General features: G+C 52.5%; 55 protein-coding genes, 2 tRNA genes, 1 pseudogene and 1 riboswitch (2 of these 59 only partly in view). Of the genes and pseudogenes, 29 read left to right on the top strand and 29 right to left on the bottom strand.

The features are described from left to right. Positions 1 to 800: the 3' portion of a gamma-glutamyltransferase gene (gene ggt, locus AYK82_RS01715; RefSeq protein ID WP_244265698.1), read on the top strand. Its footprint begins 799 nt before the window's first position; the window shows 800 of its 1,599 coding nt (coding positions 800-1,599); its start codon lies beyond the left edge, outside the window; it ends in the stop codon at positions 798 to 800. Positions 801 to 1,304: 504 nt separating this feature from the next. Here ggt and AYK82_RS01705 read toward each other — a convergent pair. Genes AYK82_RS01705 through AYK82_RS01695 form a run of 3 tightly spaced genes read right to left on the bottom strand, consistent with a single transcriptional unit; the run spans position 1,305 to position 3,640 of the window. Continuing rightward, positions 1,305 to 1,940, bottom strand: coding sequence for an HAD family hydrolase (locus tag AYK82_RS01705; protein WP_082733675.1), 636 nt, complete (start codon positions 1,938 to 1,940; stop codon positions 1,305 to 1,307). Between the two features lie 29 nt (positions 1,941 to 1,969). Further along, positions 1,970 to 2,518 carry an IMPACT family protein gene (locus tag AYK82_RS01700; RefSeq protein WP_068310673.1) on the bottom strand — a complete coding sequence of 183 codons (549 nt, stop codon included), beginning with the start codon at positions 2,516 to 2,518 and terminating at the stop codon, positions 1,970 to 1,972. Between the two features lie 6 nt (positions 2,519 to 2,524). After that, positions 2,525 to 3,640, bottom strand: coding sequence for a 2'-deoxycytidine 5'-triphosphate deaminase (locus AYK82_RS01695; protein WP_068310671.1), 1,116 nt, complete (start codon positions 3,638 to 3,640; stop codon positions 2,525 to 2,527). 122 nt (positions 3,641 to 3,762) lie between these two features. Then, positions 3,763 to 3,841: riboswitch (SAM riboswitch) on the top strand. Positions 3,842 to 3,914: 73 nt separating this feature from the next. On the opposite strand from AYK82_RS01695, the gene AYK82_RS01690 reads away from it, so the two are divergent. Then, on the top strand, positions 3,915 to 5,099 hold the full coding sequence (locus AYK82_RS01690) for an O-succinylhomoserine sulfhydrylase (protein ID WP_068310669.1): 1,185 nt from the start codon (positions 3,915 to 3,917) through the stop codon (positions 5,097 to 5,099). Between the two features lie 135 nt (positions 5,100 to 5,234). Next, the gene (locus tag AYK82_RS01685; RefSeq protein WP_068310666.1) at positions 5,235 to 6,464 is read left to right on the top strand and encodes a hypothetical protein; all 1,230 of its coding nucleotides are present in this window, start codon (positions 5,235 to 5,237) and stop codon (positions 6,462 to 6,464) included. 14 nt (positions 6,465 to 6,478) lie between these two features. Here AYK82_RS01685 and AYK82_RS01680 read toward each other — a convergent pair whose 3' ends face one another. From AYK82_RS01680 to gloB, 5 genes are all read right to left on the bottom strand, one after another. Beyond that, positions 6,479 to 7,828 carry an anti-phage deoxyguanosine triphosphatase gene (locus AYK82_RS01680; RefSeq protein WP_068310664.1) on the bottom strand — a complete coding sequence of 450 codons (1,350 nt, stop codon included), beginning with the start codon at positions 7,826 to 7,828 and terminating at the stop codon, positions 6,479 to 6,481. A gap of 98 nt (positions 7,829 to 7,926) precedes the next feature. Then, positions 7,927 to 8,826: a sigma-70 family RNA polymerase sigma factor gene (locus AYK82_RS01675; protein ID WP_068310662.1), complete on the bottom strand. Its 900-nt coding sequence runs from the start codon at positions 8,824 to 8,826 to the stop codon at positions 7,927 to 7,929. A gap of 3 nt (positions 8,827 to 8,829) precedes the next feature. Then, complete coding sequence (locus AYK82_RS01670; RefSeq protein ID WP_068310660.1) at positions 8,830 to 9,279, bottom strand: carboxymuconolactone decarboxylase family protein; 450 nt, start codon at positions 9,277 to 9,279, stop codon at positions 8,830 to 8,832. Positions 9,280 to 9,422: 143 nt separating this feature from the next. Further along, positions 9,423 to 10,649 (bottom strand): argininosuccinate synthase, encoded by a 1,227-nt coding sequence (locus AYK82_RS01665; protein WP_068310658.1) that lies wholly within the window; start codon positions 10,647 to 10,649, stop codon positions 9,423 to 9,425. A gap of 298 nt (positions 10,650 to 10,947) precedes the next feature. Next, on the bottom strand, positions 10,948 to 11,721 hold the full coding sequence (gene gloB, locus AYK82_RS01660) for a hydroxyacylglutathione hydrolase (protein WP_068310656.1): 774 nt from the start codon (positions 11,719 to 11,721) through the stop codon (positions 10,948 to 10,950). A 176-nt stretch (positions 11,722 to 11,897) separates the two neighbouring features. On the opposite strand from gloB, the gene AYK82_RS01655 reads away from it, so the two are divergent. Further along, a complete protein-coding gene (locus tag AYK82_RS01655) occupies positions 11,898 to 12,692 on the top strand; it encodes a class I SAM-dependent methyltransferase (RefSeq protein WP_068310654.1) in 795 nt (264 codons plus the stop codon). A gap of 27 nt (positions 12,693 to 12,719) precedes the next feature. On the opposite strand, the gene metW is transcribed toward AYK82_RS01655, so the two are convergent. Then, positions 12,720 to 13,343, bottom strand: a complete 624-nt coding sequence (gene metW / locus AYK82_RS01650; RefSeq protein ID WP_068310652.1) for a methionine biosynthesis protein MetW — start codon at positions 13,341 to 13,343, stop codon at positions 12,720 to 12,722. Positions 13,344 to 13,352: 9 nt separating this feature from the next. Then, complete coding sequence (gene metX, locus AYK82_RS01645) at positions 13,353 to 14,531, bottom strand: homoserine O-acetyltransferase MetX (RefSeq protein WP_279626406.1); 1,179 nt, start codon at positions 14,529 to 14,531, stop codon at positions 13,353 to 13,355. Between the two features lie 309 nt (positions 14,532 to 14,840). Here metX and hisC point away from each other — a divergent pair, with 309 nt between their 5' ends. The 4 genes from hisC (at position 14,841) to AYK82_RS01625 (ending at position 19,777) form a co-directional block, all read left to right on the top strand. After that, positions 14,841 to 15,947, top strand: a complete 1,107-nt coding sequence (gene hisC, locus AYK82_RS01640; RefSeq protein ID WP_068310650.1) for a histidinol-phosphate transaminase — start codon at positions 14,841 to 14,843, stop codon at positions 15,945 to 15,947. Positions 15,948 to 15,956: 9 nt separating this feature from the next. Next, positions 15,957 to 16,892: a prephenate/arogenate dehydrogenase family protein gene (locus AYK82_RS01635; protein WP_068310648.1), complete on the top strand. Its 936-nt coding sequence runs from the start codon at positions 15,957 to 15,959 to the stop codon at positions 16,890 to 16,892. 173 nt (positions 16,893 to 17,065) lie between these two features. Then, entirely contained in the window at positions 17,066 to 18,652 is a 1,587-nt protein-coding gene (locus AYK82_RS01630; RefSeq protein WP_068310645.1) for an alkaline phosphatase D family protein, read from the top strand. 174 nt (positions 18,653 to 18,826) lie between these two features. Further along, on the top strand, positions 18,827 to 19,777 hold the full coding sequence (locus AYK82_RS01625) for a sterol desaturase family protein (protein WP_068310643.1): 951 nt from the start codon (positions 18,827 to 18,829) through the stop codon (positions 19,775 to 19,777). On the opposite strand, the gene AYK82_RS01620 is transcribed toward AYK82_RS01625, so the two are convergent. From AYK82_RS01620 to typA, 3 genes are all read right to left on the bottom strand, one after another. Then, positions 19,752 to 20,273 (bottom strand): hypothetical protein, encoded by a 522-nt coding sequence (locus AYK82_RS01620; RefSeq protein WP_068310641.1) that lies wholly within the window; start codon positions 20,271 to 20,273, stop codon positions 19,752 to 19,754. The two genes, AYK82_RS01625 and AYK82_RS01620, sit on opposite strands and share 26 nt — an antisense overlap. Beyond that, a complete protein-coding gene (locus tag AYK82_RS01615) occupies positions 20,270 to 20,659 on the bottom strand; it encodes a hypothetical protein (RefSeq protein WP_068310639.1) in 390 nt (129 codons plus the stop codon). The genes AYK82_RS01620 and AYK82_RS01615 overlap by 4 nt, the downstream gene beginning before the upstream one ends. A 104-nt stretch (positions 20,660 to 20,763) precedes the next feature. Further along, positions 20,764 to 22,581, bottom strand: a complete 1,818-nt coding sequence (typA, locus tag AYK82_RS01610) for a translational GTPase TypA (protein WP_068310638.1) — start codon at positions 22,579 to 22,581, stop codon at positions 20,764 to 20,766. 755 nt (positions 22,582 to 23,336) lie between these two features. Here typA and AYK82_RS01605 point away from each other — a divergent pair. The 4 genes from AYK82_RS01605 (at position 23,337) to AYK82_RS01590 (ending at position 25,897) form a co-directional block, all read left to right on the top strand. Then, positions 23,337 to 23,813 carry a MarR family winged helix-turn-helix transcriptional regulator gene (locus tag AYK82_RS01605; RefSeq protein ID WP_068310636.1) on the top strand — a complete coding sequence of 159 codons (477 nt, stop codon included), beginning with the start codon at positions 23,337 to 23,339 and terminating at the stop codon, positions 23,811 to 23,813. A gap of 206 nt (positions 23,814 to 24,019) precedes the next feature. After that, entirely contained in the window at positions 24,020 to 24,796 is a 777-nt protein-coding gene (gene folP / locus AYK82_RS01600) for a dihydropteroate synthase (RefSeq protein ID WP_068310634.1), read from the top strand. Then, entirely contained in the window at positions 24,793 to 25,323 is a 531-nt protein-coding gene (gene folK / locus AYK82_RS01595) for a 2-amino-4-hydroxy-6-hydroxymethyldihydropteridine diphosphokinase (RefSeq protein WP_068310632.1), read from the top strand. The genes folP and folK overlap by 4 nt, the downstream gene beginning before the upstream one ends. A gap of 184 nt (positions 25,324 to 25,507) precedes the next feature. Further along, positions 25,508 to 25,897 (top strand): hypothetical protein, encoded by a 390-nt coding sequence (locus AYK82_RS01590; protein WP_156453233.1) that lies wholly within the window; start codon positions 25,508 to 25,510, stop codon positions 25,895 to 25,897. Between the two features lie 16 nt (positions 25,898 to 25,913). Here AYK82_RS01590 and AYK82_RS01585 read toward each other — a convergent pair whose 3' ends face one another. The 4 genes from AYK82_RS01585 to ccrA form a co-directional block, all read right to left on the bottom strand. Next, entirely contained in the window at positions 25,914 to 27,164 is a 1,251-nt protein-coding gene (locus AYK82_RS01585) for a quaternary amine ABC transporter ATP-binding protein (RefSeq protein ID WP_068310628.1), read from the bottom strand. Between the two features lie 11 nt (positions 27,165 to 27,175). Beyond that, complete coding sequence (locus tag AYK82_RS01580; RefSeq protein WP_068311276.1) at positions 27,176 to 28,033, bottom strand: ABC transporter permease; 858 nt, start codon at positions 28,031 to 28,033, stop codon at positions 27,176 to 27,178. A 104-nt stretch (positions 28,034 to 28,137) separates the two neighbouring features. Further along, complete coding sequence (locus AYK82_RS01575; RefSeq protein WP_082733673.1) at positions 28,138 to 29,214, bottom strand: ABC transporter substrate-binding protein; 1,077 nt, start codon at positions 29,212 to 29,214, stop codon at positions 28,138 to 28,140. Positions 29,215 to 29,690: 476 nt separating this feature from the next. Next, entirely contained in the window at positions 29,691 to 30,983 is a 1,293-nt protein-coding gene (ccrA, locus tag AYK82_RS01570; protein ID WP_068311273.1) for a crotonyl-CoA carboxylase/reductase, read from the bottom strand. 222 nt (positions 30,984 to 31,205) lie between these two features. Here ccrA and AYK82_RS01565 point away from each other — a divergent pair, with 222 nt between their 5' ends. After that, the gene (locus tag AYK82_RS01565) at positions 31,206 to 33,176 is read left to right on the top strand and encodes a methylmalonyl-CoA mutase family protein (RefSeq protein ID WP_068310626.1); all 1,971 of its coding nucleotides are present in this window, start codon (positions 31,206 to 31,208) and stop codon (positions 33,174 to 33,176) included. 53 nt (positions 33,177 to 33,229) lie between these two features. Continuing rightward, positions 33,230 to 33,424 carry a hypothetical protein gene (locus tag AYK82_RS18255; protein ID WP_244265697.1) on the top strand — a complete coding sequence of 65 codons (195 nt, stop codon included), beginning with the start codon at positions 33,230 to 33,232 and terminating at the stop codon, positions 33,422 to 33,424. Between the two features lie 82 nt (positions 33,425 to 33,506). Here AYK82_RS18255 and AYK82_RS18570 read toward each other — a convergent pair. Further along, positions 33,507 to 33,641 (bottom strand): annotated as a pseudogene (locus tag AYK82_RS18570) (SH3 domain-containing protein); the annotation flags it as partial. A 360-nt stretch (positions 33,642 to 34,001) separates the two neighbouring features. On the opposite strand from AYK82_RS18570, the gene xth reads away from it, so the two are divergent. The 6 genes from xth (at position 34,002) to AYK82_RS01535 (ending at position 39,045) form a co-directional block, all read left to right on the top strand. Continuing rightward, the gene (gene xth / locus AYK82_RS01560; RefSeq protein WP_082733671.1) at positions 34,002 to 34,820 is read left to right on the top strand and encodes an exodeoxyribonuclease III; all 819 of its coding nucleotides are present in this window, start codon (positions 34,002 to 34,004) and stop codon (positions 34,818 to 34,820) included. A gap of 95 nt (positions 34,821 to 34,915) precedes the next feature. Further along, entirely contained in the window at positions 34,916 to 35,485 is a 570-nt protein-coding gene (locus AYK82_RS01555; protein WP_068310624.1) for an RNA methyltransferase, read from the top strand. A 497-nt stretch (positions 35,486 to 35,982) separates the two neighbouring features. Next, the gene (locus tag AYK82_RS01550) at positions 35,983 to 36,489 is read left to right on the top strand and encodes an invasion associated locus B family protein (RefSeq protein ID WP_068310621.1); all 507 of its coding nucleotides are present in this window, start codon (positions 35,983 to 35,985) and stop codon (positions 36,487 to 36,489) included. A 214-nt stretch (positions 36,490 to 36,703) separates the two neighbouring features. Then, positions 36,704 to 37,960: a dual-specificity RNA methyltransferase RlmN gene (gene rlmN / locus AYK82_RS01545; protein WP_068310619.1), complete on the top strand. Its 1,257-nt coding sequence runs from the start codon at positions 36,704 to 36,706 to the stop codon at positions 37,958 to 37,960. A gap of 220 nt (positions 37,961 to 38,180) precedes the next feature. After that, entirely contained in the window at positions 38,181 to 38,642 is a 462-nt protein-coding gene (locus AYK82_RS01540) for a hypothetical protein (RefSeq protein ID WP_068310617.1), read from the top strand. 91 nt (positions 38,643 to 38,733) lie between these two features. After that, positions 38,734 to 39,045, top strand: coding sequence for a TM2 domain-containing protein (locus tag AYK82_RS01535; RefSeq protein ID WP_068310615.1), 312 nt, complete (start codon positions 38,734 to 38,736; stop codon positions 39,043 to 39,045). A 60-nt stretch (positions 39,046 to 39,105) separates the two neighbouring features. Here AYK82_RS01535 and AYK82_RS01530 read toward each other — a convergent pair whose 3' ends face one another. From AYK82_RS01530 to AYK82_RS01515, 4 genes are all read right to left on the bottom strand, one after another. Then, positions 39,106 to 41,370 (bottom strand): heavy metal translocating P-type ATPase, encoded by a 2,265-nt coding sequence (locus AYK82_RS01530; RefSeq protein WP_068310613.1) that lies wholly within the window; start codon positions 41,368 to 41,370, stop codon positions 39,106 to 39,108. Between the two features lie 74 nt (positions 41,371 to 41,444). Next, complete coding sequence (locus AYK82_RS01525; RefSeq protein ID WP_082733670.1) at positions 41,445 to 41,849, bottom strand: YchJ family protein; 405 nt, start codon at positions 41,847 to 41,849, stop codon at positions 41,445 to 41,447. Between the two features lie 181 nt (positions 41,850 to 42,030). After that, a tRNA-Gly gene (locus AYK82_RS01520) sits at positions 42,031 to 42,105 on the bottom strand. 40 nt (positions 42,106 to 42,145) lie between these two features. Continuing rightward, positions 42,146 to 42,220 (bottom strand) — tRNA-Gly (locus AYK82_RS01515). 292 nt (positions 42,221 to 42,512) lie between these two features. Between AYK82_RS01515 and AYK82_RS01510 the strand changes: the two genes are divergently transcribed. From AYK82_RS01510 to AYK82_RS01495, 4 genes are all read left to right on the top strand, one after another. Beyond that, positions 42,513 to 43,064, top strand: coding sequence for a prolyl-tRNA synthetase associated domain-containing protein (locus AYK82_RS01510; protein WP_068310610.1), 552 nt, complete (start codon positions 42,513 to 42,515; stop codon positions 43,062 to 43,064). A 151-nt stretch (positions 43,065 to 43,215) separates the two neighbouring features. Beyond that, complete coding sequence (gene trxA / locus AYK82_RS01505) at positions 43,216 to 44,196, top strand: thioredoxin (RefSeq protein ID WP_068310608.1); 981 nt, start codon at positions 43,216 to 43,218, stop codon at positions 44,194 to 44,196. A 46-nt stretch (positions 44,197 to 44,242) separates the two neighbouring features. Further along, on the top strand, positions 44,243 to 44,926 hold the full coding sequence (locus tag AYK82_RS01500; protein ID WP_068310607.1) for an LON peptidase substrate-binding domain-containing protein: 684 nt from the start codon (positions 44,243 to 44,245) through the stop codon (positions 44,924 to 44,926). A gap of 26 nt (positions 44,927 to 44,952) precedes the next feature. Next, entirely contained in the window at positions 44,953 to 45,144 is a 192-nt protein-coding gene (locus AYK82_RS01495) for a Trm112 family protein (protein ID WP_068310605.1), read from the top strand. 75 nt (positions 45,145 to 45,219) lie between these two features. Here AYK82_RS01495 and AYK82_RS01490 read toward each other — a convergent pair whose 3' ends face one another. Together AYK82_RS01490 and AYK82_RS01485 are read right to left on the bottom strand one after the other, a co-directional pair. Then, positions 45,220 to 45,513, bottom strand: coding sequence for a YggT family protein (locus tag AYK82_RS01490; protein ID WP_068310603.1), 294 nt, complete (start codon positions 45,511 to 45,513; stop codon positions 45,220 to 45,222). Positions 45,514 to 45,625: 112 nt separating this feature from the next. Beyond that, complete coding sequence (locus tag AYK82_RS01485; protein ID WP_068310601.1) at positions 45,626 to 46,756, bottom strand: NAD(P)/FAD-dependent oxidoreductase; 1,131 nt, start codon at positions 46,754 to 46,756, stop codon at positions 45,626 to 45,628. Between the two features lie 76 nt (positions 46,757 to 46,832). Between AYK82_RS01485 and mnmC2 the strand changes: the two genes are divergently transcribed. After that, positions 46,833 to 47,537: a tRNA (5-methylaminomethyl-2-thiouridine)(34)-methyltransferase MnmC2 gene (mnmC2, locus tag AYK82_RS01480; protein WP_068310598.1), complete on the top strand. Its 705-nt coding sequence runs from the start codon at positions 46,833 to 46,835 to the stop codon at positions 47,535 to 47,537. 20 nt (positions 47,538 to 47,557) lie between these two features. Here mnmC2 and AYK82_RS01475 read toward each other — a convergent pair whose 3' ends face one another. Continuing rightward, the gene (locus tag AYK82_RS01475) at positions 47,558 to 48,973 is read right to left on the bottom strand and encodes an L-serine ammonia-lyase (protein WP_068310596.1); all 1,416 of its coding nucleotides are present in this window, start codon (positions 48,971 to 48,973) and stop codon (positions 47,558 to 47,560) included. Positions 48,974 to 49,109: 136 nt separating this feature from the next. Here AYK82_RS01475 and AYK82_RS01470 point away from each other — a divergent pair, with 136 nt between their 5' ends. Then, positions 49,110 to 49,913 carry a MipA/OmpV family protein gene (locus tag AYK82_RS01470; RefSeq protein WP_156453231.1) on the top strand — a complete coding sequence of 268 codons (804 nt, stop codon included), beginning with the start codon at positions 49,110 to 49,112 and terminating at the stop codon, positions 49,911 to 49,913. Between the two features lie 229 nt (positions 49,914 to 50,142). Next, positions 50,143 to 50,895, top strand: coding sequence for a MipA/OmpV family protein (locus AYK82_RS01465; RefSeq protein ID WP_208976351.1), 753 nt, complete (start codon positions 50,143 to 50,145; stop codon positions 50,893 to 50,895). Between the two features lie 65 nt (positions 50,896 to 50,960). Here AYK82_RS01465 and AYK82_RS01460 read toward each other — a convergent pair whose 3' ends face one another. The 3 genes from AYK82_RS01460 to AYK82_RS01450 all read right to left on the bottom strand — a co-directional run bounded on the left by AYK82_RS01460 (position 50,961) and on the right by AYK82_RS01450 (position 53,390). Then, on the bottom strand, positions 50,961 to 51,440 hold the full coding sequence (locus AYK82_RS01460) for a DUF1203 domain-containing protein (protein ID WP_068310591.1): 480 nt from the start codon (positions 51,438 to 51,440) through the stop codon (positions 50,961 to 50,963). A gap of 102 nt (positions 51,441 to 51,542) precedes the next feature. After that, positions 51,543 to 52,574: a patatin-like phospholipase family protein gene (locus AYK82_RS01455; protein ID WP_068310590.1), complete on the bottom strand. Its 1,032-nt coding sequence runs from the start codon at positions 52,572 to 52,574 to the stop codon at positions 51,543 to 51,545. A 27-nt stretch (positions 52,575 to 52,601) separates the two neighbouring features. Then, positions 52,602 to 53,390: a 3-hydroxybutyrate dehydrogenase gene (locus tag AYK82_RS01450; RefSeq protein WP_068310587.1), complete on the bottom strand. Its 789-nt coding sequence runs from the start codon at positions 53,388 to 53,390 to the stop codon at positions 52,602 to 52,604. A gap of 282 nt (positions 53,391 to 53,672) precedes the next feature. Here AYK82_RS01450 and ispG point away from each other — a divergent pair, with 282 nt between their 5' ends. Together ispG and pdxY are read left to right on the top strand one after the other, a co-directional pair. Further along, complete coding sequence (gene ispG / locus AYK82_RS01445) at positions 53,673 to 54,923, top strand: flavodoxin-dependent (E)-4-hydroxy-3-methylbut-2-enyl-diphosphate synthase (protein WP_068311268.1); 1,251 nt, start codon at positions 53,673 to 53,675, stop codon at positions 54,921 to 54,923. Between the two features lie 32 nt (positions 54,924 to 54,955). Continuing rightward, a complete protein-coding gene (gene pdxY, locus AYK82_RS01440) occupies positions 54,956 to 55,870 on the top strand; it encodes a pyridoxal kinase (RefSeq protein ID WP_068310585.1) in 915 nt (304 codons plus the stop codon). Between the two features lie 4 nt (positions 55,871 to 55,874). Here pdxY and AYK82_RS18160 read toward each other — a convergent pair whose 3' ends face one another. Further along, positions 55,875 to 55,925 carry the 3' end of a L,D-transpeptidase family protein gene (locus AYK82_RS18160; RefSeq protein WP_208976350.1) on the bottom strand. It continues 1,218 nt past the right edge of the window, so only the last 51 of its 1,269 coding nucleotides appear in the window; the start codon falls outside the window, past its right edge; its stop codon occupies positions 55,875 to 55,877.

The following is a 55,925-nucleotide window of genomic DNA, read 5'->3' as shown; positions in this document are numbered from 1 at the left end:
TCCTGCTGGAGATCCTCAAGCGTTTTGACTTGCGCGGGCTTGAGCCATTGGGCGTTCAGCGGTTGCATATACACATGGAGGCAACAAAGCTTGCTTACTCGGCGCGGGATGCTTTTTTGGCGGATCCGCAAGCCATGGCCTTTGATGCGATGGAGCTTTTGCGCGCCGATCATGTTGACAAGCTTGCAGGGAGGATCCGCATGGATGGCGTGCTGCCACGCCAACAAACACAGCTGCTCTCTCCAAAGTCTGATACGGTGTGCCTTAGCGTGGTGGATGAGGATGGCTTGGCAGTATCGCTCATCAACTCGATATACAAGGGCTTTGGCTCATGCATAACAGCGCCGCAAAGTGGTGTGCTCTTGCAGAACAGGGGGGCTTGCTTCTCGCTTGAAGAAGGGCATGCGAACGAGCTGCTAGGTGGCAAGCGGCCCATGCATACGATTATTCCAGCAATAGCCATGCAAGATGGGCGGCCTTCGATCGCGTTCGGCGTCATGGGCGGTGGTTATCAACCCTGCGGGCATGCCTATGTGCTGAGCAACATGTTGGATTATCAGATGGACATACAAGCAGCGATTGATCTGCCGCGTGTGTTTATTGACGAAGATAGCCTTGCGTTGCAGGCGGAGGCCGGTATTCCAGAAGAGAGCTGTGCGGGGCTGCGGGCGATTGGGCATCGTCTTGAACGGGTAAGAGAGCCTATTGGCGGTGGGCAAGGCATTGTTATTGATCGCAACCGCGGTGTGCTCATCGGGGGCTCAGACCCGCGCAAGGATGGCTGCGCGATTGGCTTCTAACTGTCGCTTGGAATTAGGCAAAGATTTCTGTGAAGCGACCATTTCCCAGAGCATAGCGCGCTTTGATTGCGGCGCGATACTGGCGCACCCTGCGGGACTTTAGATTTGAGGCTGTGCCCGTGAGTGCTTCTTGTAAGCCAAGCAAAGTGGCTGTGCTGGCGTGTTTTCGGGCAAGTGATTGATTTTGCCAGCGGGCGAGTGCATAGCGGCGACCTGGGCGCCTGCGCTTCAGGACCGCCTTGCGCGCAAAGGGCCGCTTAGCTGTGGCTTGATGGTTTTCGTTGGCAGGAGGCTGATTGCCCACACTAAAGTTTGGGAAATAACGGCCTTTGCCCTCGTAAAATTGTAGGCGCACTCGAACAGGTGGCAAACACCGCAAAACCATTTTCCAGACCTTACACACTTACAGACTGCCTAAAGGAGGGCATGCAAATGCTATGGCTTCGCATCCCCTAGATACTGCTGTTCAGCCTAGCAAAATTTTCATTAAAACTTTAATGAAAATTAACCATGGTTAACGCTGGTGGAAAACTGAAGGGATTCTGCCAACTCTCCGTGGAACTGCGCGAAGCTGCGGTAGAGAATGGCGGCTAGGCCTGCCGCTTTCGCACCGACGATGTTTTCCTCCTTGTCATCGACAAACAGGCAGTTTTTGGGCTCATAGCCATAGCAACTGCAAATCGCCTTGTAGACCGCAGGGTCGGGCTTGCGCGCACCAAAGTGGCAGGAAGCGTGGGCTTTGTCGCCGAAGAGGCTTTCTAGTTCTGGGGCGATGGCGAAAAGATTCTCAGCGAGCATGGCGCCATTGTTGGTTAGTAGCGCAAGATCATATCGCTGCTTCAGGTGGGCGAGCAGCTCAAGCATTTGTGGGCGTGGGCGCATCATTTGATGGCGGATCTGGATCCACTCTTCCGCGCTTAGTTCAAAGCCAAGCAACTGGTTGTATTGTTTTAAATAGGCTGCTCCTGTTGCAGGAATGCCGGTTTCGGAAAGGTCTTCTTCCGGACCGCCCCAAACGCGTTGGTGAATTTCCTGCGGCGAAATCCCTGTTCGCTCTGCCAGCAGCTGCAAACGCTTGGGGTGATCATAGTCATAAATCACTTCATCCATATCAAAGATGAGGAACCGGATCTCAGTCACCTAATTCTCCTTGCAAGATCAACATTGCGCTAAAGCTGCGAGATTTTCTCTTCTGGGCCGCTAACGTGAAGGCAGACGCCGCCCTCGGTAAATTCTCTGTTGAGGACAGAGAGCCCAAGAAGGCTCACCTGCCGTTCTAGTTCCGCGCTTTGTGAAAAAGAAGCAGATACGGTTTTTGCCAGGATCTTTTCCCATGGTTGTAGCGTGGCTTGTGCAATTACCGCGTTTGCCGCGCCGGAATAGGCTCTGGCGAGGCCGCCGGTGCCCAGCTTTATGCCACCGAAGTATCGCACAACGATGACGCCGGTGTTGATGAGCTTGTGGCCGATCAGGGTTTTCAGCATGGGCATGCCAGAGGTGCCAGCGGGTTCGCCATCATCTTTCGCGCTTTCGTCGATGCGGTCATCAGGCAGCATGCGGCGGAAAGCGGTGACATGGTGATTTGCCTTGCGATGTTCGGCGCGCAGCTGGGCGAGACGGCTGTCAAACGTCTCTATGGGAACGAGAAAAGCCAAAAAACGGGATTTCTTTTCTTCTGTCTCGCAGTAGAACTCGTCTTTAATGGTTTGCAGCGGCATGGGTGCTTACTCAGCCAAGGCACGAAAGTGCTTGGAAAGCTTGAGCGCTTGGCCTTGGTAGTTTGAGCCTATGCCCTCGCCATAGAGAGTTTGGGGAGGTTCTGTCATGTGTTCGTAGACGAGGCGGCCGACTGTTTGTCCGTGCTCGACAATGAACGGCACTTCGTGCGAACGCACCTCAAGAACAGCGCGTGAGCCGCCACCGCCGATTTTCTCGTGGCCAAAACCGGGATCAAAGAAGCCGGCATAGTGGACACGGAACTCGCCCACGAGAGGATCAAACGGCACCATTTCAGCGGCATATTCGGGTGGGACGTGCACTGCTTCTTGGGAGACAAGAATATAGAACTCGTTCGGATCCAGAATGATGGAGGCTTTGCCGCGGTTGTAAATCGGCTCCCAGAAATCTAGCGGGTCTTGGGCGGCTTTGGCATCAACATCAATCACGCCGGTGTGGCGTTTGGCACGATAGCCAATCAGCCCGCCTTTGCCGCTGCCCATTAGATCGATGGAAAGTTGCACGCCGCCGCCGATGACTTCGTTTCCACCACTGATAAGCGTACGATCGCGGTGAATGTGCTCCAGCGTTTCATCAGAGATAAGTGGATCTCCAAGACGGAAACGGATTTGGGATAGGCGTGAGCCTTCACGAACCAGCACAGGGAAAGTGCGCGGCGAAATCTCCGCATAAAGCGCGCCGTCATACCCTGCTTCAACCCGATCAAAGGCGCTGCCATTATTTGTGATCACGCGGGTGAATACATCAATGCGGCCCGTGGAGCTTTTCGGGTTGGTTGTTGCTGCGAGATTTTCTGGCAGGGAGAGGCTCTCCTGCAATTCAACTATATAAACACAGCCGGTCTCAAGCACTGCACCCTTTTGCAGGTCGATTTCATGCAGGATGAGGTCTTCCAGCTTGTCCATTACCTTTGCCTCTGGTCCAGGCAAGAAACTGGCACGTACCCGCCATGCCCGCTTGCCGAGGCGCAGATCCAGACTGGCGGGTTGGATTTGATCGGAATCGGGGGTGTTCGGCGCTGCGATGAAGCTCTTGTCAAACATTTGCCTAATTGCAGCAGCTGGCAAAATACCGCTTTTTGCTTTGCTCCAGAGTAGACCCATCACCGCACCTCGTTTTTCCAGCCGATATTAACCCGCAAACTGATTGTTGAAGTTTGATTAACGGAGAACGCAGATTTAGCCAAGCTCCGATTGTTTGACCTTCGCTCAATCTTGCAATAAAACAGTGTCATCGTGGCGATTTGGGCGGCCGGCTTGCTTGCCACGTTAAAGAACTTGCTAAAGGGCCGGGTTTCTTGCAGTGACCTCGGCTTTTGGCTGAGGTTTTGTTTTTTGGCACTTGAGTCTTGCTTAAAGTGCCGATGCAGGAAGAAAGATGAGCACGAACAAAAACTGGAAACCTGCCACCAAACTCGTACATGGCGGCACCACACGCTCTCCGTTTGGAGAGACATCCGAGGCATTGTTCCTCACACAAGGGTTTGTTTATGACAGCGCTGAGGCGGCGGAAGCACGTTTTCTGGGTGACCAGAGCGGCTATATCTACTCGCGTTATGCCAACCCAACGGTTTCCATGTTTGAACAGCGAATGTGCGAGCTAGAAGGCGCCGAGGCCGCAAGGGCGACTTCCTCTGGCATGGCTGCGGTGAATACAGCGATTATGTCCTGCGTGAAGGCCGGCGATCATTTCGTGGCTCCCAAGGCGCTGTTCGGCTCCTGCCGCTATATCATCGAGCAAATTTTGCCGCGCTATGGTGTTGAAACCACGCTGATTGATGGCACCAATCTAGATGAATGGAAGGCGGCAATCCGCCCAAACACCAAGGGCGCGTTTCTGGAAAGCCCAACCAACCCGACGCTTGATCTGGTTGATATCCAGGCGGTTGCAGATCTCATCCACGAAGTAGGTGGGCGACTGATCGTGGATAATGTTTTTGCCACAGCTATTTGGCAATCACCTTTGCAGCTTGGCGCCGATGTGGTGATTTATTCGGCGACCAAGCACATTGACGGGCAGGGGCGTTGCCTTGGCGGTGTTGTGCTTTCCGATGAAAAGTGGATCTCTGAGGAAGTTCACGACATGTACAAGCACACGGGCCCTTCTATGAGTCCGTTTAACGCTTGGGTGCTGCTTAAGGGCTTGGAAACGCTAGATTTGCGCGTTCAGCGCCAAAGCACAACAGCAGCGCAGCTTGCAGATATGCTGACTGCGAGCAGCAAGGTTTCGCGGCTGATTTATCCAGGGCGTGATGATCATCCGCAGGCGGAGCTGGCCAAAAAGCAGATGCGTGGCGGCTCTACCATGGTTGCTTTTGATCTGGAGGGTGGCAAAGAGGCCGCGTTCAAGCTGTCAAATGCACTGGAGATTGTGAGTTTGTCTAATAATCTTGGCGATGCAAAAAGCCTGATAACGCATCCTGCTACGACGACCCACCAAAGCGTTGCTGAAGAGGCGCGTCTAGAGCTGGGTATTTCTGACAAGACCTTGCGGCTATCTGTTGGCTTGGAGGATCCTGCGGATCTAATTGCTGATTTTGAGCAGGCGCTGGCGCAGGTTTAAAGCAAGTACAGTGTTGATTTTTGAAAGGGGTGCCATTTGGTACCCCTTTTGTTTTGGCCTGCCAAAAGCTGGAGGTGTGTTTGAGCGTACACAGCGCTATGTTGTGGGCTCTGGCGATGTCCAAAAGAGGTTCGCGTGCTGAACAGTGTGGTGGTAATAGCGGTGGCGCTGGTATTGCTTTGGGTATTAATGCGCCCGAAGTTGCAAGGCTCCGAGCGGTGGCAGGCGACACTAACGCCGCTTGCTTCCATCATAGGGAGCGGTTTTTTGGTGTCCGTTCCTATCTTGGCGGGCGAGCTTGGTAACTGGGCAATTCTCGGCATTTTTGTGCTGATTGTTGCGGCTTATTGCATTGGCATAGTGATCCGCTTCAATATCCAGTATGCCGAACCATTATTTGCGGCAAGGGATGCACGTGGGCAGCACCGGCTCATCATTTCGCTTGAAAAACTCTCGCAACTCTTGTTGGCATTCGCTTATTTTGTTTCGATTGCCTACTACCTTGTTTTGCTAGGAAATTTCATTCTTAAAGGGTTTGGCATTGAGAGCGATGTAGGAGCCCAAGTTATTGCTAGTCTGCTACTTTTTGTTATTGCAGGTGCGGGCGTATCCGGTGGGCTTGGCTCTGTAGAAAAGGTGGAAAAGTATGCAGTAGCGTTAAATTTGGCGATAATTGGTGCACTGCTGGCGGGTTTGTTGCTTTACAACGGCACGCTTGTTTTTGAAGGCGAGTGGCAGTTGCCAGCAGAAACGACCAGCTTTAGCCTGCATAAGGTGCAGGTGCTGCTTGGCCTGCTGATTATCGTGCAGGGCTTTGAAACCTCCCGTTTTTTGGGGGACGAGTACAGCGCACCACTTCGGATCTCCTCTATGCGTTTGGCTCAGCGGTTCTCCGCGGGAATCTACCTGGTATTTTTTGCACTTATCAGTGTGCTGTTTGGCTACCTGGAGGCCGATCGTTCTATTGCTGCGGTAATTTCCCTCGTCGGGCATGTTGCGATCATCTTGCCGCTTATGCTCACTCTTGGGGCGGTGGCAAGCCAGTTTGGTGCTGCGATTGCTGACAGCTTGGGCAGTGCGGGATTGCTTGAGGATACAACCGAGCGGCGCGTGGATGTAAAGCACGCCTATATCTTGATTGGCGTTGTTGCAATTGCTTTGGTTTGGCGAACGGATGTTATGCGCATTGTAACCCTTGCTTCTCAGGCGTTTGCGCTGTTTTACCTAACGCAATGCGGGGTCGCGTTGGCTGTGTTGAATACCCAGCATAGCATTGCTGACCGAAGGGCTCGCCAAGTGGGATTTGCGTTTGTTGGGCTTCTCTGTCTTGCCGTGGTGGTTCTTGGTGTGCCGGCTCCTGCATGATGAGGCAGTGAGTGCTACAGCCTATCAAATACTGAACCCATGTGAGGGCTAAACAGACGGTCGTATGTTTTCAGCAATGTTGCGTCGGTCATGGAGGCGATATAATCGCAGACTATACGCAGGTCCTTTCCGGCGCCGTCAAAGCGATGGAAATGCTCTGCTGGCAAAAGCCGCTTGGGGTTGCTGGCAATGACCTCGAAGACCTGCACCACCATTTGCTGGCCTTTAAACTCTAGGTGCTGCACATTTGGGCTAAAGATCAGCTCATCCGCCACCAGTTTCTTAAGGGCGTCGAGGAATGGCTTTCTATCACTTGCCATTTGAACCCGATAACGCAGCAGTGGCTCCTCAAATTCTGGAAGCTCGATAAACTCAACTCCTCTGATGAAATGGCTCACCAGCAAAGAAATCATCATTTTACGTTTGCCGCTTTGGGAGAACAGCGCATCAAGCAAGCGATCATAAGGGTTGTTACCCGCTTTATCTGGGTAATCGGATATTTGTTCCTCCAAGAAAGCACGGCATATATCTTGCGAGATTGCGTTTTGGAATGCTTCTCTTTTTATAAGGCCAAGTTCAGTTGCATCTTCAAGGTCGTGAACCCCGTAGGCGATGTCGTCAGCGATATCCATGAAGGAGCAGTCCAGCGACTTGTGTCGTGTTTTGCTATGCTTGCCGTCTCGTGGTTTGACGTCTGTGAAACGTTTTCTGTCAGATTGGCTCAGGTGCTGAAGGAGCCATTGAACCGTATTCTCTTCGCTTGCCATATAGGACTTGGGCGGGGCGCAGCTTTCAGGGTCTAGTATACCCAGAGTACTTGGAGTGCTTAGCAATTTTGGTGAAAGCGTCGGATTTTTTAGCTTCTCTAGCGTAACAGGATACTTGAGAAGGCCCAGCAAACTGCGGCGAGTTAGATCAGCGCCGTGATCTGATGAGTAGCTTTCCAACTTGGCGAGTATGCGCAGGGTCTGGCCGTTGCCCTCAAAGCCGCCATGATCACGCATGCAATAGTTGAGTGCGACTTCGCCGCCATGCCCGAAAGGGGGATGGCCGAGGTCGTGAGCTAATCCAAGAGTTTGTACCAGAGGCCGACAGGGCAGTACGCTACGGGCAGGATGCTCTGCGGGTGAAGTGTGTTCTATTTGCTGTAGCAGACCACCTGCGATCTGAGCAACTTCCATGGAGTGGGTGAGCCGGGTGCGATAAAAATCACTGTCACCTAGGTTCAGGATTTGGGTTTTGCCTTGCAGACGGCGGAAGGCACCTGCGTGCACGATACGGGCATAATCCACTTCGAAGGGACTGCGAAAATCCTTTTTTCTTAACGTTTTTCCGCTTTTCCGTTTCGTCCAGATCGCGCCCATTGAAAACTCTTTAGAAAATCTATGATGCTTCTGACACTAGCGTTTCATCAGCGAAAGGAGAACAGCGCTTTTGCCTTTTCCCGTGAGAAGCTTGCGAACTACTGTATTGCGAAAGCAGGTTGTGCGAAGGATTTTAGCTTGTCCGGGTTGCGGATAACAAAGATCTTTTGGACCTTATTGCCAGTTTGCAAGCAAATGAGAGTTTCAGCTCCTGTTGGGCCAACGGAAAGCAGGGCGGGCTCACCGTTTGCTTCCACCTGCTTGAACGTAAGCCCGTGCCAAAACTTTTTGTAGAGCCCTTGAAGCAGGCGGGTGACGCGGTCTGCACTGTAGATGATGTTAATGGTGGAGGGCACTTTGCCGCCGCCATCTGACCAGAACTCAACATCTTCGGCGACAAGTTGGGATATGCCCTCTACGTCTCCTGCCAAGAGTGAGATGAAAAATTTGTCAGTGAGTTCTTCGAGGTTTCGGCGCTCCGCCTCAGTTGGCAGTGTACCATCTAAGCGTTGGCGCGCGCGGTAGACCAACTGCCTGCAAGAGTTCTCCGTTTTATCCAGAACAGCACTTATTTCGCGGTAGTTCAATTCCAGAAGCTCGGCAAGAAGAAAGGCCGCGCGTTCGTTTGGTGGCAGAGTTTGCATGGCGTGCATCATAGCTAAGGAAAAGCGATCTCTGCGCTCCGCCGGATCTACAAAATCGATCAGGATTTCCGCGCTGATGGGCTCGGGCAGCCATACGCCGACATAGTTCATTCGGGTGTGCCGCGAAGATTTAAGCACGTCGAGGCAGATGTTGGTGCAGGTTTTGTATAGCCACGCCTTCGGATGTTGAATTTGCGCGAGCTCTTGTTGCAAAAAGCGAACAAACGTGTCCTGCAATGCATCGTCGGCACTATCAAGCGTGCCTAACATGCGATAAGCCAAAGAGCGCAGTTTCCTGCGCTCCGAGGTGAACAGCGAACTGTGGTTGGGGATCTCTTTGTTCACGATTGGCATCTTCTAGTGCTCCATACCGTTGTGGGCAGCGATGTTGACGCGGTTCCACGCGTTAATCATTGCCACATCATAACTAAGTGACCGCACGGCGTCTGTATCGTAATGGAGTTGCAGCTTTGTGTAGAGCTTTGTGAGCAACTTTGAGTGTTTGGTGCTCGGGTAGGTGAGGGCTTCTGCCCATTCCAAAGCAGCACGCTCGGCCGCCGAGAAGCCCTCGGCATCGCGCCATATGGCGAGCAGATCCAAGCGCTCTTGAGTTTCGCCGTCTTTCCTAGCTTCCGCCAGATGCATATTCAGGCAGAAGTTGCAGGCGTTTAACTGAGAGATTCTGATGCGGATGAGGTGTCTGGTTTTTGCGGGCACTGGTGCTTCAGAAAGGACGATTTCTGTTGCTTGCATGCCCTTAAAAAAGGGGTCTTTGCTGTCAAAAAGTGAAAATCTCGGGGTTGCCATTCGGGTATCCTTTGCTTGTTAGATACTTGAATGACGAGTGGGCGCTGGCTTTCGTTACATACCGGATCCCGGTTTTGGCGAATTTAATAAAAAACCCGCCCAAGCAGTGCCGGGGCGGGTTTTTTATTGGTGCTGAGCTGAGATCAGACGCCGACTTTTTTGCGGCGGTTGGCCAGCGAGCGCAGGCGCAGTGCGTTCAGGCGAATGAAGCCTGCTGCGTCTTTCTGATCATAAGCGCCGTGATCATCTTCAAAGGTGACCAGCTCTTCAGAGTAAAGCGAGTTTGGCGAAGCGCGGCCAACAACAATCACGTTGCCTTTGTAAAGCTTGAGCTTAACGGTGCCGGAGACCGGCTCCTGTGATTTGTCGATCAATGCCTGCAACATCTCGCGCTCTGGAGAGAACCAGAAGCCATTATAGATGAGCTTGGCGTAGCGGGGCATCAGCTCGTCTTTAAGGTGCGCGGCTTCGCGATCCATTGTGATGGATTCGATTGCACGGTGCGCAGAGAGCAAGATGGTGCCGCCCGGGGTCTCATAGATACCGCGGGATTTCATGCCGACAAAGCGGTTCTCGACCAGATCCAAGCGGCCAATGCCGTTGTCGCGGCCGTAGTCGTTCAACTTGGCGAACAGGGTCGCAGGAGACATGTGCACGCCATTGATGGCGACGGCATCACCTTTTTCAAAGGTAATTTCGATCTCTGTAGCTTGATCCGGTGCGGTTTCCGGGCTGACGGTGCGCTGGAAGACGTAGTCTGGTGCTTCCTCGTTTGGATCTTCCAGAACTTTACCTTCGGAAGACGAGTGCAGCATATTGGCATCTACGGAGAATGGTGCCTCGCCGCGCTTGTCTTTTGGAACCGGGATCTGGTGCATTTCTGCGAAGTTAAGAAGATCGGTGCGCGATTTGAAAGACCAGTCGCGCCATGGCGCGATTACTTTGATGTCTGGGTTCAGCGCATAGCAGCCGAGCTCGAAGCGAACCTGATCATTACCCTTGCCGGTGGCGCCGTGTGCGACAGCATCTGCGCCGGTTTCCTCGGCGATCTCGATAAGGCGCTTGGAAATTAGCGGACGGGCAATGGAAGTGCCGAGCAGGTAAACGCCTTCGTAGACGGCGTTTGCACGGAACATCGGGTAGACGAAATCTTTGATGAATTCTTCACGAAGATCATCAATGTAGATTTCTTTAATGCCCATCATCTCGGCTTTTCGTCGCGCTGGTTCCAGCTCTTCACCCTGACCTAGGTCAGCAGTGAAGGTAACCACTTCGCAGCCGAGTTCTGTTTGCAGCCATTTGAGAATAATCGAGGTGTCGAGCCCGCCGGAATAGGCAAGCACAACCTTTTTGATGTCGCCGTGGGCCATAGATTAGATTCCAAATTCTGGTTAATGCGTAAAACGCTAGCGTTGCGCACTCTAAACACCGCAGGTGCTAAAGCAAGCGATTTTGCGTGTTAGGCTTTTGCAGTACATTCAGAGGCTGTGAAGAACGACATGCTTGCCGGATCGCTTAGTTCGCGCATTGTATTTTGTTTATCTAACTGATTTATTTACATAATAATGGATAGGGATATCTGATATACTAGAGAGTGCCCTGGGGTGTTTTTTGCGGTGTGGAGGGCACCTGCTGCGAAAGTTCAAGCATTCTCAAGTGTTGTAAGTGCTAAAAGCGGTCTTTATGGTGACGCAGTTGGGTAAATACTTCCACATCACTAGCTGAAGCCATACCAATCGCGCGGCGCAAGGCGACATCTGACGTGCGCAGGAACGGGTTGGTCTTCAGCTCTTTTTCCATGGTTGTTGGCAGTGTGTGGCCGCCTTTTGCCAAGATGCTTTCGACTTCGGCAGCGCGTGCTAGTAGCTCCGCGTTTTCAGGATCAACGCTTAGGGCAAATTTGATATTGCTTGCGGTGTACTCATGCCCACAGAAGATGCGTGTTTGCGGGGGGAGCGTCCGCACCAAATAGTCAAGAGAAGCGTGCAACATGGGGGCATCGCCCTCAAATACGCGCCCGCATCCGACGGAAAACAGCGTGTCGCCGGTGTGCGCAAAACCGGCTTCTTCAAACCACCAGCTGAGGCTGTCCAAAGTGTGGGCCGGTGTACTGAGCGCTTGCGCGCGCAAGTCCCCAATCATTATGTGGTCGCCGTCTTCGACACCGATATCCATAAAGGACAGCGCCTGCCTGGAGCGGGCATTGCCAGTCACCTTTGCGCCTGTTTCCCTCGCCAAATCGGGAATACCGGCGACATGATCTGAATGATGGTGAGTGACAAGAATGTCGGTAAGATTCCAGCCCTTTTTCTCCAACTCGTCCAGATAGGGGCGGGTTGCTGCGGCATCAATTGCGGCGGTGGCGCCTGTTGCCTTGTCGTGGACGAGGAGCCCGAAATTGTCGCCTTCACAAATAAAAAGATGAGTTTCAAAATTCAGCATGTCGTTTGCTCCCGGCACAGGCACATATAAAAACCGTTGTTAGGGTTTGTCGAATTCTATCCTACCACAGCTTGAGGCCGTTTGCCGCCAATTCAGCAGAATGGAAATCTAGGTGTTGCACCTCAGGCCAATCGACCCCATAAACTTATAAGTAGGTGCGATTGAGCGGGATACCCATGTTTCTTGATGTAGTTCATCTGAAAGAATTCTACGACCTGCCAATGGGGCGTATGCTACGCGTGTTGATCAATCGTCGGGTGCGCAGATTGTGGCCGGAAATAGATGGGCACTCTCTGCTAGGTCTTGGCTACACCGGCCCCTTTTTGCGCCCTTATCTGAAGGAAACAAACCGGATTTTTGCCGGGATGCCCGCTGCGCAAGGGGTGGTGAAATGGCCTCGCGAGAGCCACTACGCCAACAAAGCTTTCTTGTGCGATAGTGATGAATTGCCGCTTCCAGATTCCAGCATTGACCGGATTATTCTGGTGCATGCTTTAGATATGTCCAACAATCCGACCGGGCTGCTCAATGAAGTGTATCGGGTGCTGGCGCCGGGTGGGCGTATAATTGTGATCGTGCCGAACAGGCGTGGAATTTGGGCGCAATCGGAGGCCTCGCCATTTGGTTATGGTACGCCCTATTCCCGTTCGCAGCTGGAAGGGCTGCTTGGTTCGCACAGCCTGAAGGTGACAGCACGCGAGGAAGCGCTCTATCTACCGCCGACAAAATCCAAGTTCGTTCTTCGCAATGCGAGGGTTTTTGAACGTATAGGCGCGGTCATCGGCAGCAGCTTTGCCGGGTTGCTGGTGCTTGAGGCTGAAAAGCAGGTGTATCGCGGTGTGCCGACGCGCGGTAGCCGGGTGGCGCGCGTGTTGCGTCCCGTGTTTTTGCCAGAGGGCAAGCCTGTTGGCGTGCAGGCGCGGCGGAAAGCCGATGAGAGCAAAGAGCAGCAGCCAAGCCCAAGCCATTAGGCGGTGAACAGGCTACTGCACTGCGCGTTACTTTTTCTCCAAGAGAAAGATGGCTTGATCTCCGATCAAGTTCCAAACCCACCAAGGCGCGTTGAAGCCGATAGGTAGGCCTTTCTCGTTCAGAGCTTCGGCACGTAGCACACGGGCGCCTACCTCATCAGCAAGGGCGACAAAATCTCGGATGGTACAGAAGTGGATGTTGGGTGTGTCGTACCATTCATAGGGAAGGTAATCTGTCACCGGCATGCGTCCGCGCCAAAGCAATTGCAGGCGGTTGCGCCAGTGGCCGAAATTTGGGAAGGAAATCACGGCCTTCTGCCCAATGCGCAACAACTCCTCCAAGACGCCTTTCGGGTCCATAGTGGCTTGCAGGGTTTGGCTTAGGATCGCATAGTCAAAGGCATCGTTCGGGTAGGCTGAAAGATCCTTATCAGCGTCGCCTTGCACAGCGGGCAGGCCGCGCGACACGCATTCATTCACGCCGGATTGGGAAATTTCGATGCCACGGCCATCGACATTTCTGGTGGCGATGAGCAGCTCCAACAGCTCACCCTTGCCACACCCGATATCAAGCACGCGAGCGCCGGGCTTTACAAAATCGCAGAGGATTTGATAGTCGCCACGCACGGCGCTAAGGTCTGTTTGGCTCATAGCGGGCTCCTATTGCTGCGCTTCTTGTTCTGTTGGGTTGGCATCTGGCCCGGCAATACCGCGCGCATTGGCTGCGCCGATGAGGAAGCCGCGCATTGTCTTGAACATTTCCGGTTCGTCCAGCAGGAAAGCATCATGGCCGCGACTGGAATCGATTTCGACGAACGAGACATTCGCGCCAGCAGCGTTCAGCGCGTGGACGACCGATTTGCTTTCAGATGTCGGGAACAGCCAATCCGTGGTGAAAGACATGACACAGAAGCGCGTGTTGGTTTGCATGAATGCCCCAGCGAGCAAGCCATCATGCGGGGCAGCTAGATCGAAGTAATCCATGGCCCGAGTGACATAGAGATAGGAGTTCGCATCGAAGCGATCCACAAATGTCATGCCTTGGTGGCGTAGGTAGCTCTCAATCTGGAAATCGGCTTCAAAGCCAAAAGTTACTTTGGAGCGGTCTTGCAGATTTCTGCCGAATTTGTTGTGCAAGGATTCATCCGACATATAGGTGATGTGCGCCGCCATGCGCGCCACGGAAAGACCTTTTGTCGGGCGCAGGTCTTGCTCCAGATACTTGCCCGCACACCAATTTGGATCCGCCATTACTGCTTGGCGACCCACCTCGTGAAAGGCAATGTTTTGCGAGGAGTGGCGCGGACCGGTGGCAATAGGGACGCATGAGAACACCATTTCCGGGTAGGCTGCTGCCCATTGCAGCACTTGCATTCCTCCCATAGAGCCACCAATCACCGCGAACAGGCTGGATATGCCCAAGGCCTCTACCAGTTTGCGCTGGGCGCGGACCATATCGCCAATAGTGACGATTGGCAGATCCAACCCGTAGGGTTTTTCTGTTTCCGGATTAATGGTTGCTGGGCCAGTGGTGCCATAGCAGCCGCCAAGCACATTGGAGCAAATGACAAAAAAGCGGTTGGTATCGACTGGTTTCCCCGGACCAACCATCATGGACCACCAGCCGGGTTTACCAGTAACCGGATTGGTGGAGGCGACGTATTGATCACCGGTTAAGGCGTGGCAAATCAGGACAGCGTTTGACTTGTCGGCGTTCAGCTCGCCATAGGTTTCATAGGCGATTTGCCATGGAGCAATGCTGGTGCCCGCGTCCAACATGAGCGGATCGTCCATACCAAAACGCATCATCTTACCTGCCGGATGGGTTGCTTGATGCAAGGCAGCTCGATGAGCGGCGACGCGCTGGGCGTCGGTTTTGGCAGTGTTTGACACGCAGGTTCTCCATATATGGGTGAGTGGCCCGTCGAAAATGGGCAGATCACCTAATAACAATCAGTCATTGCTAGGGGGGCTGTGCAGTGCTGTCAATGGCAGAAGTGCTCAAGCCCAGAAGGGTTTTAGCTTATCTGCCAAGGCTTGCATACTTGAGGTTTTTCGCTGGTTTTTCGCCAAAACCAGCATTTGACAGGGGCTTGGGCATCGGGCAAAACGTAAGGCATTATCTTGTTAAACTAGGAAATTCTCGAAATGGACCAGAAAGCTTTGCGCCCAACTCCACGCGCCGGTGTTATGGATATTGCCCCTTATGTGCCTGGCAAATCCCATGCAACCGGGGGTGTGAAGTTGCATAAGCTTTCTTCTAACGAGACACCACTTGGCCCAAGCCCGAAAGCGCTAGAGGCGCTGCGCTCTATCGAAAAGCTTGAGTTGTATCCTGACGGGTCTGCCAATGAGCTGCGAGATGCAATTGCAGAGGTGCATGGGCTGAACGCGGGCCGGATTATTTGTGGCAGCGGCTCTGACGAAGTTCTGAGCCTGATTGCCTATGCTTATCTGGGCCCTGGGGACGAAGCGATATATTCGCAGCATGGGTTTCTTGTTTACAATATCGCGATTAAAGCAGCTGGTGCGACGCCAGTCATAGCACCGGAAAAAGACCTGACAACAGATGTGGACGCGATCCTTGCGCGGGTGAATGAAAACACCAAGATGGTGTTTATCGCCAATCCGAATAATCCCACAGGTACATATTTGCCATTTGACGAAGTGAAGCGCCTACACGCGGGATTGCCGCCACAGTGTATGCTGGTTTTGGATGCGGCTTATGCTGAGTATGTGCGCCGAAATGACTATGAGGCAGGGATTGAGCTTGCCAGCCGTGCTGAAAACGTAATCATGACACGCACGTTTTCCAAGGTTTATGGCTTGGCGGCTTTGCGCGTGGGCTGGGGTTATGGGCCTGCCCATGTGATTGAGGCGCTTAACCGTATTCGTGGCCCGTTTAACATGAATAGCGGTGCTATTAGCGCAGGAGCTGCCGCGGTGCGCGACCAAGCGTTTATTGAAGCTGCAGTTGAGCACAACAGCACGTGGCTGCATTGGGTGAGTGAGAAGATCAGCGCGCTTGGGTTGAAGGTTATTCCCAGTGTTGGCAATTTCGTGCTTATCGAATTTCCTGAGACAGCGGGTAAAACGGCTGCTGAGGCAGATGTTTTCTTGCAAAAACGCGGCTGTGTTTTGCGGCAAGTTGTCTCCTATGGCTTGCCCAATTGCCTGCGAATGTCTATTGGCAGTGCTGAGGCCAATAAGGCTGTTGTTGAGGGCCTGAGCGCCTTTTTGAATGAAACGGATTGATACGCAAATATGTCTGATCCCCTATTTTCCCGCGTTGCGCTGATCGGTATTGGTCTGATCGGCTCTTCGCTTGCCCGTGTTATGGCGCGCGAGAAGCTTGCCAGCGAAGTTATAATTTCCACACGCTCTGAAAGTACTCTGGCGCGTGCGGAAGAGCTTGGGCTTGGGGATCGATATTATTTGGACGCAGCGCAGGCTGTAAAAGGGGCGGATCTTGTTATTCTTTGTGTGCCTGTGGGGGCATGCGGAGCTGTTGCCAAGCATATCGGCCCGCACTTGGCCGAGGGAGCCATTGTAACAGATGTGGGCTCGGTCAAAGCATCGGTGATTGAGGCGGTGGCGCCGCACATTCCGCCGCATGCGCATCTGATTGCAGGGCATCCTGTTGCCGGTACCGAGTACTCCGGCCCTGACGCAGGGTTTGCCAGCTTGTTTGAAAACCGGCGCTGTATCCTGACACCTGACGAGACCTGCGATGCAGCAGCGCTTGGCAAACTGACAGAGTTTTGGCAGGGCTGCGGATCGATGGTAGAGACGATGGATGCGAGTCATCATGATCTGGTGTTGGCTGTGGTTTCGCATCTTCCGCATATCATCGCCTACAACATAGTGGGGACTGCTGATGATCTGGAAACCGTGACCAAATCCGAGGTTATCAAGTATTCTGCATCGGGTTTTCGCGATTTTACTCGTCTAGCGGCGTCTGACCCGACCATGTGGCGCGATGTGTGCTTGCACAACAAAGATGCAATACTGGAGATGCTTTCCCGTTTTTCCGAGGATCTTTCGGCGTTGCAGCGGGCGATCCGCTGGGGGGATGGCGAGGCGCTGTTCTCGCTGTTTACACGCACGCGTGGCATTCGCCAGCAGCTCATTGATGCAGGGCAGGAATCTCCGGCACCAAACTTTGGCCGCCAAAACGAAGCAGGCGAGCCAGCGCAATAAACGCCGTATCATGATGTTTAGCGCGAAGGCGTTTGGCGCGAATTGATAGTGTGCGCCAAACAGCTTTGCCGGGTTAGCATAAAACTGTCGTCAGCCCGACATGCGTATTTAAAAATGCTAAAATAGCGTTGCGATGTCCTGAGCTTTTCGCTCTTGAGGAGGATATTGCTGTTATGTCAAAGAAATTCAATCGCCGTAGTTTTCTAAAATCGTCCGCAGCCAGCTCTCTTGTGTTGGGAAGTGGTGTCTTGGGCTCGGGTCTAGCTATGCCCAGTCTCTCGCGTGCGGGCACGCGTCCGGTTGTTACGCATGGTGTGCAATCGGGTGATGTCAGCGTCGATCGTGGGATGATTTGGTCGCGGGCGGATCGCGCTGCGAAAATGCACGTAGAGCTTGATACATCTGATGGTTTTGCAGATCCCCTACGCTTGGCGCCGACAGATGCGTTGCCGCAGAGCGATTTTGCTGCCAAGCGCCTGCTGGAAAACCTGCCAAGTGATCAGGAAGTGTTTTACCGCATCACATTTGAAGACCTGCATGACGTCAATGCGCTGTCAGAGCCGGTTGTTGGGCATTTCCGCACCGCACCGGCATCGCGTCGTTCTATTCGCTTTGCGTGGTCAGGCGATACGGCAGGACAGGGCTGGGGGATTGATGTATCGCGCGGCGGGATGAAGACCTATGCGACGATGCAAAAGCATCAACCAGACTTCTTCATCCATAGCGGTGACACCGTTTATTCTGATGGACCGATGAAGCCAGAGGTCGAATTGCCTGATGGAAGCCTTTGGAAGAATTTGATTACACCTGAAAAATCCAAGGTGGCGGAGACGCTGCAAGAGTTTCGCGGGCAATGGAAATACAACTTGCTGGATGAAAACCTGCGTAATTTCAATGCGCAGGTGCCGACTTTCTTCCAGTGGGATGATCATGAGGTGGTCAACAATTGGTCTGGCGCGAAGGATTTGAGCGGAGATGATCGCTACACCGAGAAAAATGTAGCTTTGCTTGCCGCGCGTGCGGGGCGGGCTTTCCATGAAATGACGCCGATCAGCTACAACCCTGCTGAACCTGGCCGTGTTTATCGCCGCATTGGTTATGGACCGATGGTAGATGTTTTCTTCCTTGATCTGCGCTCATATCGTGGCCCGAACGGCGAAAGCATGGAAAACGAGATTAATGCAGCGAGTCAGTTGCTCGGTGCGGCGCAAATGCGCTGGCTCAAGCGGGAGCTTGCATCATCCAAAGCCACTTGGAAGATTATTGCCTGTGATATGCCCATTGGCCTTATCGTCTGGGATAACTGGAAGGAGAAAAGCGGCGCCGAGGCAGTGGCAAACGGAGACAATGGCGCGCCTAAGGGACGGGAGCTCGAGTTTGCCGATTTGCTGCGTTTTATCAAAGCAGCCGATATTGAGAATGTTGTTTGGTTGACGGCCGATGTTCACTACACAGCCGCGCACTACTACGATCCTAATGCCGCCCAATTCCAAGAGTTTAATGGATTCTGGGAGTTTGTGACCGGACCAATCCATGCGGGCACATTTGGCCCAAATGGGCTTGATGGTACTTTTGGCCCACAGGTGAAATTCGTGAAGGCACCTGAAGATGGCCGCGCAAATCTCTCTCCAGCGGAGGGCTTGCAGTTCTTTGGCCTTGTTGATGTTGATGGGGTGAGTGAGGAGCTAACGGTTCGCCTCATGGACAGCGCGGATAACGAGCTTTATCGGCAGGTTCTGAGCCCGGTTAAGCGCGGATAGCTGGCATTTTTTATACCTCGCCTAAAGGCTAGGCCTGACTAATGCATTGAAAGGGCGGAGGCTTTGGCTTTCGCCCTTTATTCGTTGTATTTGCAAAGTTGTTTTTTTGTTCCAGCCGGATAACCTAAACGGAAGGGTTGCTTAAGGGCGATGCAGTACTGCTGGGAGGGACCTATGGAATTTATTGATCCGATAGCCTATTCGGTGCCGGCTTTCATTTTATTAATGATTGCCGAAGGTGTGGCTGCGCATGGCAAGAGCTGGCTAGGCTACAATTTCAAGGATACGGTAGTTAGCCTGTCGATGGGGATTGGCAGTCTGGTTGTGAAGGTGGCGTTTGGAGCCGCGGTTACCTATTGGGCACTTGAGTGGTTTTATTCCTACCGCTTGTTTGCGGGCATTGAAACCACGTGGTGGAGCGTTGCCCTTTGCTATGTGCTCTATGATTTTGCCTATTTCTGGAAGCATCGCTGGGGGCATGAATATCGCTGGTTTTGGGCCAGTCATGTGAACCACCACTCCTCGCAGTTTTACAACCTCTCAACGGCGTTGCGGCAGACCTGGACGGGGACGATTGCTCTGGCTTTTGCTTTTGGGATGCCGATCACGTTGCTCGGGTTTTCGCCGGAGATGGTGTTTTTTGTTTCTTCGCTTAATCTTGTCTATCAATTCTGGATTCATACAGAACTGATTAACAAAATGGGACCCTTGGAATGGGTGCTAAACACACCTAGTCATCACCGGGTGCATCACGCCACCAATCCACGCTATCTGGATTCCAATTATGGGGGCACGTTTATCATCTGGGACAGGTTGTTTGGTACGTTTACTCCAGAGGTTGAGGAGGATCCCGTTCGCTATGGCATTGGCAAGCCGTTGGAAAGCGACAACATCTTCTATGTGGCCTTTCATGAATGGCTGGCGATTGGGCGCGATTTGCGGCAAGCGCGTCGCCTGCGAGATGTGATCGGCTACGCGTTTGGACCCCCGGGCTGGTCACCAGACGGCTCTCGTATGACAACAAAAGAGGCGAAGGAAAAATGGGCTCTTCGCCAAAAGGCGCGGCAAGACACAGCTAACATGATTGATGGCAAAAGCGCTAGCGAGTTGGAAACAGCAGAGTAAAATTCAGTTTGGCGAATGCTTGCGGCGTGCCGTCAGTTTTTGCGCCGTTCCAATACCCCTGCCCAAAGACATTCACAGGCTGATCGCCTATTTTGAAGACGCGGCCAACGCGCAAGCCTGCAGCGATGACATCAAACTGGCTTTCATTCCAGTCATAAACCCAGAAGTCATCGGGCAGGGCAGCGTACCAGCCCTTCTGGCCGAGAAGCTCGTTGAAGTGGTAGACAACGATGGGCTGGACAAAAAGCTTGTTTACATCCTGCGCGTTATCGCGGGTCTGCGCGAACGACCACAGATTATGGCCGAAGATTCCGAAGTGCACGGAATCGTTCTCTGTAAATACATTACGATAATTTGCCGCGAGAATGCCGCCGATACCTGCTTGCCATTGTCCTTCGCCGAGTGCTTCTGTGGTTGCTGTTGGGATCACAAAGGAGGCAATTGGGCCCCATTGGGCAAAGTTGCCATCACCTGACAATTCCCAACGGTGGTTCAAGCCGGTAAGTAAGTCGGTGTCCCCAATACCGTTTTTCTCTTGTCGAAGTTTACACCTGCGGTTTCTGCTGTGGACGTAAACGGGATTGTCGGGCGAGTAATAGAGGTTTGGAAATAGTTCTCAACTCCCAGATCAACGGGAATGACCGGCTGAACGACAAAAGAGTTCGACCAACCCTCAGCTCCCCACGTGGCAGGGGAGAAGTTGTCTTGTAATTGAAACTGGACGAGTGCGGCAACCGGATTGGTCGCTTGCTCTGCCAAGTCCTCCACTGCACTTGCTGCTTTTGGCATTGCTAGAGAAGCAAGCAAGATAGCCGGAATAAGATTTAAAGTTTGCCGTTTAAGAAACATCGCCGCTTTGCCCGTGAATGCGTGTAGCGGCACTTTGCCTGCTTCATGAGGGCATGAGAATCCTAGAGTTCCTTAGTGGCAAAACAAACAGGGCGGACCGAAGGGTCCGCCCTGCCAAAAATAAATGCTTAGCTGGTTTATGCCTTGCTAGCGGCACGTTCAGCGCGCTTGCGCTCATGCGGGCAAAGCAGAGCTTTACGCAGGCGGATGGATTCTGGAGTTACTTCCACCAGCTCATCATCTGCGATGTAGGAGAGCGCGGCTTCAAGGCTGAGCTTCATTGGCGTTGTCAGCTTAACAGCATCGTCCTTACCTGCAGAGCGAATGTTGGTGAGCTGCTTACCTTTGAGAACGTTGACTTCAAGATCGTTACCGCGGGTGTGCTCGCCAACAATCATACCCTGATAAACCTTGGTACCCGGATCGATCATCATCGGGCCACGGTCTTCCAAGTTGAACAGTGCGTAGGCGACGGCATCGCCTTGGCCGTTGGAAAGCAGAACGCCGGTGTGGCGACCTTGGATCGCGCCTTTGTGCGGTGCGTATTCATGGAAAACACGGTTGAAGATAGCCGAGCCGCGGGTGTCGGACATCAACTCCGCCTGATAACCAATGAGGCCGCGGGTTGGCGCGTGGAACACAAGACGGGTACGACCGCCACCGGATGGGCGCATTTCAAGCAGTTCTGCCTTGCGCTCGGTCAGCTTTTGCACCACAGCACCGGAGAATTCCTCATCCACATCGATGATGACTTCTTCGATTGGCTCGAGGCGGCCACCATTTTCATCTTCCTGATAAACAACGCGTGGGCGGCCAACGCACAGCTCGAAGCCTTCGCGGCGCATGTTTTCAATCAAGATTGCCAGCAGGAGTTCACCACGGCCAGAGACGATAAAGGCGTCCGGCTCGTCTGTGTCTTCAATGCGTAGCGCCACGTTGCCCTCTGCCTCTTTGTAGAGGCGCTCGCGGATGACGCGGGATTGCACTTTGGTGCCTTCGGTGCCTGCAAGTGGTCCGTCGTTCACGCGGAACATCATGGAGAGGGTTGGCGGGTCAATCGGCTGTGCCTGAATTGGCTCGCTCACAGATGTATCGACAATGGTGTCTGCTACCGTGGCTTTGGTGAGGCCGGCAATTGAGACAATGTCGCCTGCTTCGCCTTCTTCGATTGGCTGACGCTCAAGACCGCGGAATGCGAGCACTTTTGAAACACGCCCGTTCTCGATCAACTTGCCATCGCGAGAAAGAGCCTTCACCGCCATGTTTGGCTTAACGGTGCCTGAAGCAACGCGGCCGGTGAGAATGCGGCCAAGGAATGGATCGGACTCAATCGTCGTCGCCAGTAGGCGGAACGGGCCTTCCTCGGAGGTTGGCGGAGAAACTTTCTCGGTGATCATATCAAAGAGAGGAGCCATGCTATCCTGCGGGCCTTGTGGCTCTAACGACATCCACTCTTGCTTTGCCGAGCCGTATACCACTGGGAAGTCCAGCTGCTCTTCGTTTGCATCCAAAGAAGCGAAGAGATCAAATACCTCGTCGAGCACTTCTTCAGCGCGCTGCTCTGGCTTGTCGATTTTGTTAATCGCCACGATCGGCTTGAGGCCGAGTTTCAATGCTTTGCCAAGTACGAACTTGGTTTGAGGCATTGGGCCCTCTGCCGCGTCAACGAGTAGTACTACACCGTCAACCATGTGCAAGATGCGCTCAACTTCACCGCCGAAGTCAGCGTGGCCCGGAGTATCAACGATGTTGATGCGGGTGCCATTCCATACCAAAGAGGTGTTTTTGGCGAGGATGGTGATGCCGCGTTCGCGCTCGATGTCGTTGGAGTCCATCATGCGTTCTTCGGTCTGCTGGTTGGCGCGGAAAACACCGGACTGTTTCAGCAGGACATCGATAAGGGTGGTCTTGCCGTGGTCAACGTGGGCAATAATCGCGATATTGCGAAGTTCCATGCGGGCTCCATATGTGCGCAGGCGGCTTTGTTGGCGGCGTAGATGGCTACGCGCCCCCACCAATTGCGCAGTTGTTTGCAGAAGTTTTGAGGTCTTCTACCCTACTTTTTTGAAATTTCAAATACGAAGCGTAGTTTGATGCTTGGTTTTGCTAGGAATGATTGCTTATAGGAGCATTCCCTAGGGGAAGTGTGTCTTCATGCCAGTTGGTGTGGTGTGATACATTTCAGAAATATTGATAAAATTGGTATTTCTTATTGGGGCTCGCCGTCATTTCCAGAATGTAACAAGGTTATTATGCCGGTCATGTGAGCGAAATTTAGTTTTAAGCCGTTTTTCTGTGTGATTTATGTAAGCGTTATCAATAGAGTAAAATAATTTTACACAACTATTTGTAGTTTTAGTTTCTGAGTGCGCCTGGTTATTGCCCGCTAGATATATTAGAGCGTGTGGTGCTATGGTTGTTTTAAAATTATTCCATATAAATAACAGGTTAACTAATAACCTAGGGATATGCCGTATTGCTAAAAATAAGTTCAATTACTTATGGGCCAAAGCATAATTTTGAGATAATTCAAATATTCCCTTAGCGCCAAAAACGCAAAAATGTAGAAAAATGTTTGATCCTCTTGGGTGATGCCGTAAGGTGAAACAGCTGTCAGAAGCTAAATAATAAATGAAGTTAATAAACAGATGCTGTGATTATAAGTGCAGATCATCTTCTGACGGCGTTTGGGCTACAAGGGAACTAATAAATGGCTGTGTTACAATTAAACAGTGTGAATACACACACTGATAGGCCCCATGAAACGCTGATTTTTTTGGTGCAAGACTTTGCAAGGCTACTGCGTCGTTCGATTGAACATGAGCTGAGTCGCGCAGGGATGTCGATTACCCCTTCCGGGGCTCGCGTGCTGTTTTATGTCACGAATTGTCCGGGTCTGCGCCAAAATCAGTTAGCTGAAAGAATGTCTCTAGATCCCATGACGCTTGTGGGTCATTTGGACATGCTTGAGGAGCAGGGGTTAATTGAGCGTGTTGCGGATCCGAAAGATCGGCGGTGCAACATAATCGTTCTAACAGATAAAGCTGTCTTGCTAACTCAGCGAGTTCGGCGACTTGGCGAAGTGGTGGAGCGCAACGCTATGGGAGATTTAGGCGAGGACGAGATCTCTTTATTTCGCGACAAGCTAGAAACAATGAGAAATAATCTCATTGATCGGCTTGGTTAAGCAAAACCTTCATCCATTAACTCGGCCTAACGCTTGTTAGGCCTTTTTCATTTTTAGCTTAAGGTGGCATTTCGGCCATCAACACTTGATTTTTTCTCGGATCCAGCGCATTTGACGCCTCAATATCAGTTCATTTGCGGAATGGATGCGCCTTGGTACAAATGTTTGAGCCAGCTCTTCTTGCTGACAACAGCAGACCTCTAGTAATGGGTATATTAAATGCTACTCCAGATAGTTTTTCTGATGGGGGGCTGAATGCTGCGCCGGAAAGGGCCTATGCTCATGCTGTGCAAATGATTGCTGAGGGGGCTAATATCATTGATGTGGGCGGTGAAAGTACGCGGCCGGGTGCTGATGCTGTTAGCGTAGAGCAAGAGCAGGCTCGCGTCATTCCGGTTTTGAAACGGCTTTGTTCGCTTGATACTGTCATTTCCATAGATACCTATCGGGCAGATACCGCCCGGAAGGCCTGTGCGCTGGGTGCTAGCCTCATCAATGATGTGTGGGGGCTGCAGAAAGATCCAGAAATGGCGGATGTGGTTGCCGAAACCGGGGCGGGCATTGTCATGATGCATAACCGGCAGGGCGAAGACCGTTCAATTGATATCCTAGATGATATGTTGCGCTTCTTCGAACGTTCAATAGCGCTGGCAGAACGTGCAGGCATTCCAAAAGAGCGTCAGATTCTGGACCCCGGCTTCGGGTTTGGTAAAGTGCTTGAGCAAAACTATATGATACTGAACGGGTTTGATCGCTTGTTAGCGTTGGGTAGACCAGTCTTAGCTGGTGCGTCGCGCAAGAGGATGATAGGCGAGGTGCTAAATGTACCAGTGCAAGAGAGGCTTGCTGGCTCGCTTGCGGTGCATGTAATGGCACTGCAAAAGGGGGCAAAGATCGTGCGGGTGCATGATGTAAAGCCGCACGTAGATGCCGCAAAAATTGTGCAGGCGTATCGTAAGGTTGAGAAAGAGGCCGCGCAATGAGTGTCAAGGCAGTGCTGGCTCTTGGTTCCAATATGGGTGACACACGAGACTACATTAATCAGGCAATTTCGGCGCTTGATCGAGTGGCGGGTATTAATGTTGTTGCAAAATCCGGCGATTATCGAACCCCCCCATGGGGGCCTGTCGCTCAGGATCCCTATAGAAACTGCTGCATTTTGGTGGAAGCGACGTGCTCCGCGCACGATTTGCTACGGCATAGTCTATCTATTGAGAGTGCTCTTGGTCGTGTGCGTGATGTACGCTGGGGGCCGCGAACAATAGATATTGATCTTGTATTGTTTGGAGATGAAAAGATCAGCGATGATGTGTTGCAGTTACCACATCCACGAATGGGCGAGCGGAGCTTTGTACTCGTGCCTCTTAAAGAGTTGCTGCCAACTTATCGGTTGGAAGACGGCCGCAGTGTAGATGAAGCGATTGCAATGTGTGGAGGTGTTGGCGAGATAATCTGGTTGAACGATAATCCAGCGTTTTGCGTGGGATCTGCGGTTGCCGTTTCTGCATAGTTCCTGCGCTTTCATTGGAAGTATTCACAGTGCCACATGCGAAAGTTTGATAGGCTTATCGCCCGTGTTTTGCTAGCGAGGCATTATGTCTATTCTTCCTTATATTACAGGGGCGCCTATTTGGGTTTGGCCGCTGCTTTTCATTCTTATTTATAGTGGTTTGCAAGCTCGGAAGGCACAGGATATGACCTTCTGGCGGGTCTTGATAACTCCGTTCATTTGCGCGGTATTCGTATTGATGCGATTTTTTCGCGAGCCGCTTCCTAACGTGCTTGGGCTTCAGGTAGCTCTGTTTGGTGTGATGCTTGGTTGTTTTATTGGCGCACTTTATCAGCGCGGGCGTGTGGAGGTAATTGGCGGTGGTTTCTACCGGCTTAAGGGAGAGTGGTTGACTCTCGTTCTTTATCTGGCGCTGTTTATCATTGCATATGCTGAGGGAGTTTGGCGTGCAGTGACACCTGATACTTTTGAGGGACCGTTGCTGTCCTTGTCTTTTCTGTTCATTTTTTGCTCTTCAGCCGGTGTGTTTTGCGGCCGGTCAATTGCAATACTAGGAAAAACGCCCGCTAGATAAGCGGGCGCTTTATCACTTATGACGCTTTAGGCATGTCCTTAGCGGTATCGCATTCTTTGCGCTGATCAATCGTGGCTTCGTCTGCCTCATCGTCTGGAGGCGTGAGCACGGTACCGACTTCGATGGGGCATAGTACCCCCTCTAGATGTCCGTCTTCATTTACGACAGGTACCGGATAGTCTGCTTCAAGCGTGGCGGGGAGAGCTTGTTCTAGCGTGCTGTCAGGTTCCAGTGTTTCACCGCTGTCTGCATAATCAAAGAGTGAAGGCGTGTTGCCGGGCTTGGCAATTTCCTCGACCAACTCATCTTTGGTCACAACACCGCGATACTCTTCGTTTTCAACCACATAGCAGTAGTCCTCACCGCGTTTGCGCATCTCTGACAGAGCTTTTTCCATGTTATCATGGGTGATGCGTAGCTCAGGTGGTTGCATCACCGTTTCGACTGTCAACACGCGGGCGCGGTTTACATCGCGCACAAAATCAGTGACGTAGTCATCTGCTGGATTGGTGAGAATGTCTGCTGGGGTGCCGACTTGAGAAAGCACGCCATCTTTCAAGATGGCGATCTTGTCGCCGATGCGAAGTGCCTCATCAAGATCGTGGGTAATGAAGACAATTGTTTTTTGAAGCTTCTCTTGCAGCTCGACAAGTTGGTCCTGCATTTGTGAGCGAATTAGCGGATCTAGCGCAGAAAATGCCTCGTCCATGAGGAGGATATCTGCGTCTGTTGCCAGTGCGCGGGCAAGGCCGACGCGTTGCTGCATTCCGCCGGAAAGCTGACTTGGATACTGGTGTGAGAAGCCGGTGAGACCAACTGCGTCAATCCATTCCTCAGCCTTTTCATGACGCTGATCAGCGGGGATTCCTTGAATTTCTAAGCCGTAGGCCACGTTTTGCAAAACAGTGCGATGTGGCAGAAGGCCGAAGCGCTGGAAGACCATGCTCATGCGCTTGCGGCGGAAGCTTTCAAGCTCTTTGATCGACAGAGAGATTACATCTTGATCATCAACCAAGATTTGACCGTCTGTCGGGTCGATCAACCTATTGAAGTGGCGAATGAGTGTGGATTTCCCCGAGCCGGAAAGGCCCATAATCACGAAAATTTCGCCTTTTTCGATATTGAGGGAGACTTCGTGGAGACCAAGAGTGTGGCCGGTTTCCGCTAGCAACTGCTCTTTCCCCATGCCGTTTTTGACAAGTGGAAGGACTTTTTGCGGGGTTGGCCCAAAGATCTTGGTAATGTTTTTTACTTGGATGAGAGACATGTGCCTTGACCTTATGAACGGACCTTACGGTGGGCCTGCATGCGCTGACCAGCTGCCTGGGTTATTCTGTCAAACATGATCGCGAGGATCACAATGGCAATGCCGCCGATCAACCCTTGACCGCTGTCATTGCGTTGAAGGCCAAGCAGTACGGTTTCTCCGACACCGCGTGCACCGATCATGGATGCTATGACAACCATGGCCAGTGCCATCATCATGGTTTGGTTTATACCTTGCATGATCGCTGGTAGCGCGAGTGGGATTTGCACGCCTCGCAGAATTTGCCAACGGGTGGCGCCGAAGGCGCGACTAGCCTCAACCACTTCGCCATCCACCTCGCGAATGCCTAGGTCCGTGAGGCGCACGAGTGGCGGTGCTGCGTAGATGACCGTTGCAAGAATTGCGGGCATTTTCCCAAGACCGAACAACATCGCGGCGGGGATTAGATAAACGAATGCCGGGATCGTTTGCATTAGATCGAGTACAGGGTTGATAAAGGACCGAAAGCGATCAGATCGGGCGGCGGCGACGCCAGTGGGAATGCCGAGGATGATCGAGATCAGGACTGCGATCAGCATAATAGCTATGGTTTGCATGGCTTGTTGCCATAGACCGAGCGTGCCGATGAACCACATTGCCGCCATCATGGCGATGCTGAGGGCCCATTTGCGGCTGGAAGCGTAAGCGAGCGCGCCAATGAGTAACAGGATTATGATTGGATCAGCGGCGCGAAGCACGCGCTCTAGCTTGACCAAGAAAAACAGGATGAAGTTTGAAAAAGCTTCAAAGCTGTCGCCAAAGTTTATGACCAGAAAATCAACGAACTGGTTGGTCGTATTTCTGATAGCTCTCCCGAAGTCCGGGAACAGGACAAAGTCCATGTCGTCCTCTTGATTATTCCATTTATTGTGGTGCACCCACAAGAATGCACGGGAAGAAGGGCTTCCCGTGCTCTATCGTTTGTTGTGCGAGCTTAGTCTTCGAGTGCGGCTGTTACGCGCTCGGCAACCTCTGCTGGGACCCAAGTGGTCCAGACGTCGCGATTGGTCTTGAGAAACTCAACCGCAGCATCGTCTGTCGTGCCGCCTGTGTCTTGCATGTAGGCGAGTGCCTTAGACACGGTGGCGTTTGATGTCTCGTAGCTTTTAAGGAACTCAACCAGATTAGGTGCTTGTTCTGCAAACTTGCTGTTTGCATAAACGTGCACGCGAGACAGCGGGTAGGCAACTGCCTTTGTGACTTTGGTTGGGTCGTCTTCAGCGGAAAGGGCGTCCCAAGTCGCTTTGTCGTAGGCTGGCTCTTCCAAGATCACGAGATCGTCGATCACTTTACCTAGAACCCAAGTTGGGCCCCAGTAGTAGAAGAGGACGGGTTTCTTCCGCTTGATGTTAGACTCAATGGCTGCAGAAAGAGCAGCACCAGTGCCTGGGCGGAAGTTCACGTAATCCTCTGTCAAGCCATAGGCATGCAGCTTCTTGGTGTTGATTACCTCACAACCCCAGCCAGCGATACAGTTGTAGAAGCGACCTTTTTCTGGCTCTTCAGGGTCGGCGAAGACTTCTTTAAATTTCGGAAGGTCATAAACCGATTTCAGGCCTTTTGCTGGCGCATCATCACCTTCGACAAGGTATTTGGGAACAAACCAAGCCTGAACAGCGTCAGGGAAGTTGATGCCAAGATCAATGAAGTCGCCGTTTGCAGTGCCTTTTGCCAAAGCTTCAGTGACGTTGTCTGGCCAGATTTCCATTGTTACGTCAACATCGCCGCGGGCCATGCCATTGAGCAAGGGAATGGTGGAGCCAGGGATTGAGTCTGTCTCGCAGCCATAGCCTTTTTGCATGATATAGCTGGCGAGAGAGGTATGGAACGCGTTTGAATCCCAGTCTAGGCCAGCAAAAACAACTGGGCGATCTATTTCACAGACTGGCCCCGCAGCTTGAGCAGTTGTTGCCACGAGTGGTAAGGCAAACGCTGCGGTTGCGAGGATTTTTTTGAAGCTAAACAATTGAAGCTCTCCGGTATCTACTTTCACGACGTAAGAGATCTGCATGTAATCATGCAGCTCACTCGGAATAATCGGGCCGGAACCCGGATTTAAGTTCAGTTGTCTCCGTGACTATTTCAGGAATAGCAAAGCAACTGTACGGCTTGAGAATAGAATCCAATTCCAACCTGTCAAGTTTGACTATTGATAGGTGGAATCTATCTGCGGACAAATATTAATGATATTGAGTGAAATATTTATTCTATATTTATATGTGATGCAGCGTTTCTTTAGGAATACAATGATGTTTCGATGTTTTAAGTATATATTTTTTTTTTAAAGTATAAAGATGGAGCTGTAACTGAGAATTATTATGAAGTCGCTGAAAAATATAGGAAAATATAAATATGGAAATGTGTGTATACATAACTTGCTCGCACGGGATTTTTGTAAATTCAGAGATCTTTTTTGACCTCTGAATTTTCTTTATTGCGTTTATTTTGATTAGTTTTTTTGTCTAAAAGACTCTTCTTATGCGATGCTTATAGTGCTGCGTCGATCGTGTCTTCTAGACTTTTTAATCCCGCTTTTGGCGCACTGACGAGAACTGCCATGTTTCCAGGCGCATGTTGGTTTTTGCGCATTTTGATGTGCGCTTGCGGGATCTGCGCCCACGGGAAAACTTCGCTCATGCACGGATCAATCCGGCGCTCGATGACGAACTGATTTGCGGCGCTTGCCTGTTGGAGGTGCGCGAAATGTGAACCTTGAATCCGTTTTTGTCGCATCCAGACATAGCGCGCATCAAAGGTGATATTGAAACCTGTGGTGCCAGCGCAAAAAACCACCATTCCGCCGCGTTTTACCACCAGGGTAGAGACGGGGAAGGTCGCCTCTCCCGGATGCTCGAACACGAGGTCGACGTCGTTGCCCTTACCGGTAAAATTCCAGATGGCTTTGCCAAAACGACGGGCTTCGCGTACCCATTTTTCGTATTCAGGGGAGTTCACCTTAGGGAGCTGACCCCAGCAGTCAAACTCGCGCCGGTTGATTACGCCCGTGGCGCCGAGTGACATAACAAAATCGCGCTTGTCTTCCTCTGATATTACGCCAATTGGATTGGCACCAGCTGCTGCTGCCAGCTGAACGCCGAACACTCCAAGCCCGCCGGAAGCGCCCCAGACAAGAACATTCTGACCCGGCTTTAGATGGTGTGGCTCGTGGCCGAACAGCATACGATAAGCCGTAGCGAGGGTAAGCGTGTAGCAGGCGCTTTCCTCCCAGGAAAGGTGGCGAGGGCGTTGCATGAGTTGCTGTGACTGGGCGCGGGTGAACTGGGCAAATGAGCCATCGGGTGTCTCATAACCCCATATTCTTTGGGAGGTGGAGTACATCGGATCTCCGCCATTGCAATCTTCATCATCGCCATCATCTTGATTGCAATGAACGATCACTTCGTCACCGACCTTCCATCTCGTTACCTTGGAGCCCACGGCCCAGACGATACCCGCGGCGTCTGATCCTGCGATATGGTAAGGCATCTTATGCCCATCCAGTGGTGAGATAGGCTCCCCCAAGCCTGCCCAGATGCCGTTGTAGTTGACGCCAGCTGCCATGACGAGAACCAGTACCTCGTGGCTATCGATCTCCCAAACCGGCAATACCTCTTGCTGCATAGCGACATCCGGTTCGCCGTGGCGCTCTTTTCTGATCGCCCATGCCCACATCTTACTTGGGACATGTCCCAGCGGCGGGATCTCGCCAACAGCATAGAGATCTTTTTTTTCTTGCCGCTTGTTGCCCGAGGCCTGTGCTTGTGTTGCTCCACTTACCATTTTCTCTCCCTCCTGTTTACGGAGTAGATCCTCGATGATTTTATGATGCAGTGCAACATAAAATATTTCGCTGCAGTTTAGTGCAAGAACTAAATCAAACTCTGTATTTTTGCCATTTGGCAACTTATCGGATGGAATAGTCTTTAGTTAAAAATATTGCATTGCAACAAGTCTGACAAACCGTCAAAGTTAAGAGGTCGACAAACCAAGGAGGGGCGAGACATGATGCACGGTAAAAAGGAACGGCCATGGATGTTTCGTACTTATGCGGGGCACTCTTCCGCAGAGCGTAGCAATGAGCTTTATCGGGCCAACCTCGCCAAGGGGCAAAGCGGGCTATCCGTTGCTTTCGATTTGCCGACACAAACCGGCTATGACCCGGACCATGCGTTGGCAAAAGGGGAGGTTGGGCGAGTTGGTGTGCCGCTGTCGCATTTAGGGGATATGCGTGCCTTGTTTGCCGAGTTGCCGCTGGAGCAAATGAACACCTCGATGACAATCAATGCGACCGCTCCTTGGTTGCTTGCACTTTATGTGGCACTTGCGGATGAGAGAGGGGTGGACCGGGCGGAGCTAAAAGGCACCACACAGAACGACCTTATCAAAGAGTACCTGTCGCGCGGGACCTATGCCTATCCGCCAGATGCATCACTTCGGCTTTCTTGCCAATTAGCGACTTGGACACTGTCCAATATGCCGAAATGGAACCCGATGAACGTATGTTCCTATCACCTGCAAGAGGCGGGTGCGGAGCCTGTGCAAGAAGTTGCTTTTGCTATGGCGACTGCGGTGGAGATACTGGACCGCGTGAAGCACAGCGGGGAAGTGAGCCTTGAGGGCTTTCCGGCTTTTGCCGGGCGTTTGTCCTTTTTTGTGAATGCAGGCATGCGCTTTGTGACAGAGATGTGTAAAATGCGCGCCTTTGCCGAGCTTTGGGATGAGGTTTGCCTTCACCGCTATGGTGTGCAAGAGCCGAAAATGCGTCGCTTTCGTTATGGCGTTCAAGTGAACTCGCTGGGGCTGACAGAGCAGCAGCCGGAGAACAATGTGGCGCGGATACTTATTGAAATGCTGGCGGTGACGCTTTCAAAAAAGGCGCGGGCGCGGGCCGTTCAATTGCCAGCGTGGAATGAAGCGCTTGGGTTACCTCGGGCCGTGGATCAGCAGTGGTCGTTGCGTTTGCAGCAGATTCTTGCCTATGAAACTGATCTGCTGGAGTTTGATGACTTGTTTGATGGCAACAAAGAAGTTGATGCGAAGACCGCGGCGATTTTGCGGGCGGCACGCGAGGAAATGGAGCGTATTTTGCACATGGGCGGTGCTGCCGCTGCGGTGGAAAGCGGCTACATGAAATCGCAATTGGTGGAAGCAAACGCGCAGAGACTGGCCTTAATTGAGAGTGGCGAACAGGTCGTTGTCGGTGTAAATCGTTGGGCAGATGGTGATAGTTTGCTTGTGGGAGAGACTGGGGCAGCGGCCACGCAAGGGGTGGATGCCCAAGAGGCAGAAATGGCGGTGCAACGCCTTGTGGCTTGGAAAGATCAGCGCGACGCGGCCGTGGTTGAGGCCTCACTTGAACAATTACGGCAGGTGCTGGCGGAGGGGGCGAATATCATGCCCGCCTCGATAGACTGCGCAAAAGCAGGGGTGACAACAGGCGAGTGGGCCGAGGTCCTGCGCCAACGGTTTGGCGCCTATCGAGCCCCCACAGGGGTAAGCAATGCCGCACGCAATGAGCCATATTACGATGATGGTTTAAGGAGCCGCGTTGAGAAGGCGAGCGAGCAGCTTGGTCGTCCGCCGCGAGTGCTCATTGGCAAGCCGGGGCTGGATGGGCACTCTAATGGAGCCGAACAAATCGCGGTGCGGGCGCGCGACGCTGGAATGCACGTGGTCTTTGATGGAATTCGACTCACTCCGGCGCAAATTGTGGCAGCGGCTGCGCGTGAGGGGGTGGATGTGATTGGTCTCTCGGTGCTATCAGGCGCACATTTGCAGCAAGTTGAAGATGTGCTAGCGCAAATGCAAACACAAGGACTGCAGAAGACACCTTTGGTGCTAGGGGGTATCGTTAGCGAAGAGGATCAAGCGCGACTGCTCGAGCTTGGCGTTTCTGCTGTTTACACGCCCAAGGATTTTCGTCTTGAGGATGTCTTGAGTGGTGTTGTTGAGGTGTTGCTCGCTGCTAAATGACTAGCGCCGCCTGACGTGGCCGCCCGCCGCATGAAACTGAGGATGCCTATGGGGTGGGTGGAAGCCGGGTGGTCGTTGTCCGTGCGGTGGATGGGCATGCGGTGGATGGTGCCAATGCGGTGGTGGGGGTGGAGGCCTGTGATGGTGATGATCGTCATCGTGATCAGGCCGAACCACAACGCCCACGCTTAGGCCCGGACGCAGAACTGGCGGGTAATACGGGTAAATCGGGTAGCCGCTGTAGATAACTGGCAGGCTCACATATGGGGCGTAAGTTGGCACGGACTGCGAGGGGTAGGGGCTGTCACTGCCGAAAATAAGGTATTTGGCCGATACCCAACCGCGTAGATTGCTGTAGGAGACGTCGCACCATGTGTAGCCCGCAGTGCATTGATACAGGATAGCGTTGCCATGTTTTGGAACTTGGCCAATTATTGGATATTTGGTTGAAGGGCCGGTGCGCATGTTCACATTTGCAGTAGCGAAGACGCGGGACGTAGCCGCTGCTGTGCTTGCACTGAAAAGCAATAATCCAAGGGCGAGCAACACCAGCCATAGGTAGGCCCTGCGCATACACGTTTGTTGCTGGGAGATGAAAACCATTCGGTGCCTCCTTCGCTGACTAAAACCCTTCTGCCGTAGTTTGCAAACAGAAGCTGAAGAACGTTTTGCGTCTGGTTCGAGTTTTTTAGTGGAAGTTTAGCTTTTGCCTTGTCGGGGGACGGGCGCACGCTGCATCCAGCATTATTTTTGTTCGGCCTCTGTTCATCTACAGCCTGCCGCAATATGGTGCTTTGCAATTGCTAAGATTGCTGCGGGGATAAAATGAGCGAGCGCCTGAAAATTGTAAGCTGGAATATCAATTCGGTGCGTTTGCGCTTGCCGATTGTCGAGAAGTTGCTGCTGGATTACGCGCCGGATGTGCTGTGTTTGCAGGAAACAAAATGCCCGGATGGCAGTTTTCCCACCGCCGCATTTAACAAGCTTGGATATCGGCATGTGGCGATGCATGGGCAAAAGGGATACCACGGTGTTGCTTTGATTTCTCGGGTGCCGCTGGGCGATGTGGAGTGCAAAGAATTTTGTGAAATGGGCGATACCCGCCATATCGCAGCAACTGTTGAGCTGGGCGAGGTTCCAGTGCGGTTGCACAATTTTTATGTGCCTGCGGGCGGTGATGTTCCGGACCCTGAAGTCAACGACAAGTTTGCCCATAAACTGAAGTTTCTTGATGAAATGGAAGCTTGGTTTGGTGGCTTTAGCGGCGAGAGTATCGTTGTTGGAGACTTGAATATCGCGCCGCATGAAAACGATGTCTGGTCACATAAGCAGCTGCTCCGCGTTGTTAGCCATACGCCACTGGAGTGCGAGCGATTGGCAAGTGTGCAGGCCGCTGGCAAATATGTTGATGTGGTGCGTCAGCAGATCCCTGAAAGCGAGAAACTTTATTCGTGGTGGAGCTACCGCGCCAAGGATTGGAGCAAAGCGGACAAGGGCCGCCGGCTCGACCATATCTGGATGACTGCCGGGACCGCGGCGCAATGCAGGCATGTGGAAGTGTTGCGCGATGCGCGAGGCTGGGAAAAACCATCGGATCACGCTCCAGTGGTTAGTGTTCTAGAGGCAGCCGATTTTTCAGGCTAGCTCTGCATCGCTCTTCGCTTGTTGAGTGCTTGCAATTGCAGCGGAATTGGGAGTAAGAGAGCCGCAAGATGAACGAATAAGCGAGAACAGCAAGCATGCGCGGCTATTTTGCAGTGGGGTCGGAGGGGCTATCCAAGCCTTTTAACGTGGGTAGCCTGATGCGTACGGCCCACGCCTTCGGTGCCAACTTCTTTTTTACAGTGGATCGAGCGCGGCGGCTGAGCGAAGCTCTGAAAGCCGATACATCTAAGAGTGCGGGGCACATTCCCTACTTTGCATGGGATACGCTTGACGATATGCAATTCCCGCAGGGCTGTAAACTTGTGGGTGTCGAGCTGACCGATGACGCGATTGATCTGCCGAGTTTTGGTCATCCTCTGCAAGCTGCCTATATTCTGGGGCCGGAGCGCGGCAGCTTGTCGCCGCAAATGCAAGAGCGCTGCGACTACATCGTGAAGATTCCAACCAAGTTCTGTCTGAATGTTGGTATTGCTGCGGCGCTGGTGCTTTATGACCGGTATCGCGCGTTAGGAAAATACGCAGAACGGCCGATAACCGCGGGTGCCCCAACTGAGGCAATAGCGGAGCACGTGCATGGAAATCCGATTTCGCGGCGTGATGTGCGGCCAACGCTATCAAAAAGGTATACTCAAAATTCAGACTAACGAATCATGCGTGAAATATGCCGCAGTCAATTAAAATGGCAGTGGTATGCCCGCGCGGGTTCGTTAAGGTTTAGAGTGATTATGATCTTTGCATTGGCCGCAAATTGTTTTGTTAACGTTGTGCAGTCGAGCGCGAAGCTTGATCATTATTTAATGTATGCGTAATTGACGTGAGGTGGATCAGGTTGTAGTTTGCTTGTTGCGAAGAAAGCGCTATCCTACTAATAATTATCACTTATTTTTCGGGAATTCGGTTCTTGAAGGGTGAGATGGATGGCTCCCGATAATGCTGGAATTGTCAAGAACTGGGCCTCGTGCCACAGTATTGCCAAGTTTATGGGGCCAGCCTGATGGAAAAGTTGGCTTTAAAAGAAGGGGGTAAGAGATTGGATTATCAACCCTTTCGTAACCATCTTTAAAGTAACCTTAAAAATAAATTAGCAGGATCTCAAAATGAGATCACATCGAACTGGACGCAAGAGAGCGGTTTGGAAAAGATGAAAGCACGTATTCTTACAATTGCTGTTGGGGCCCTGTGCCTTTCCGGTTTTGCTGCCATGGCGCAGACACCAGAGCGACTGGAGCAAAACAAAGACTGGGCGACCTACGCCTTTACCGGTAATGAGGGCAAAACCTGTTACGCCCTCTCTATGCCGCTTGAGTCACTACCGACGGACCGGAATCACGGTGATGTGTTCTTCTTCGTCACCTCTATCCCTGCACAGCAGGTGCGCAATGAGCCAAGCTTTCGCGTAGGTTACAACTTCAAGCCCGGATCTATGGTGGAAGTTGATGTTGACGGGAAGAAGTTCTCGCTGTTCACCAAAGATCAAGGCGCATGGGTAAAGAACCCGGCGGATGAGAAAAGCCTTGTTGCCGCGATGAAAGCTGGCAGCAAAATGACCGTGAATGGGGTGTCTGGCCGCGGTACGCAAACAACCTACAAGTTCTCGCTGAGCGGGATTACAGCGTCGGTTCGCGCTGCTGAAGGTGCTTGTAAATAAGCTCAGGCCAGTGCTTTAGCTCTCATGCGATGTTCTTTTCGCTGACTGCCGTCCCTTTAAATCGAAGGGACGGCATTTTCATTTGCGGGTTTTTCCGTTATAAGCGCCGATAAACGGCGAGCGGTGTGCCGGATTGGCCGCCGCTATAAGACTGGCAGAGCTGCTCTCGTGTGCGCTCTGCGTATCCCCTAGATATCTAATCGGTGAACAGACTATGGCGGTTTCTCTCGATATCGCGCATGCAGCGACGCAAACAAACACTCCGGCAGAGCCCTTGATCGTGCCAGCAAATACCAAGAGTTTGCAAGACGACAAGCCGTCTCTTATCGGTCTTAGCCGCGAAGAACTTGGCAAAGCGATGGAAGCTGTGGGAGTGCCGCCGCGCCAAGTGCGTATGCGTGTTAACCAGCTATGGCATTGGCTTTACGTGCGCGGTATTTCCGACTTCGACAAGATGAGCAACGTCTCCAAAGATCTGCGCGCCAAGCTGAAATTTGCCTTTACCATTGAGCGGCCAGAGATTGTTACCGAGCAGATCTCTGTAGATGGCACACGCAAATGGCTGTTTCGGTATCCCTCGCGCGGGGCTGGCAAGCCTGTGGAGGTGGAGACGGTTTACATCCCAGAGGAAGACCGTGGCACGCTTTGCATTTCCTCGCAGGTGGGCTGCACATTGACTTGCACCTTCTGCCACACTGGCACTCAAAAACTGGTGCGAAATCTGACCTCGGAAGAGATCCTATCGCAGTTGTTGATTGCGAAAGATCGACTTAATGATTTTCCTGACGCGGATGCGCCAGAGGGGGCGCTGGAGAATGCTTCTAACCGGCGCCGGATCACCAATATCGTGATGATGGGCATGGGTGAGCCGCTTTATAATTTTGACGAGGTCAAGAAGGCGCTGCTGATTGCATCTGACGGCGACGGGTTGTCGCTTTCCAAGCGTCGGATTACGCTTTCAACATCAGGCGTGACCCCAATGATTGCACGCACGGGTGATGAGATTGGCTGTATGCTGGCGATTTCGCTGCATGCAGTTGAAGATGAGCTGCGCAACGTGCTGGTGCCGATCAACAAGAAATACAATATAGAGGCGCTGCTTGATGCGTGCCGGAATTATCCTGGCCTATCAAATGCCAAGCGCATTACATTTGAATATGTGATGCTGAAGGGCGTTAATGATAGTCTGGAGGATGCGAAGAAGCTGGTACAGCTGCTGAAGGGCATTCCGGCGAAGATCAACCTGCTGCCGTTTAACCCATGGCCCGGTTCGCCCTATGAGTGTTCTGAATGGGAGCAGATCGAGGCTTTTGCCGATGTGGTCAACCGTGCGGGCTATGCTTCGCCGATCCGCACACCGCGCGGGCGTGATATTTTTGCCGCCTGTGGCCAGCTGAAGTCAGCTTCCGAGCGTATGCGAAAAAGCGAACGCGAGGCGCTGGAAAAGGCTCAGGCTGCGGGAGAAGCGTGAGTTAAGCCTTGCTCTATGACACACTTGGATGCGGCTTGGTGAGCTACATAAAGGCTTCGTGGTGTAGAGATGCAACGCGAAGCCTTTGTTCTTGGCGTTGGGAGTGCACTATTGTTCTGCAGGCCCGCCGTCTTTTGCGCCGACATTTTTTGCTTGATAGTTAGGTTATGACGATTGATCGTGCGCTCACTGCTTTTCGCGGGCAATTGAGGATTGAGTAATGGTTGATGCAGGTAAGCTGTTTCTGCAGTTTTTGCGAATTGTGTTTGGGTTTTGCGCGGCGGTGATTGCTTGCGGAATATTTATTATTTGGGGGCTTTTTAGCGCAGAAGGGGGCTCTGAGGGGCTGGTTTCGTTCTTTGCGATTTATTTTGGGGCGCTGGTTTCCAGCAGCATTATTGGATCGTTGGCGATAATTCCCGCAAGCTTTGCTATTGTCCTTTCTGAAATCTCCGAATGGCGGGGAGTGATTTTCCACGTAAGTGCTGGCGGCGTAATTGCCCTAGTTATTTGGTGGATGGGCGGTGAAATTCCATCTAATGGTGAGCATATGCCTGTGCGGCCAGGGTCGTCTGTGGCGGCAACGGCTGGGTTTATGGCCGGATTTGTTTATTGGGTTATTGCTGGCCGACTGGCGGGCTGTTGGAAACTTTCCGTACAGTCTCGCGAAGAGGGTAAGTAAACACACGCTGCACCTTTAAGTGGCGCGCTTGGGTTCCTATGTAATACTTGTCAGGTCTGGTTACGGCTCCTGCAGGTTACAGGGGAAAACTATGAATAAAGCAGCATATTTTATGCAAATGAAGAGCATTCGAGACAGCGTGCCCGAAGGGCGCCGCGATGCTTTTGACATGCACTTTTTTGATCAAGAGCGCAGTCCGGTTGTGGCGCTGGTGCTTGGGCTGTTGTTTGGGGCTTTTGGGGTCGACAGGTTCTACAATGGGCAAATTCTTGTTGGTCTTTTGAAGCTCATTACAGCCGGTGGCGTTGGTATTTGGATGATTATCGATTGGTTCTTGATTATGGGTGCGGTGCGAGTCCGTAATGTCGAGCGCGCCTATAGCATCGCAGCTTATGTAAGTTAGTTGCTGCGCGTTTTCGCGCAGGGTGTAAAGTAAAAGGGGGCGGCGCGCCCCCTTTTCCGTTTAGTTATCCTGGTTCTGAGGTGAGAGCAGTCGCAATGCGTTTGCCGTGACAAGCAGCGTCGCGCCAACATCGCCAAGAATGGCTGCCCATAGGCTGGAAAAGCCCAGTGCGGTCAGGACAACAAGTGTTGCCTTTACAACAAAGGCAAAGGTGATGTTTTGGCGGATGATGCCCATGGTGCGGCGAGAATGGCGGATGAGCCAAGGCAATTTGTTGAAGTCGTCATTCATGAGCGCGATATCGGCGGTTTCGATAGCTGCGTCAGAGCCAATCGCGCCCATGGCAATGCCAAAATCTGCGCGCGCCATGGCAGGAGCATCGTTGACCCCATCGCCGATCATGGCGGTAACCGCGTGACTTTCAGATAGCTTATCAATGAGGGCCAGTTTGTCCTGAGGCAACAGGTTCGCATGCACAGCGTCAATGCCAACGGATGTTGCGATCTTGTGTGCCGCCGCAGCATTGTCTCCGGTTAGCATTACCAGCTTTTCAAGGCCCAGCTGGTGAAGTTCGCGTATCGTTGCTTCTGCGTTTTCTCTTGGCGTGTCTTGCAGGGCGATAAGGCCGAGTACCTGCTGCTCTTTGCCAATGCAAACGACTGTTGCGCCATCTTCTTCAAGCTTTGTGATTTGCGCGGCTAGGCAGGCTGTTGAGGCACCTCGCTCCAATAGGTAACGGGGGGAGCCAAGCCATGCGTTTTCGCCGCCGATTCTGCCGACTTGGCCGCGGCCAGCGACCAGTTCGATGTTTTCAGCAGGCGTTGCTTCAAGGCCACGCATTTTTGCGGCTGCCAGTATTGGCGCTGCGAGGGGGTGAGCGCTGCGCGCTTCTAATGCGGCGGCATAGGTGAGCAGGTCATCTTCATCTTGTGCGGCAATTGGAATAATGTGAGTGACCCGCGGCTTGCCACTGGTGATGGTGCCGGTTTTATCCAGAGCCATCGCCTTGAGTTTTGCTGGCAGCTCCAGATAGATGCCACCTTTTATGAGGATGCCGTTTCTGGCAGCAGAAGTAAGCCCGGCCACGATGCTAACCGGAGTGGAGATTACCAACGCACACGGACAGGCGATGACCAACAGAACCAGTGCGCGATAGAACCAGTCTTCCCAGTTCATGGCAAAGGCGAGCGGGGGAACTAATGCTACGGCCAGTGCGAGCAGCATCACTGCGGGGGTGTAGATCTTGGCAAACTTCTCCACCCATTGCTCAGCGTTGGCACGGCGCCCCTGAGCTTCGCTGACCATGGCGGTTATGCGTGCCAGAACCGTGTTCTGAACGGTTTTTGTGGCTTTGATAACCAAGTCTGCCTCTCCGTTAATGGTACCTGCGAAAACTTCGCTGCCCTTTTCCTTTAGCGTCGGTGTGCTCTCGCCGGTTATGGGCGCTTGGTCGACACTAGAGATGCCGCTGATCACTTGCCCATCAAGGGCGACGCGCTCTCCAGCAGCGACGACAAACACTGTGCCAAGCTCAGCTTTGTTAACGGGAATAGTGCTTTCGCTGCCATCCGTTTCGCGTTTTCGCAGTGTTGGCGGGCTGAGATCCATGAGTTTTTCAACGGCTTTACGCGCTCTTCCCACACTCCAGCTTTCCAGTATGAGGCTGAGCGAAAAGAGAAAAGCGACGGTTGCGCCTTCAAAAAACTCGCCGATGCCAAGTGCGCCCGCAATGGCGATCGCCATGAGCAGGTTCATGTCTGGCCGCATGGTTTTGGCGGCGTAAAAAGCCTTGGGAGCTACGAAACGAACGCCTGAGGCAATAGCGGCGACGTAAAGCCACTTGGTAAGGGAGGGCGCTACTAACTGGGGCATTGCAGAGCATATTATGGCGAGTACAAGGAATGCTCCGCTGGTCGCGGTCCAGTTTCTTAGTGCTGTGTGTTGGCGCAAGCGCGCGTTGTCGCTTTCTGCTTTTTGGTAGAGCGCCGCTTTCATGCCGGTTTTTCTGATCGCTTTGATGATGCCATCGGCAGGCGCGCTTGGTGCGCTGTCTCTAACGATCATGCGAGTGTTCAGAAGATCAAATGCCAGATGCTGCTCGCCGCCAACAAGTGGGCCAACAACGCGGCGCAGAATGGAAACCTCCTCCGCGCAGCATAGCCCCTCTACACGAAACTGAAGCTTGCCCTGATGCACGTTTTTTTGTGTTGCGGCTGCTTGTGTTTTCGGGGGGGCGTTGCAGCAAGAGGATTTTGTCTTTTGCTCTGACGAAAGCTCAGGGTTTGGTGCCGTGTTGCAGCAGGCGCTGTCGGATTTACAAGCCATTGGTGATCCCTTCTTGTTGGAATCAACCCTACATCCTCTAGTGGCTAGAGCTTCAAGCGGTTAAATGGTGTTTTTTAAAGTGGGAGGGGTTTTACGTAGAACCAGCGTGCCTGTTTTTTACGAAAGAGGCTGAGTTCGTGGTGTACTCCGAGTTTGCCGCTGCTTAGGTATTTGGCTTTAAATTCCACGGTCGCTTTGGTGGCTTCGGGTGGGCAGGGGCTAGCGTCTAACACTTCCAATCCTGTCCAAAGGGTTTCCTCCAGCCATGTCTGCAATTCGGCAAAATTCAACGACTTTTGCTCACGCGGCCAAAGAGTATCGCGCATATAGCCGGCGTTTTTCATAGCTGCTGAGCTGTAGCGAGACCGCATGAGCTGCTCGGCACTGGCGGCGTGTGTAACGCCTTCATGCAATGGCGCACAGCATTTGGCATAGGGAATGGTTGAACCGCAGGGGCATAAAGCGTTTGAGTTGGCCAAGCTAAGAGAGTCCGCGTGATCCGAAAACCTGTGAAGCCTGCCTCAGCGAATCCAAGGCAGTTGCCAGCCATATAGCACAGTGTGGCAGGTCTGTTAGCCACTCTCTCAACATGGCGGTGGGTAAATCCGAAGCCAATTAGCTTAGATCTTATATTTTTGAGCTTTGGAGAATTTAGAATTTTGGAGCGGGCGAGGCGATTCGAACGCCCGACCCTAACCTTGGCAAGGTTATGCTCTACCCCTGAGCTACGCCCGCATATCCAAAATTTTCAACATCTGCCATTCTATGAAAAGAATGGAGCGGGCGAGGCGATTCGAACGCCCGACCCTAACCTTGGCAAGGTTATGCTCTACCCCTGAGCTACGCCCGCTTGATGTTGTCGGCTTGGCTTGTGTGCCCCGCCGGTGAGGTGGGAGCTATATGGCAAAAGCGCGGGGGGATTGCAACAGGCAATTTCGTTTTTTTGCGCAAAGGTTTGTAGACACTGTGGATTTCTTCTCTGATATCCAGAGGGAATTGGCTGGATTCTGCAGAATCTCTTGGCTTTAACTGGCTTGCCTTCTTATTTTGCGGAATTGGTGATAACTCTCTGCCATGAGAAGCCTATCTGCTTCGCCAGATAAGTTTTATTTAATCAAGAGCCTATTGGAGAGTTGTGCAGCGTGGAAAGTGTCACCCGTGAGGAGTTGCTAGCCTTTTTGAATGAGCTAAGTGTGCCGACGACGTGTTATTCTCACGAACCAGTGTTTTCTGTTGGTGAGAGCGAGGCGCTTTATGACCTTATTCCTGGCGGGCATGTCAAAAACCTTTTTGTGAAAGACAAAAAGGGAAACAAGTTTTTGATTGTTGCGCTGCACGAAGCGGACATTGATCTGAAGTCAGCCTCAAAAGCGATTGGCGCGCAAGGGCGGGTTTCTTTTTGCCGTGCCGAGCAGTTGGAGGATGCGTTGGGTGTTACGCCTGGATCGGTCACGCCACTGGCGCTGATTAACGACCGCGAGGCGCAGCACGTACAGCCGATCTTTGACTGGTCGATGATGCAGCATGAAACGCTCAACTGTCACCCGCTTTTGAACAACGAGACAGTGTCGATACCTCGTGAGGGGTTACTCAGATTTGTTGAGGCTTGCGGCCATAACCTCAAGGTGTTGCCATTGTCGCGCCAAGCACAAGAAGCGCAGGCGGACGAGCCAAGTACAGCGCAAGATGCATAAACCTCTGTAGAAGAGCGTTTTTGCCGACAAATTATCGGGGCGCTGCATTGTTTTTTGCAAAGCGGGCCGCCATGTTAGCTTCTAATTATCAAAGGTTTTGCCGGGCATCTTATTGCCACCGGCCACAAGAGATGAACTGAAAGGTTGTCAGATGAGCGGATCAGGGTACTCAGTCGGGGGTAGTTTTGGCGGTTCTTTTGGGGGCGGCATGGGTGAAGCCTATGGCCAGCAGGGCAGCGCCGCACCAACAGCAGGGGTGGCGGATGACCTGATCAAGGACACGACCACGCAAACGTTTATGCAAGATGTGATCGAGGCGTCGCGCAATCAGCCGGTTCTCGTTGATTTTTGGGCGCCTTGGTGCCAGCCGTGTAAGCAGATTACCCCGGTGCTGGAAGGCGCGGTTAAGGCTGCTAAAGGCGCTGTGAAACTGGTTAAGATGAACATTGAAGACTATCCGGAAATCGCCGGGCAGATGGGTGTTCAATCGATCCCGGCAGTGGTTGCATTTAAGAACGGGCAGCCGGTAGACGGCTTTATGGGCGCGCAGCCTGAGAGCCAGATCAAAGCCTTTATCGAGCGCTTGGGCGTGAAAGTGGGCCCAAGCGATACCGAGCAGCTGCTTTCCGCCGCGCTTGAGCAGCGAGAGGCGGGCAACTACGCCGAGGCCGTGCAGATTTATGCAAGTTTGCTGGGTATTGAGCCAGATAATGATCAGGCGATTTGTGGTCTGGTGATGTGCTACGTCGCAGCAGGTGAGATTGAGGCGGCTAAGCAAACGCTTGATGCTGTGCCTGCTGATAAACAAAACACCGAGCATTATGCTGCGGCCAAAGCTGCGATTGATCTTGCCGGACAGGCGGAAGAGCTTGACGATTTGGCGGAGTTGCGAGCCAAAGTTGCGGCAGACCCGGGCGATCATCAAGCCCAGCTTGATCTTGCTGTGGGGCTCAATGCTCGCGGAGATAAGCAAGAGGCGGTGGATGTATTGGTTGCAAGCATCCGCGCAGATCGGGCTTGGAATGATGAAGCCTGCAAGAAGCAGTTGCTGCAGTTCTTTGAAGCATGGGGCTTTAAAGACGCTGCGTCTGTCTATGGCCGACGAAAACTCTCTGCCCTACTTTTTGCCTAGGGTGCAGCATGGAATGGCCGGATGACCGGCACTGGAGCAAAAGCTTATGAACAAAGTAGGTAACGCGACCTATAACAACATTGAGGACGTGCCCGGTGTTGTACCGGTTTTTCCCTTGCCTCGGGCGCTGTTGTTGCCTCGGGCGCATATGCCACTGAACATTTTTGAGCCGCGTTATATCGCCATGATAGATGCAGCGCTGCGCACGGATCGCGTGATTGGGCTGGTGCAGCCGGATTTCACTATTCCTGATCTGGATTTGGCGGGACGTCCGCCGCTGTGCAAAGTCGGATGTCTTGGAAGAATTACAGCGTTTCAGGAAAGCGGCGATGGTCGGTATTTGCTTACGCTGAGTGGTGTTTGCCGTTTTGATGTCAAGGGTGAGCTGGAGGAGCGAGCGCCGTTTCGCCGGGCTGCTGTTGATGTGTCGCGATTTGCCAGTGATCTGGTGCCCGGAGTTGGGGAAGATGCCGTTGATCGCGAGCACTTGCTAAAGACATTGCGGACATATCTTAGTGCGAATGATCTGGAAGTTGATTGGGAAGGTGTTAACGACGCCACTACTGAAACGCTGGTGAATGCACTTTCTTTAATGAGCCCTTATGATGCCATGGAAAAGCAGGCATTGTTGGAAGCTGAAGATTTGAAAACCCGTGCTGATACGCTGATTGCTCTGGCTGAGGTGGAGTTGGCGCGTGACGCTGCAGGGCCTTCAGCGACTTTGCAGTAAGGCTGGGTCTGAAAGGATTTGTAGCGATGAAAACCGAGCAAACACACGAGTTGGACCGGAAGCTGCTAGAGCTGTTGGTCTGCCCGCTTACAAAAACCACGCTGGAATACGATGCGGCGGCACAAGAGCTGGTATCTCGCGCCGCAAAGCTTGCTTATCCGGTGCGTGGCGGGATCCCGGTGATGTTGGTGGAAGAAGCTCGGCAACTGGCTGAGTGAGTCTTGCGCGGCTCTTAAAAAGCAAAAGGCAGCTTCATGGCTGCCTTTCTCCGTTTAGCTAGCTGAGTATGTGCCTTAGAAGGGCATAAGCGGGTAAGCGTAGCGCGAAATTACGATTTGCACAAAAATGACACCAAGCAGCAGCACGATTGGCGACAGATCAAGCCCGCCAATGTTCGGCATGTAACGCCGGATAGGGCGCAGAAGCGGCTCGGTAAGGCTGTAAAGCGCGCGGCCAATGGTAGCCACCACCTGATTGCCCGGATTGACTACGTTGAAAGCGTAGAGCCAAGAGAAAATCGCGCTGGCAATGATGACCCAGTAATATAGGTTCAGCGCAATCATGATGATGTCCAAAACAGCGCGCATGGGCGGGTTTTCTCCAATTTTGAGCGGTTGACTATGCTGCGGCGGTGTTGCCTCTTCCCCTCATGTAGCTGTCACGGGGTAGCTTCGCAAGGGCAGGGCAGGCAAAACTCGCTTAGTCTGCTGATTTAAAGTGGTGCGCGCAGGTAAAGCTTGCCGGTAAATCAATGATTTTTGGCAATGAGGGGTCTATCTCTTGTAGTAGTGCAGCTGCAATGCGGTGGGCGATGCCGTAGGAGATTTTGAAACCACCGGTGGCGACAAAGGTGTTTTCTTTATGGGGCAGGCGCCCCACGACAGGATCACGTTTTAAGCATTTGGGGCGAATGCCGGCCCATCTATCGATGATTTCTGCCTCTTTCAATTCCGGGCAGAAGGCGATGGCGCGGGAGAGGATTTTTGCCAGCGCCTCTTCTTCGGGCAGAGTATGCGTCCACTCGTTTTCGGAGGTGGAGCCGAGGGCGACAGTGCCGTTTTCATGGGCTATGACATAAATTCCGTCGTCATAGATAACTGGTAGAGGCTTGTCTGTGCTGTAGGCAAGCGAGAGGGACTGTCCCTTAACCCCTTTTCCGATTTTTTCTCCGGTTGCGCGCTCTATCAGATCAAAGCCTTGATAACCTGCGCTATAGACAAGCTTTTCGGCGCAGATGATGTCTCCACTGGTTGTTTTTATCTGGCTTGTCGCTTCGTCAAAGCTTGCAAAGCCGGTGTTTTCCAAAATGGTGACGCGACTTTTAAGGTATGTGTGAAGGGCGGCACAATAGGCCCGCGGGTTGGCGCGGGCGGCGAAGTTATCGAAGATAAAGCCAAGCGGAGCAGCGGCGGGCGTGAGCCAGTTGCCATTGGGGCTTGCGTCTAGAACTCTGAAGGAGAAGCCGGTTTGCTCGGTGCGCCAGCGTAGGGCGCTTTCCTCTTCGCGCATGCGGGCATAGGAGAGTTTATCTTCGCTGTAGATCGGCATGAGCCGCCCTGTACGTGCATAGCCTAGGCTTTGGCCTGTGGCCTCCTGCAGCTCTTCTGCAAGTCGGGAAAGCTCAAGGAGTGCTTCAAACTGGAACTGTTTTTTTTCATTCCACTGGCTGGGTACGTGGGGCATAAGGGCGCCAACAAGGCCGTTGCTTGCACCGGAGGCGATTGTGTTTTGCTCTAGCAGGACTGTTTTCATGCCATGTTCGGCGCAAACGCGCGCAACTTGCAAACCGAAAACTCCGCCGCCAATAACGGCAATATCATAGGCAGTCATTTGATCCTCGATAGGTTTTGGCTATAAGCCAGCAGGTGCAGTTGCCCATGTTGGGGCGTAAGGTACGGGCATAGATATGACAGAGCAGCCAAAATTGGAATGGATAGACGCGGATGTACCGTTTTCGTCGCACTTTGGGGATACGTACTATTCCAAGGCCGGGGGATTAGACGAGACCAGCTATGTCTTTCTGGATGGAAACAACTTGCCTGCGCGCTTTGCGCTTGGTGGGGAACTGACCATTGCCGAGCTAGGTTTCGGTACAGGGCTGAATTTTCTGCGTACAGTGCAAATGCTGCATGAGGTTCCTGAGGAAAAGCGGGCAAGGCTGCGCTTTGTCTCTTTTGAGCTTTATCCAATGAGCGCAGAGCAGATCCGCAAGGCGCTGGCACCATGGCCGCAGCTTGCGTCTCTTATGGAGGAGATGCTGCACACGTGGAACCCGCAAGCAGGTTGGAATACTCTGAATGTTGGCGGTGCCGAGCTGGTGTTGGGTGTCGGTGATGCAAACGAACTCATGCAAGTAGGGGAGAGCAACCCGCTGGAAGATTGCAGTGTGGATGCTTGGTATCTGGATGGGTTTAATCCCGCGAACAACCCCGAATTATGGGGAGAGAGCTTGCTGGGCAGAGTGTTCGCGCTCACGGGGCATGGCGGCAGCTTTGCCACCTATACAGCTGCCGGGTGGGTGCGACGGAATTTGCAAGGGGTGGGCTTTGTTGTTGAGCGGCGCAAAGGCTATGGGACCAAGAGGGAAATGCTTAGTGGTACCAAACCTTAGCGCCGCTTGTTTTGGAATAATCAACACTCCGGCAAGTTAACAGCGAGGCCGCCGAGGCTGGTTTCCTTGTATTTCTCGTTCATTTCTTCGCCGGTCTGACGCATTGCCTCGATGCAGTTGTCCAGCGGCATGAAGTGGGAACCATCGCCGCGCAGCGCAAGCGAAGCAGCGGAAACCGCTTTGATCGCTCCAAGGCCATTGCGCTCGATACAAGGGACTTGTACCAAGCCTTTCGCTGGATCACAGGTCATTCCAAGGTGGTGCTCGAGCGCAATTTCGGCGGCGTTCTCGATTTGCTCATTGCTGCCACCGAGCGCGGCGCATAGGCCCGCGGCTGCCATGGATGCGGCGGAGCCAACCTCGCCTTGGCAGCCCACTTCAGCGCCGGAGATTGAGGCGTTGGTTTTAATAAGCCCACCTATGGCCGCAGCGGTGAGCAAGAAGGTGCGTACGCCTTCATCATTGCTGCCGGGACACTGATCTTTGTAGTAGCGAATGGTTGCCGGGATAACGCCAGCCGCGCCGTTGGTGGGCGCGGTTACCACTTGACCGCCAGCAGCGTTTTCCTCATTGACGGCCATTGCGTATACAGAGAGCCAGTCGTTGCCCACATGCGGCATGGACATATTGTTGCCACGCTCCTCGTCAAGCTGTCTTTTTATGTCTGCTGCCCGTCGCTGCACATTTAGGCCACCAGGCAGTGTACCGGTGCGCTCTAGACCGCGATTGATGCAAGCGTTCATGACTTCCCAAACGCGCCAGAGCTTTTCGTCGAATTCATTGGCCGCCATCAAAACAAGCTCATTTTCACGCTTCATTTGCGCGATAGACTTGCCTGAGATCGCGCCCATTTCCAGCATCTGAGCGGCAGAAGCGAATGGATAAGGCTTGTTCGGCGTTTTGACAGATGTGACTTGCACCGGAAGCTTGCCGTTTTTGCGCGCCTCCAGCTCTTCGGCGGTGAGCACAAAACCGCCGCCAACCGAGTAGTAGGTTTGCTGTAGATGCAGTTGGCCTGTGTCGTCGAAGGCTTCTAGAATCATGCCATTGGCGTGAAGAGGCAGCGGTGCGCCGAAATCAAATACGACATCGTGTTCCGGATCGAAGGCGAGGGGCGGGAGGCCTTGCGCGGTAATTTGCTTGTCTTTTTCGACCTTTGCTTCAATGGCTTCAACTTCATTGGGATCCAACGTTTGCGGAAGGCAGCCTGCAAGGCCAAGGATAGCAGCGCGATCCGTAGCATGGCCCTTACCTGTCCATGCCAATGAACCGTAAAAGGTGCATTTTAGATGGGCAGGTGCGCCGGAACCGGGCCATTTGCGCGCGCCGCTGCGCAGTTCGTTTAAAAACTCGGCGGCAGCGCACATGGGGCCAACTGTGTGGGAGGATGAAGGGCCTATGCCGATCTTAAAGATATCAAAGATACTGAGGAACATGGGGTAGTTTCTTTTGGTTTGGCGAGTATGTGTATCAGGATATGCCGGTAGGGAAAGTTTGAGTTGTTTTTTGAGGCAAGTTGCAGCTATCCTGTTAGTACGTCTCGTTTGCTTCGTGTACTGATTGGGTCCGGTTTTGCCGCTAAAATTGCGCTTCTCGTTTACTATGGGGCTACTGTTCGCCTCTGTTATTTGTGCGTATGCAGATGACTTCTCTATCGGTCAACCCCTAAAGGGTGATGACTATAATAAGCAGTTTGTCGTGGATTTGGGCCTTGGTCTTTCGGTTAAGCCTGCTTACCCGGGGGCAAACCGCTACAGCGTTACCCCCTATTTAATTGCGCCTGTGGGCCGATACTATGTTCCGGGCTTTGGCCAATTGCGCGAAGATCGTAGTGAGGGGCTTTATATCTTTCCTAGTGTTAGCGCAGTTAGTGCACGAAAGCCGACAGATATCCCACGCTTGCAAGGAACAAAAACTGTCGACTGGGCGGCAGAGTTGGGACTTGGTGTTGGTTATTCGCTTGATGAGGTCAATGCATTTGTGCAGGCAAGGCGAGGGTTCTTTGGCCACACTGGCTGGGTTGGCCGACTTGGCGTTGATTATACGTACTGGTTTAATGAGGGGCTTGCGCTTCGATTTGGGCCACGGCTGAACCTCGCTGATAACAGCTATATGGATACCTACTTCTCCGTGGGTGAACAGGAGGCGGCATCAGGCCCTTTGCCTGAATTTGATGCAGGAGCCGGTGTTGTGAGCGCGGGCCTGTTCACAACGGTGAGCTATGGTTTGACCAAGAAAACACGGCTCCATGTTCAGGCAGGGTGGGATAGGTATGTTGGTGATGCAGCCAGATCGCCGATCACTAAAGGGAATGATGTATTTTCAATATCTACTGGCCTGAGCTATCATTTTTCTTTCGATTTTTTTGAAAATTAAATATTCGTTGGGAAGTTAATTTGTTTTAACTAGTTTTGTGGGCTTAAATGACTGTGGATACTGTTGATATTGATGGTTTAAAAAAACGGCGTGGTCGCGTTAAAAAGAGGCCCTAGGTAGATTTGGGCACGTGAATTCGATTCCATTTCCGCTGTATGCGGCAACCCACTTAAGGTACCCCATGACCTATTTTTGGAAGAAATTCTCGGGAGTTTGTTTGGCCGGCGTATTGGCTGCACTCCCATTCAGCGCTCAAGCTGACGACGATTTTTTGACTGCCGATCTCAATGACGAACAGATGCAGAAGCAGTATGTTCTTGATGTGGGTATCGGCGGTTTTATGAACACAAAGTACGATGGTTCCGATGAGTATATTTTCTATCCGGTACCGTTGATTGGAATTGGGCGTTTTTATATTCCAATGCTTGGGCAGGTAGAAGATGGTGCAAAAGAGCGTGGCTTCTTTATCTACCCATCCTTTGGTTTTGTAGGTGGGCGAGACGAGAGCGATAGCGATAGGCTTAAGGGAACCAAAAAAATTCCTTGGGCAGGCGAGATTGGCCTAGGTGCAGGGTATCGCTATGGCATGTTCCGGGTGTTTGGTGATTTGCGCCATGGCTTCAATGGCCATACCGGCTGGGTTGGCCGTGCCGGGGTGGATGTGATTACCAAGCCATTTGAGCGGATCACATTTTCAATTGGCCCGCGCATTGACTATGCCAGTGACAGCTATATGGACACCTACTTTAGCACGCCGAGCACAGCTGATGCTGGCGTCTTTGAAGCTGATGGTGGCATTAAAAGTGTAGGGGCAATCGTGCGCACGAGCTACGCTGCGACCGAAACGGTCTCTTTGCACTTGCAAGGTGGCTATGATCGTTTGATCGGCGATGCGGCCGATAGCCCTATCAGCCAAAATGATGATCAGTGGACGATCGGCGTGGGTGCAACCTATCGCATGTCTTTCGATTTGTTTGACTAAGCAGATAGTTCTGGGAAATTTGCTCTTACAAGGGCCTCACAGCGGTGCTGTGAGGCCCTTGTTGCTTAGTTCGGGGTATCATAGGGATATGCGACCGCCGCGAAGCAGCCACGTCGCGCATAGTGCAACTGCACGTAACTAACTTCCGGCTCGTTGCAGAAAGCGATCAGGGTTTTCTCGATTTCGTCCCCTTCAGCTATGTCTGCAAGGATCATCATATGATCGCTATCAAAGGCGCGCAGTGACAAAAGGCGGGAGGAAAGCGACACGGGGACACTATCGATATACGGCTTAGCCTCTACGGCGTTTTCTCGAACAAAAATAGCATGTGAAGCCTTATAGGGTGTGTCATTTGGCTGATAGGCGTAGTTCAGCAGAAATAATCGCTCACCAACCTCGGCGTCGGCAAGGGAAACGCGGCATGGGTAACCCGGCTTCTCGTCAGCTGTGTAAATGTGTACGCCGTGCTGGGCGCGCTGCCCATCTGTTAAACTGTCTAGGTATGCGAATTGTTCAGCTTTGAGGCCAGATATTTTGTAAGCCATCCTGTCTCTCCTTTGTGTAAAAAGGCTAGAAGGCATGCTGGCTTTAAGCCACCCGATTTGCGAGTGGTTGTTTTAGGGCAGTGTAAGAATGGAGAGCAAGACCTATTGAAACTCTGCCGCAAGATCTAATGTACTAACATCGCCGATGTGTTGAAGATGGCGTGCGACCCAGTCTTGGGCGGCATCCCGGCCAATCTCAAACAATTGCTCTAAAAACTCCCACTGCGGATTGAGCTTGGATGACGCTCCGAAAGTGATTAGCTTCGATGTGGCTTCGATGCGATGCATATGCACGCGGGTGTAATTTTTTCGATCCAGAATGCCGTCATCTAGCAGGCGGGAGACGAAGTCTATGGCGCGAAGTTCACGCAAGAGGGTGGAGTTGAACGTTATTTCGTTCAGACGCTCAGAAATCTCCGAGGCTGTGCGCGGGACTTCATCGCGTGCGACAGGGTTGATCTGTACCAGCAGGATATCGGTGATCCCACCGCTGTGAAAGAGCGGGAAAAGAGGCGGGTTTCCCATGTAACCACCGTCCCAGTAAGCCTCATCACCGATTTCGACAGCTTGAAAAACATAGGGTAAACAGCAGGATGCCATAGTGGCATCAAGAGTTACCTCTTCTCCGGTAAAAATTTTAATCTTGCCCGAGCGCACATTGGTAGCGGCGATATGCAGTGCAAGTTTGGAGCAGCAGGCCACTCTATCAAAATCGATAAGCTCAGCTACCAGTTCCCGTAATGGATTATAGCCAAGTGGATTGAGCTGATAAGGAGACCAGACGCGAGAGGCGAGATCCCACGCGGTATAGGCAGGAGAGTGCTCAAGCGACCAGTTGCCCATCCAGACATCTAGCTGACTGCGCTGAAACGGATTGACACTACTGCTTTTGCTTACGCCTCGCCAAAAGCGCGCCAAAGTCTCCCGCGCTTTTTCCGGGCCGCCTTCAACCAAACCATCCGCCAGTGCAACTGCATTCATCGCACCAGCGCTGGTGCCGGAGATCTGACCGATCTCGATGCTGTCGTGCTCTAGCAAATAATCCAATACGCCCCATGTAAACGCGCCATGGGCTCCGCCGCCTTGAAGAGCGAGATTGAGCTGTTTCTTTTTGCCTGCCGGTCTTGAGTGCATCTCACTTCTTCCGCTTGTTTATCTCGGTTATTGAGCCGTCCAGCCCCCGTCAACGGGCAGAATACTGCCGGTGATTGCGCTGGCGGCATCGGAGCACAGGTACATGGCAAGCGCTGCGACTTGTTCCACTGTTACAAATTCTTTGGTCGGCTGTGCGGCGAGGAGTACGTCCTTCTTCACTTGCTCCTCTGTCAGACCACGCGCTTTCATCGTGTCTGGAATTTGTTGTTCTACCAGCGGTGTCCATACATAACCCGGGCAAATTGCATTTGCGGTTATGTTGTGCTGGGCCAGTTCGAGCGCGACTGTTTTGGTGAGGCCCGCGATGCCGTGTTTGGCGGCGACATAGGCAGATTTAAATGGCGAGGCGACCAAAGCATGAGCCGAGGCAGTGTTAATAATGCGTCCCCAGCCAGAGTCTTTCATATGCGGTACTGCATGGCGAATGGTATGGAAGGCCGAACTCAAGTTGATGGCGATAATAGCGTCCCACTTTTCTGGCGGGAAATCCTCTACTGGGTCTACGTGTTGAATGCCAGCATTGTTGATGAGGATCTCTAGCGAACCGAACTCACCAATTGTTTGCGCGACCATATCTTTGATCTGATCGGGCTTTGACATGTCAGCGGGCGAGTACAGACACTCCACATCATGCTGCTCTTTTATAGCGAGGCGGGTTGCCTCGATTTCCTCCATAGGGCCAAAGCCATTAATGACAATGTTAGCGCCATTTTCTGCAAGGGCTTTGGCATAGGCAAGACCGATGCCAGAGGTGGAGCCGGTGACGATTGCGTTTTTTCCCAGAAGTGGTTTCACTGTTGCCTCAATAAATATTTGTATAAGCTGATAGAGTACCGCGAACTAGAACCAACACAACCTGTTTAAGATGTCTATTGCGCGCAGGTAACCCCGAGAAATTCATGGGCTGCCGGTCAGGGTCTATACAGGTAGAGAGGTGCTAGTTGCTCAGGTAAAAGAGTTTTCTTTGTGCCGTTTAAGTCTTTAAATCGCCGTAGATGCCCATAGATATTGACAGGATGTGCCTAATGGGCCACTTGCTGCAGCTAACAAAGAATGAGCCGGGTCAACGAGATCAATATGCCAGAAAATCACCAGATGTTTCTTAGTGAGCCTTTGCCGCGCCGCCAGTCGGTTGCAGTTAATGTGGGCGGTGTCGTCGTTGGCGGTACGGCTCCGGTTGTGGTTCAATCGATGACCAATACTGACACCGCTGATGTGGATAGCACAGTGGCGCAGGTCTCGGCTTTGGCGCGGGCCGGCTCGGAGCTGGTGCGGATTACCGTAGACAAAGACGAGGCGGCAGCGGCGGTGCCGCGGATAAAAGAGCGTTTGGCGCGGATTGGCGTAAATGTGCCGCTGATTGGTGATTTTCACTATATTGGCCATAAGCTGCTGGCAGATCACCCTGCCTGCGCCGAAGCACTTGATAAGTACCGTATTAACCCGGGTAACGTCGGATTTAAGGCGAAGAAAGATGCCCAATTTTCGCAGATTATCGAAACGGCGCTGAACTATGACAAGCCCGTGCGGATCGGGGTGAATTGGGGGTCTCTAGATCAAGAACTGCTTACGCATTTGATGGATAAAAACCAGGATGAAGGCTCGCCGTTGACTGCGCAGCAAGTGATGCGCGAGGCGATTTGCCAATCTGGTTTGCTTTCCGGGAAGCGGGCTGAAGAGCTTGGCATGGGAAAGGATAAGATTATCCTCTCGGCCAAGGTCTCGCAGGTGCAGGATTTGATTTCGGTCTATGTTGATCTTGCGCAGCGCTGCGATTATGCCCTCCATCTTGGTTTGACAGAGGCTGGCATGGGGACAAAAGGCATCGTTGCCTCTTCAGCCTCTATGGGCTTGCTGCTGCAACAAGGCATTGGCGATACGATCCGCATTTCATTGACGCCGGAGCCGGGTGGGGACCGCACACGCGAAGTGCAAGTTTCGCAGGAACTGCTGCAAACCATGGGCTTTCGCAGTTTTGTGCCGATTGTTGCCGCTTGTCCGGGTTGTGGGCGCACAACTTCAACCGTGTTTCAGGAATTGGCACAGGATATTCAGGATCATATTCGTACGTCTATGCCTGTTTGGCGCGAGCAATATCCTGGTGTTGAAGAGCTCAATGTGGCGGTAATGGGGTGCATAGTGAATGGACCTGGTGAATCCAAGCATGCTGATATTGGCATTTCCCTGCCGGGCACGGGAGAAACCCCTGCTGCGCCAGTGTTCGTTGACGGGCAGAAGGTAAAAACATTGCGCGGCGCAGGAATTGCTGAGGATTTTAAAAAGATGGTGCTAGACTACATCGAGAATAGATACGGCAACGGTGCGTAGCTCCGGTAGTTTGCAATAATAAAGAGCCATCCATGTCCCTAGAGCGTTTCAGCAAAAAACTAAGTGTGCCACAGCAAAACGAGCCAAAGAAAAAAGGCTCAGTTTTGGTGATTACTTCTCAGGTCGTGCGGGGGAGTGTTGGTGGGCGTGTGAGCGTATTCGCGCTGGAGCGGTTTGGCTATCCGGTGTGGTTTTTACCGACGATCTTGCTGCCTTGGCATCCGGGCAGAGGCGCTGGTACGCGAATTACAGCTGCGCCGCAGAGTTTTGCACATATTGCCGATGAGATAGCCAACAGTGGATGGCTTGGCGAGATCGACGCTGTGATCACCGGTTATATGGGCAGCGCGGAGCAAACGCAGGAATTGGCGCATGTGGTGCGCGCTGTGAAGCAGGTGAACCCGAAGGCACTTTACCTATGTGATCCGGTGATAGGTGATCGTGGAGGGCTATATGTGCCGCAGGACGTTGCGACAAGTATCCGGGAAAATCTCCTGCCCTTGGCGGATGTAACCACACCCAACAGGTTTGAGCTGGCATGGCTCAGCGGAATGGCAACAGATAGTGAGCAAGGGGCGATCGCGGCAGCGCGGGGGCTTGGTGTGGAGCGGACGATTGTCAGTTCGGCTCTTGCAATGCGGCGTAACTGCATTGGCAATCTGTTTGTTGGTGCTGATGGCTGCTTTGCTATCGAACATGCGGAAGTTAACAATCCACCACATGGAACTGGAGACTTGCTGGCTTCGCTGTTTGTTGCGCGCTTGTTAGAAGGGGCGAGCGATGAAAGTGCCTTGAAAAAGGCGACTGCCTCGACATTTGAGCTGTTGGCGCGTAGCGTGAAAATGGAAGCACAGGAGCTGCTCTATAGTGAGCATCAAGATGTGTTGTTGAAACCATTTGCGCTGGTAAATGAGCGCAGAATTATTGAAGCTCCCGTTCGGGCTTAGTCTCTTAAGGCTTTCTTTGTGGTCGCGGAGCGTTCGCGCCGGGAAGCTGCAAGGT

The sequence above is a fragment of the Polycladidibacter hongkongensis genome (assembly GCF_001561995.1).
Classification (GTDB): Bacteria; Pseudomonadota; Alphaproteobacteria; order Rhizobiales; family Stappiaceae; genus Pseudovibrio; species Pseudovibrio hongkongensis.
Note: the sequence above shows the minus strand (reverse complement) of the source record. Positions and strands in the feature narration are given on the sequence as shown.

Excerpts from the sequence above, each read along its gene's own strand:
- AYK82_RS01700 (WP_068310673.1), bottom strand. The coding sequence starts at position 2,518 with ATGCCGCTGCAAACCATTAAAGACGAGTTCTACTGCGAGACAGAAGAA.
- AYK82_RS01695 (WP_068310671.1), bottom strand. The coding sequence starts at position 3,640 with ATGGGTCTACTCTGGAGCAAAGCAAAAAGCGGTATTTTGCCAGCTGCT.
- AYK82_RS01690 (WP_068310669.1), top strand. The coding sequence starts at position 3,915 with ATGAGCACGAACAAAAACTGGAAACCTGCCACCAAACTCGTACATGGC.
- AYK82_RS01680 (WP_068310664.1), bottom strand. The coding sequence starts at position 7,828 with ATGGGCGCGATCTGGACGAAACGGAAAAGCGGAAAAACGTTAAGAAAA.
- AYK82_RS01675 (WP_068310662.1), bottom strand. The coding sequence starts at position 8,826 with ATGCCAATCGTGAACAAAGAGATCCCCAACCACAGTTCGCTGTTCACC.
- AYK82_RS01670 (WP_068310660.1), bottom strand. The coding sequence starts at position 9,279 with ATGGCAACCCCGAGATTTTCACTTTTTGACAGCAAAGACCCCTTTTTT.
- AYK82_RS01665 (WP_068310658.1), bottom strand. The coding sequence starts at position 10,649 with ATGGCCCACGGCGACATCAAAAAGGTTGTGCTTGCCTATTCCGGCGGG.
- gloB (WP_068310656.1), bottom strand. The coding sequence starts at position 11,721 with ATGCTGAATTTTGAAACTCATCTTTTTATTTGTGAAGGCGACAATTTC.
- AYK82_RS01655 (WP_068310654.1), top strand. The coding sequence starts at position 11,898 with ATGTTTCTTGATGTAGTTCATCTGAAAGAATTCTACGACCTGCCAATG.
- metW (WP_068310652.1), bottom strand. The coding sequence starts at position 13,343 with ATGAGCCAAACAGACCTTAGCGCCGTGCGTGGCGACTATCAAATCCTC.
- hisC (WP_068310650.1), top strand. The coding sequence starts at position 14,841 with ATGGACCAGAAAGCTTTGCGCCCAACTCCACGCGCCGGTGTTATGGAT.
- AYK82_RS01635 (WP_068310648.1), top strand. The coding sequence starts at position 15,957 with ATGTCTGATCCCCTATTTTCCCGCGTTGCGCTGATCGGTATTGGTCTG.
- AYK82_RS01630 (WP_068310645.1), top strand. The coding sequence starts at position 17,066 with ATGTCAAAGAAATTCAATCGCCGTAGTTTTCTAAAATCGTCCGCAGCC.
- AYK82_RS01625 (WP_068310643.1), top strand. The coding sequence starts at position 18,827 with ATGGAATTTATTGATCCGATAGCCTATTCGGTGCCGGCTTTCATTTTA.
- typA (WP_068310638.1), bottom strand. The coding sequence starts at position 22,581 with ATGGAACTTCGCAATATCGCGATTATTGCCCACGTTGACCACGGCAAG.
- AYK82_RS01605 (WP_068310636.1), top strand. The coding sequence starts at position 23,337 with ATGGCTGTGTTACAATTAAACAGTGTGAATACACACACTGATAGGCCC.
- folP (WP_068310634.1), top strand. The coding sequence starts at position 24,020 with ATGGGTATATTAAATGCTACTCCAGATAGTTTTTCTGATGGGGGGCTG.
- folK (WP_068310632.1), top strand. The coding sequence starts at position 24,793 with ATGAGTGTCAAGGCAGTGCTGGCTCTTGGTTCCAATATGGGTGACACA.
- AYK82_RS01590 (WP_156453233.1), top strand. The coding sequence starts at position 25,508 with ATGACCTTCTGGCGGGTCTTGATAACTCCGTTCATTTGCGCGGTATTC.
- AYK82_RS01585 (WP_068310628.1), bottom strand. The coding sequence starts at position 27,164 with ATGTCTCTCATCCAAGTAAAAAACATTACCAAGATCTTTGGGCCAACC.
- AYK82_RS01575 (WP_082733673.1), bottom strand. The coding sequence starts at position 29,214 with ATGCAGATCTCTTACGTCGTGAAAGTAGATACCGGAGAGCTTCAATTG.
- ccrA (WP_068311273.1), bottom strand. The coding sequence starts at position 30,983 with ATGGTAAGTGGAGCAACACAAGCACAGGCCTCGGGCAACAAGCGGCAA.
- AYK82_RS01565 (WP_068310626.1), top strand. The coding sequence starts at position 31,206 with ATGATGCACGGTAAAAAGGAACGGCCATGGATGTTTCGTACTTATGCG.
- xth (WP_082733671.1), top strand. The coding sequence starts at position 34,002 with ATGAGCGAGCGCCTGAAAATTGTAAGCTGGAATATCAATTCGGTGCGT.
- AYK82_RS01555 (WP_068310624.1), top strand. The coding sequence starts at position 34,916 with ATGCGCGGCTATTTTGCAGTGGGGTCGGAGGGGCTATCCAAGCCTTTT.
- AYK82_RS01550 (WP_068310621.1), top strand. The coding sequence starts at position 35,983 with ATGAAAGCACGTATTCTTACAATTGCTGTTGGGGCCCTGTGCCTTTCC.
- rlmN (WP_068310619.1), top strand. The coding sequence starts at position 36,704 with ATGGCGGTTTCTCTCGATATCGCGCATGCAGCGACGCAAACAAACACT.
- AYK82_RS01540 (WP_068310617.1), top strand. The coding sequence starts at position 38,181 with ATGGTTGATGCAGGTAAGCTGTTTCTGCAGTTTTTGCGAATTGTGTTT.
- AYK82_RS01535 (WP_068310615.1), top strand. The coding sequence starts at position 38,734 with ATGAATAAAGCAGCATATTTTATGCAAATGAAGAGCATTCGAGACAGC.
- AYK82_RS01530 (WP_068310613.1), bottom strand. The coding sequence starts at position 41,370 with ATGGCTTGTAAATCCGACAGCGCCTGCTGCAACACGGCACCAAACCCT.
- trxA (WP_068310608.1), top strand. The coding sequence starts at position 43,216 with ATGAGCGGATCAGGGTACTCAGTCGGGGGTAGTTTTGGCGGTTCTTTT.
- AYK82_RS01500 (WP_068310607.1), top strand. The coding sequence starts at position 44,243 with ATGAACAAAGTAGGTAACGCGACCTATAACAACATTGAGGACGTGCCC.
- AYK82_RS01495 (WP_068310605.1), top strand. The coding sequence starts at position 44,953 with ATGAAAACCGAGCAAACACACGAGTTGGACCGGAAGCTGCTAGAGCTG.
- AYK82_RS01490 (WP_068310603.1), bottom strand. The coding sequence starts at position 45,513 with ATGCGCGCTGTTTTGGACATCATCATGATTGCGCTGAACCTATATTAC.
- AYK82_RS01485 (WP_068310601.1), bottom strand. The coding sequence starts at position 46,756 with ATGACTGCCTATGATATTGCCGTTATTGGCGGCGGAGTTTTCGGTTTG.
- mnmC2 (WP_068310598.1), top strand. The coding sequence starts at position 46,833 with ATGACAGAGCAGCCAAAATTGGAATGGATAGACGCGGATGTACCGTTT.
- AYK82_RS01475 (WP_068310596.1), bottom strand. The coding sequence starts at position 48,973 with ATGTTCCTCAGTATCTTTGATATCTTTAAGATCGGCATAGGCCCTTCA.
- AYK82_RS01460 (WP_068310591.1), bottom strand. The coding sequence starts at position 51,440 with ATGGCTTACAAAATATCTGGCCTCAAAGCTGAACAATTCGCATACCTA.
- AYK82_RS01455 (WP_068310590.1), bottom strand. The coding sequence starts at position 52,574 with ATGCACTCAAGACCGGCAGGCAAAAAGAAACAGCTCAATCTCGCTCTT.
- ispG (WP_068311268.1), top strand. The coding sequence starts at position 53,673 with ATGCCAGAAAATCACCAGATGTTTCTTAGTGAGCCTTTGCCGCGCCGC.
- pdxY (WP_068310585.1), top strand. The coding sequence starts at position 54,956 with ATGTCCCTAGAGCGTTTCAGCAAAAAACTAAGTGTGCCACAGCAAAAC.